Annotated in this window: 57 protein-coding genes and 1 tRNA gene (2 of these 58 cut by a window edge); 27 read left to right on the top strand and 31 right to left on the bottom strand. The window is 69.2% G+C overall.

What is annotated here, in order from left to right:
* On the bottom strand, positions 1–562 hold the start of the coding sequence (locus EII34_RS09920) for a glycoside hydrolase family 5 protein (RefSeq protein ID WP_124844999.1). 566 nt of this gene lie to the left of the window's left edge; 562 of the gene's 1128 nt are visible here — the first part of the coding sequence; its start codon is at positions 560–562; its stop codon lies off the left edge, out of view.
* A gap of 32 nt (positions 563–594) precedes the next feature.
* Between EII34_RS09920 and EII34_RS09915 the strand changes: the two genes are divergently transcribed.
* Positions 595–1200 carry a TetR/AcrR family transcriptional regulator gene (locus EII34_RS09915; protein WP_124844998.1) on the top strand — a complete coding sequence of 202 codons (606 nt, stop codon included), beginning with the start codon at positions 595–597 and terminating at the stop codon, positions 1198–1200.
* Here EII34_RS09915 and EII34_RS09910 read toward each other — a convergent pair.
* From EII34_RS09910 to EII34_RS09900, 3 genes are read right to left on the bottom strand one after another with little or no spacing between them, the layout of a single operon-like run.
* Positions 1190–2077 (bottom strand): carbohydrate ABC transporter permease, encoded by an 888-nt coding sequence (locus EII34_RS09910; protein WP_221620263.1) that lies wholly within the window; start codon positions 2075–2077, stop codon positions 1190–1192. The two genes, EII34_RS09915 and EII34_RS09910, sit on opposite strands and share 11 nt — an antisense overlap.
* Positions 2077–2979 (bottom strand): ABC transporter permease, encoded by a 903-nt coding sequence (locus tag EII34_RS09905; protein ID WP_124844997.1) that lies wholly within the window; start codon positions 2977–2979, stop codon positions 2077–2079. The genes EII34_RS09910 and EII34_RS09905 overlap by 1 nt, the downstream gene beginning before the upstream one ends.
* Before the next feature lie 3 nt (positions 2980–2982).
* Entirely contained in the window at positions 2983–4680 is a 1698-nt protein-coding gene (locus EII34_RS09900; RefSeq protein ID WP_124844996.1) for a type 2 periplasmic-binding domain-containing protein, read from the bottom strand.
* Positions 4681–4837: 157 nt separating this feature from the next.
* Here EII34_RS09900 and EII34_RS09895 point away from each other — a divergent pair, with 157 nt between their 5' ends.
* Positions 4838–5185, top strand: coding sequence for a hypothetical protein (locus EII34_RS09895; protein WP_124844995.1), 348 nt, complete (start codon positions 4838–4840; stop codon positions 5183–5185).
* Between the two features lie 14 nt (positions 5186–5199).
* Here the strand turns inward: EII34_RS09895 and EII34_RS09890 are convergent, their stop codons facing one another.
* Positions 5200–5949 (bottom strand): cytochrome b5-like heme/steroid binding domain-containing protein, encoded by a 750-nt coding sequence (locus EII34_RS09890; protein WP_124844994.1) that lies wholly within the window; start codon positions 5947–5949, stop codon positions 5200–5202.
* Between the two features lie 153 nt (positions 5950–6102).
* Here EII34_RS09890 and EII34_RS09885 point away from each other — a divergent pair, with 153 nt between their 5' ends.
* Positions 6103–6450, top strand: a complete 348-nt coding sequence (locus EII34_RS09885; RefSeq protein ID WP_124844993.1) for a hypothetical protein — start codon at positions 6103–6105, stop codon at positions 6448–6450.
* Positions 6451–6498: 48 nt separating this feature from the next.
* Here the strand turns inward: EII34_RS09885 and upp are convergent, their stop codons facing one another.
* Positions 6499–7140, bottom strand: coding sequence for a uracil phosphoribosyltransferase (gene upp, locus EII34_RS09880; protein WP_124844992.1), 642 nt, complete (start codon positions 7138–7140; stop codon positions 6499–6501).
* A gap of 101 nt (positions 7141–7241) precedes the next feature.
* Between upp and EII34_RS09875 the strand changes: the two genes are divergently transcribed.
* Together EII34_RS09875 and tadA are read left to right on the top strand one after the other, a co-directional pair.
* The gene (locus EII34_RS09875; protein ID WP_185711279.1) at positions 7242–7832 is read left to right on the top strand and encodes a tRNA adenosine deaminase-associated protein; all 591 of its coding nucleotides are present in this window, start codon (positions 7242–7244) and stop codon (positions 7830–7832) included.
* 30 nt (positions 7833–7862) lie between these two features.
* The gene (tadA, locus tag EII34_RS09870) at positions 7863–8294 is read left to right on the top strand and encodes a tRNA adenosine(34) deaminase TadA (RefSeq protein WP_124845010.1); all 432 of its coding nucleotides are present in this window, start codon (positions 7863–7865) and stop codon (positions 8292–8294) included.
* On the opposite strand, the gene EII34_RS09865 is transcribed toward tadA, so the two are convergent.
* Entirely contained in the window at positions 8227–9219 is a 993-nt protein-coding gene (locus EII34_RS09865; RefSeq protein WP_124844990.1) for an Abi family protein, read from the bottom strand. The genes tadA and EII34_RS09865 overlap by 68 nt on opposite strands.
* Before the next feature lie 287 nt (positions 9220–9506).
* Here EII34_RS09865 and EII34_RS09860 point away from each other — a divergent pair, with 287 nt between their 5' ends.
* From EII34_RS09860 to EII34_RS09845, 4 genes are read left to right on the top strand one after another with little or no spacing between them, the layout of a single operon-like run.
* On the top strand, positions 9507–10892 hold the full coding sequence (locus EII34_RS09860; protein ID WP_124844989.1) for an ABC transporter substrate-binding protein: 1386 nt from the start codon (positions 9507–9509) through the stop codon (positions 10890–10892).
* 1 nt (position 10893) lies between these two features.
* Positions 10894–11763, top strand: a complete 870-nt coding sequence (locus tag EII34_RS09855) for a carbohydrate ABC transporter permease (protein WP_124844988.1) — start codon at positions 10894–10896, stop codon at positions 11761–11763.
* A gap of 10 nt (positions 11764–11773) precedes the next feature.
* Positions 11774–12583 carry a carbohydrate ABC transporter permease gene (locus EII34_RS09850; RefSeq protein ID WP_124844987.1) on the top strand — a complete coding sequence of 270 codons (810 nt, stop codon included), beginning with the start codon at positions 11774–11776 and terminating at the stop codon, positions 12581–12583.
* A 10-nt stretch (positions 12584–12593) separates the two neighbouring features.
* Complete coding sequence (locus EII34_RS09845; RefSeq protein ID WP_124844986.1) at positions 12594–13805, top strand: glycoside hydrolase family 32 protein; 1212 nt, start codon at positions 12594–12596, stop codon at positions 13803–13805.
* Here the strand turns inward: EII34_RS09845 and EII34_RS09840 are convergent.
* Entirely contained in the window at positions 13727–14827 is a 1101-nt protein-coding gene (locus EII34_RS09840) for a LacI family DNA-binding transcriptional regulator (protein ID WP_260425116.1), read from the bottom strand. The genes EII34_RS09845 and EII34_RS09840 overlap by 79 nt on opposite strands.
* Positions 14828–14894: 67 nt before the next feature.
* Here EII34_RS09840 and EII34_RS09835 point away from each other — a divergent pair, with 67 nt between their 5' ends.
* A complete protein-coding gene (locus tag EII34_RS09835; RefSeq protein WP_124844985.1) occupies positions 14895–15824 on the top strand; it encodes an ADP-ribosylglycohydrolase family protein in 930 nt (309 codons plus the stop codon).
* A 5-nt stretch (positions 15825–15829) separates the two neighbouring features.
* Positions 15830–15914, top strand: a tRNA-Ser gene (locus EII34_RS09830).
* 49 nt (positions 15915–15963) lie between these two features.
* Here EII34_RS09830 and EII34_RS09825 read toward each other — a convergent pair.
* From EII34_RS09825 to EII34_RS09805, 5 genes are all read right to left on the bottom strand, one after another.
* Positions 15964–16551 (bottom strand): LURP-one-related/scramblase family protein, encoded by a 588-nt coding sequence (locus tag EII34_RS09825; RefSeq protein ID WP_124844984.1) that lies wholly within the window; start codon positions 16549–16551, stop codon positions 15964–15966.
* A 30-nt stretch (positions 16552–16581) separates the two neighbouring features.
* Positions 16582–17865, bottom strand: a complete 1284-nt coding sequence (locus EII34_RS09820) for a Fic family protein (RefSeq protein WP_124844983.1) — start codon at positions 17863–17865, stop codon at positions 16582–16584.
* Between the two features lie 67 nt (positions 17866–17932).
* Positions 17933–18454, bottom strand: coding sequence for a hypothetical protein (locus tag EII34_RS09815; RefSeq protein WP_124844982.1), 522 nt, complete (start codon positions 18452–18454; stop codon positions 17933–17935).
* Between the two features lie 25 nt (positions 18455–18479).
* Positions 18480–19022: a LytR C-terminal domain-containing protein gene (locus tag EII34_RS09810; protein WP_185711278.1), complete on the bottom strand. Its 543-nt coding sequence runs from the start codon at positions 19020–19022 to the stop codon at positions 18480–18482.
* Between the two features lie 22 nt (positions 19023–19044).
* Positions 19045–19338 (bottom strand): type II toxin-antitoxin system VapB family antitoxin, encoded by a 294-nt coding sequence (locus EII34_RS09805; protein WP_124844980.1) that lies wholly within the window; start codon positions 19336–19338, stop codon positions 19045–19047.
* A gap of 131 nt (positions 19339–19469) precedes the next feature.
* Here EII34_RS09805 and EII34_RS09800 point away from each other — a divergent pair, with 131 nt between their 5' ends.
* Complete coding sequence (locus EII34_RS09800) at positions 19470–21056, top strand: helicase HerA-like domain-containing protein (RefSeq protein ID WP_124844979.1); 1587 nt, start codon at positions 19470–19472, stop codon at positions 21054–21056.
* 4 nt (positions 21057–21060) lie between these two features.
* Here EII34_RS09800 and deoC read toward each other — a convergent pair whose 3' ends face one another.
* The 4 genes from deoC to EII34_RS09780 form a co-directional block, all read right to left on the bottom strand.
* A complete protein-coding gene (gene deoC / locus EII34_RS09795; protein WP_185711277.1) occupies positions 21061–21741 on the bottom strand; it encodes a deoxyribose-phosphate aldolase in 681 nt (226 codons plus the stop codon).
* Between the two features lie 52 nt (positions 21742–21793).
* Positions 21794–23257, bottom strand: coding sequence for a HAMP domain-containing sensor histidine kinase (locus tag EII34_RS09790; RefSeq protein WP_124844977.1), 1464 nt, complete (start codon positions 23255–23257; stop codon positions 21794–21796).
* Positions 23257–23988, bottom strand: coding sequence for a response regulator transcription factor (locus EII34_RS09785; protein ID WP_124844976.1), 732 nt, complete (start codon positions 23986–23988; stop codon positions 23257–23259). Before EII34_RS09785 ends, EII34_RS09790 begins: the two co-directional genes overlap by 1 nt.
* A gap of 66 nt (positions 23989–24054) precedes the next feature.
* Positions 24055–24534, bottom strand: a complete 480-nt coding sequence (locus EII34_RS09780) for a DoxX family protein (protein WP_185711276.1) — start codon at positions 24532–24534, stop codon at positions 24055–24057.
* A gap of 140 nt (positions 24535–24674) precedes the next feature.
* On the opposite strand from EII34_RS09780, the gene mptB reads away from it, so the two are divergent.
* The 8 genes from mptB (at position 24675) to EII34_RS09740 (ending at position 34073) form a co-directional block, all read left to right on the top strand.
* Positions 24675–26048 carry a polyprenol phosphomannose-dependent alpha 1,6 mannosyltransferase MptB gene (mptB, locus tag EII34_RS09775; RefSeq protein WP_124844974.1) on the top strand — a complete coding sequence of 458 codons (1374 nt, stop codon included), beginning with the start codon at positions 24675–24677 and terminating at the stop codon, positions 26046–26048.
* Between the two features lie 58 nt (positions 26049–26106).
* Positions 26107–27066: an ABC transporter ATP-binding protein gene (locus EII34_RS09770; protein WP_124844973.1), complete on the top strand. Its 960-nt coding sequence runs from the start codon at positions 26107–26109 to the stop codon at positions 27064–27066.
* On the top strand, positions 27063–28040 hold the full coding sequence (locus EII34_RS09765) for a hypothetical protein (protein WP_124844972.1): 978 nt from the start codon (positions 27063–27065) through the stop codon (positions 28038–28040). The genes EII34_RS09770 and EII34_RS09765 overlap by 4 nt, the downstream gene beginning before the upstream one ends.
* Before the next feature lie 20 nt (positions 28041–28060).
* Entirely contained in the window at positions 28061–29473 is a 1413-nt protein-coding gene (gene thrC, locus EII34_RS09760) for a threonine synthase (RefSeq protein ID WP_124844971.1), read from the top strand.
* Positions 29474–29553: 80 nt separating this feature from the next.
* Complete coding sequence (locus tag EII34_RS09755) at positions 29554–30900, top strand: flavin monoamine oxidase family protein (protein ID WP_124845008.1); 1347 nt, start codon at positions 29554–29556, stop codon at positions 30898–30900.
* A gap of 37 nt (positions 30901–30937) precedes the next feature.
* A complete protein-coding gene (locus EII34_RS09750; RefSeq protein WP_124844970.1) occupies positions 30938–32290 on the top strand; it encodes an NAD(P)/FAD-dependent oxidoreductase in 1353 nt (450 codons plus the stop codon).
* A 70-nt stretch (positions 32291–32360) separates the two neighbouring features.
* Positions 32361–32996, top strand: a complete 636-nt coding sequence (locus tag EII34_RS09745; protein WP_124844969.1) for an SIMPL domain-containing protein — start codon at positions 32361–32363, stop codon at positions 32994–32996.
* 3 nt (positions 32997–32999) lie between these two features.
* A complete protein-coding gene (locus EII34_RS09740) occupies positions 33000–34073 on the top strand; it encodes a winged helix DNA-binding domain-containing protein (protein WP_124844968.1) in 1074 nt (357 codons plus the stop codon).
* 52 nt (positions 34074–34125) lie between these two features.
* Here the strand turns inward: EII34_RS09740 and EII34_RS09735 are convergent, their stop codons facing one another.
* From EII34_RS09735 to EII34_RS09685, 11 genes are all read right to left on the bottom strand, one after another.
* Positions 34126–34614, bottom strand: coding sequence for a SixA phosphatase family protein (locus tag EII34_RS09735; RefSeq protein WP_124844967.1), 489 nt, complete (start codon positions 34612–34614; stop codon positions 34126–34128).
* Positions 34615–34668: 54 nt separating this feature from the next.
* Entirely contained in the window at positions 34669–35595 is a 927-nt protein-coding gene (locus EII34_RS09730) for a cation diffusion facilitator family transporter (protein ID WP_124844966.1), read from the bottom strand.
* Positions 35596–35604: 9 nt separating this feature from the next.
* Positions 35605–35940 carry an ArsR/SmtB family transcription factor gene (locus tag EII34_RS09725; protein WP_221620262.1) on the bottom strand — a complete coding sequence of 112 codons (336 nt, stop codon included), beginning with the start codon at positions 35938–35940 and terminating at the stop codon, positions 35605–35607.
* A gap of 61 nt (positions 35941–36001) precedes the next feature.
* Entirely contained in the window at positions 36002–36994 is a 993-nt protein-coding gene (locus tag EII34_RS09720; RefSeq protein WP_124844965.1) for a TRM11 family SAM-dependent methyltransferase, read from the bottom strand.
* A gap of 40 nt (positions 36995–37034) precedes the next feature.
* A complete protein-coding gene (locus EII34_RS09715) occupies positions 37035–37934 on the bottom strand; it encodes a hypothetical protein (RefSeq protein ID WP_124844964.1) in 900 nt (299 codons plus the stop codon).
* Positions 37935–38013: 79 nt separating this feature from the next.
* Positions 38014–39696, bottom strand: a complete 1683-nt coding sequence (locus EII34_RS09710) for an ABC transporter permease (RefSeq protein WP_124844963.1) — start codon at positions 39694–39696, stop codon at positions 38014–38016.
* On the bottom strand, positions 39689–40615 hold the full coding sequence (locus tag EII34_RS09705; RefSeq protein WP_124844962.1) for an ABC transporter ATP-binding protein: 927 nt from the start codon (positions 40613–40615) through the stop codon (positions 39689–39691). Before EII34_RS09705 ends, EII34_RS09710 begins: the two co-directional genes overlap by 8 nt.
* 44 nt (positions 40616–40659) lie before the next feature.
* Positions 40660–41235 carry a hypothetical protein gene (locus tag EII34_RS09700; protein WP_124844961.1) on the bottom strand — a complete coding sequence of 192 codons (576 nt, stop codon included), beginning with the start codon at positions 41233–41235 and terminating at the stop codon, positions 40660–40662.
* Positions 41236–41307: 72 nt separating this feature from the next.
* Positions 41308–41820, bottom strand: coding sequence for a hypothetical protein (locus tag EII34_RS09695; protein ID WP_124844960.1), 513 nt, complete (start codon positions 41818–41820; stop codon positions 41308–41310).
* A gap of 270 nt (positions 41821–42090) precedes the next feature.
* The gene (locus EII34_RS09690; RefSeq protein ID WP_124844959.1) at positions 42091–42597 is read right to left on the bottom strand and encodes a hypothetical protein; all 507 of its coding nucleotides are present in this window, start codon (positions 42595–42597) and stop codon (positions 42091–42093) included.
* A gap of 4 nt (positions 42598–42601) precedes the next feature.
* A complete protein-coding gene (locus tag EII34_RS09685; protein ID WP_124845006.1) occupies positions 42602–43153 on the bottom strand; it encodes an inorganic diphosphatase in 552 nt (183 codons plus the stop codon).
* Positions 43154–43248: 95 nt separating this feature from the next.
* Between EII34_RS09685 and dacB the strand changes: the two genes are divergently transcribed.
* Genes dacB through EII34_RS09665 form a run of 4 tightly spaced genes read left to right on the top strand, consistent with a single transcriptional unit; the run spans position 43249 to position 46991 of the window.
* Positions 43249–44682: a D-alanyl-D-alanine carboxypeptidase/D-alanyl-D-alanine endopeptidase gene (dacB, locus tag EII34_RS09680; RefSeq protein WP_185711275.1), complete on the top strand. Its 1434-nt coding sequence runs from the start codon at positions 43249–43251 to the stop codon at positions 44680–44682.
* Positions 44679–45608, top strand: coding sequence for a zinc-dependent metalloprotease (locus EII34_RS09675; protein WP_124844957.1), 930 nt, complete (start codon positions 44679–44681; stop codon positions 45606–45608). The genes dacB and EII34_RS09675 overlap by 4 nt, the downstream gene beginning before the upstream one ends.
* The gene (tilS, locus tag EII34_RS16705) at positions 45595–46533 is read left to right on the top strand and encodes a tRNA lysidine(34) synthetase TilS (RefSeq protein ID WP_124844956.1); all 939 of its coding nucleotides are present in this window, start codon (positions 45595–45597) and stop codon (positions 46531–46533) included. The genes EII34_RS09675 and tilS overlap by 14 nt, the downstream gene beginning before the upstream one ends.
* Positions 46530–46991, top strand: coding sequence for an SRPBCC family protein (locus tag EII34_RS09665; protein WP_124844955.1), 462 nt, complete (start codon positions 46530–46532; stop codon positions 46989–46991). Before tilS ends, EII34_RS09665 begins: the two co-directional genes overlap by 4 nt.
* A 92-nt stretch (positions 46992–47083) precedes the next feature.
* On the opposite strand, the gene EII34_RS09660 is transcribed toward EII34_RS09665, so the two are convergent.
* Positions 47084–49360 (bottom strand): DUF7824 domain-containing protein, encoded by a 2277-nt coding sequence (locus tag EII34_RS09660; RefSeq protein ID WP_124844954.1) that lies wholly within the window; start codon positions 49358–49360, stop codon positions 47084–47086.
* Between the two features lie 63 nt (positions 49361–49423).
* Between EII34_RS09660 and dcd the strand changes: the two genes are divergently transcribed.
* Entirely contained in the window at positions 49424–49999 is a 576-nt protein-coding gene (gene dcd, locus EII34_RS09655; RefSeq protein ID WP_124844953.1) for a dCTP deaminase, read from the top strand.
* Positions 50000–50277: 278 nt separating this feature from the next.
* Here dcd and EII34_RS09650 read toward each other — a convergent pair whose 3' ends face one another.
* Complete coding sequence (locus tag EII34_RS09650) at positions 50278–51588, bottom strand: FHA domain-containing protein (protein WP_185711274.1); 1311 nt, start codon at positions 51586–51588, stop codon at positions 50278–50280.
* 85 nt (positions 51589–51673) lie between these two features.
* On the bottom strand, positions 51674–52786 hold the full coding sequence (locus EII34_RS09645; RefSeq protein ID WP_124844951.1) for a MalY/PatB family protein: 1113 nt from the start codon (positions 52784–52786) through the stop codon (positions 51674–51676).
* Positions 52787–52901: 115 nt separating this feature from the next.
* On the opposite strand from EII34_RS09645, the gene EII34_RS09640 reads away from it, so the two are divergent.
* Together EII34_RS09640 and ileS are read left to right on the top strand one after the other, a co-directional pair.
* Complete coding sequence (locus EII34_RS09640; RefSeq protein ID WP_124844950.1) at positions 52902–54953, top strand: hypothetical protein; 2052 nt, start codon at positions 52902–52904, stop codon at positions 54951–54953.
* Positions 54954–55242: 289 nt separating this feature from the next.
* Positions 55243–55745, top strand: the 5' portion of a protein-coding gene (gene ileS / locus EII34_RS09635) for an isoleucine--tRNA ligase (RefSeq protein WP_124844949.1). The gene runs 2617 nt beyond the window's last position; the window shows 503 of its 3120 coding nt (coding positions 1–503); its start codon is at positions 55243–55245; its stop codon lies off the right edge, out of view.

Below are 55745 nucleotides of genomic sequence, written 5' to 3'. Positions count from 1 at the left end.
CGTTCAGCAGGTCGTAGCCGAGCAGTGCCGGATGCCGACGGTACCGACGGGCCAGTCGTCGCCACAGCTCCAGGCACAGCTCACGGGCGGCAGCGTCGGTGAACAGCTCCGGCAGGTCTCGCACCGAGTCGTCGATGTTGCTGCCCGTCTGCCCACCGGGAGCACCGTGCAGGTCCAGCAGCACCAGCAACCCGAACTCCTCAGCCCAGGCCAGGCACTGGTCGACCCGCGCCCAGCCCTCGGCGACCTCCCCGCCGTCGGCATCGATGAACAGCCGTGAATTCAGTGGCAACCGCAGGTGGTCGAAACCCAGTCCGGCGATGGCCGCCACGTCGTCGCGGGTGAAGAACGCATCCCGGAAGTCCTGCCAGAACGCGGCCGCCGCGTCCTGTCCCAGGGCGTCGGCGACGAGCCTCTCGAGCCGACGCGGCGAGGTCGCGCCCTCGTTGATCCGCCACATGTAGCCCTCCGGCAGCAGCCAGTTCCCCACCCCGACGCCACGCAGTTGGACCGGGGCCCCGGCGAGGGTGAACACACCGTCACGACAACGTATCGTTTCCATCAGCGACCCTCCCGGGTACTAGGGTTTCCTCCGTGCGACATGGTGGGCGTCCCACGCGACGCGATGAAGTGGTGGCGGCAGCCACCGAGGCCTTCGCGTCCGGTGGCTACAACGGTGTGTCGATCCGCGACATCGCCGCCAGGCTCGACATGACCCCGGCGGGGGTGCTGCACCACTTCGGCACCAAGGAGGACCTGCTCATCGCGGTGCTGGAGGCCCGCGACCGCGACGAGGTGGACAAGGACCACTACGCCACCTTCCCGAGCGGCGCCGACTACCTGGCCCACATGGTGCGCACCGTCCAGCTCAACGCCCGGCGACGCGGCATCACCCAGCTGTACACGGTGCTGGCTGCGGAGGCCGTCGCCGACGACCACCCGGCCCAGGCGTGGTTCCGCAGCCGTTACGCGGGTCTGCGGGACATCGTCGCCGCGGCGCTGCGGCAGGCCGCCGAGGTGCCGGCCGGGCAGCTGGTGGAGCAGGTGCGGATCGCGGCCGAGACCGTGATCGCGGTGATGGACGGCATGCAGATCCAGTGGCTGCTCGACGAGGACGTGACGATGTCCCCCGCGGTCGCGCAGGTGATCGACCTCGTCGTCGCGGATCTCGGCCAGCAGGTGGCGCGACTCAACCCTTGATGGCACCGGTCAGCATCCCCTTGGTGAAGAACTTCTGGACGAACGGGTAGACGACCAGCACCGGCAGTGTGGCCAGCACGATCACCGCGAACTGCACCACCATCCCCGGTGGTGGTGGCACCCCGGGCGGCTGCACGGTGTTCAGGGTCTGCCCCTGCACCACGTACTGGTTGAGCACCACCTGGATCGGCCACTTCGACGGGGTGGTGATGTAGAGCATCGCGTTGAAGAAGGTGTTCCAGTACCGCACCGCGTAGAACAGCGAGATCACCGCCAGGATCGGTTTCGACAACGGCAGCACGATCCGCCAGAAGATCTGCCAGTCGGAGGCGCCGTCGATGCGGGCCGACTCGGTGAGCTCCCCCGGTAGCTCCATGAAGAAGTTGCGGATCACGATCATGTTGAACGCGTCGATCAGGCCCGGCACGATCAGTGAGGCCCACGAGTCCAGCATGCCGAGCTGCTTGACCAGCAGGTAGTTGGGGATCATCCCGGCGCTGAACAGCATCGTCGCCAGCACGTAGACCAGTGCGCCCTTGCTGAACGGCACCTCGCGGGTACGGCTCAGCCCGTAGGCCAGCGTCGTGGTGAACAGCATCGAGCAGAGCGTGCCGACGACGGTGATGAGCGCGGTGACCAGCAGCGCGTTCCGCACCACCCCGCCCCTGAGCAGGGCCTCGTAGGTCTCCAGACTGAAGCTGCTGGGCCACGGCTTCCCGGAGGTCGCGGCCTCGGCGGAGCCGAACGACCACGCGATGACGTGGACGAACGGGTACAGCATCACGACCACCAGGGCGGTCAGCACCACCGCCTTGGCCGCGCTGACCAGCCGCCCCGGGCGTCCCATCCACAGGGGACGCCGGTCGCGGGCGGCCATCAGAACACCCCCGATCCGCCGACGCGCTTGGCGAACCGGTTGGCCGCGATGATGAGCACCGTCGCGACGATGCCCTTGAGCAGTCCGGCCGCGGTGGACAGGCCCCAGTCACCGCCGAGGATGCCCCGGTGGTAGACGAAGGTGTCCAGCACCTGCGCGGCATCCTTCCCGACGGCGGGTTGCTGCAGCAGGAGCTGTTCGAAGCCGACGTTGAGGATGCCCCCGATCTCCAGGACGAGCAGCAGGCTGACCACCGGCATGATGCCGGGCAGGGTCACGTGCCACATCCGTCGCCACCCGCCCGCGCCGTCGATGGCGGCCGCCTCGTGGAGCTCCTGCGGGATCCCGGCGATGGCCGCGAAGTAGATGATGGTGCCCCAGCCGACGTTCTTCCAGATGGACTGGGCCACCACGAGGAACTTGAAGGTCTCGGGGTTGCTCATCAGGTTGAAGCCGTGGACCCCGACGTCGGCCAGCACGTGGGTGAGTGCACCGGAGCCGCCGAAGATCTTCTGCCACATGGAGATGACGATCACCCACGACAGGAAGTGCGGCAGGTGGACCACCGACTGGATGAACCTCTTGACGCGGGACGAGACCAGTGAGTTGATCAGCAGCGCCAGGATGATCGGGGCGGGGAAGGCGAAGACCAGCAGCAGCAGCGCGATCACGAGGGTGTTGCCCAGGGCCTGCAGCAGCTCCGGGTCGGTGAGGATGCGCGCGAAGTTGTCGAGTCCGACGAACCTCGAGCCGGTGATGCCCTTGAACGGCCGGTAGTCCTGGAAGGCGACGATGTTGCCCAGCAGCGGCAGGTAGGCGAAGACCGTGAAGAACAGCAGCCCGGGAACGATGAAGACGTACATCGTCCTCACCTTCGCGGCGCGTTGCAGCCTCGTGGCCATCGGCTACTTCGTGGGGCTGGGCGACGGTGGTGTCACGGCCTGGCGGGCGTCGTGGCGGGCCTGGTAGTCGTCGAGGGCCTCCTGGCCGCCCGCTTTCAGCCACGCGGCGACGAAGTCCGGGTAGTCGGTGACGGGGCGGCGGCCGTACAGCATGCCGACGAGGTAGTCGTCGCGCACCGAGCCTCGGGTGCCCGAGCTGCGGCTGGCGGTCTCGGAGACCAACCCCAGGACAGGGCTGCTCACCGGGTCCTTCGCCAGGGTCTCGACGCAGGTGAAGAAGTTGTCGGCCTTGTCCGCCAGGTCCGGTGGGATGAGGTAGGTGTTGTTGACCGGTGAGACCCCGAGCCAGCTCAGTGCCGCGTGATCGGCCTGGGCGGTGGTGTCCCGGGTCCGGGTGACGGTGCCGTCGGCGGCCACGGTGTGGTGGACGCCCTCAATGCCGTCGTTGATGAACCGGTACTCCGTCGTGCCGTAGGGGGAGCGGAACCAGTTGAGGATGTCGAGCAGCTGCCTGATCCGGGCCTGGTCGGTGATCCTGGAGCTGATGCCGACGATGCCCCACCAGCCCTCGGTGCTGACGACGGTGAGGTCGGCGTCCTTCGCGGCGGGGGGCACGAAGAAGGTGAGGTCGGCGCCGGGGGTGGACTCACGGAGCTTCCGGAGCTGGGAGTCGAGGAAGAAGGCATTGTAGGAGTCGCGGTTGAAGCCGATCTGTCCGTTGTCCAGTGTCTCGGTCCGGTTGCTGGCCGTGGGATCGGGGTGGACCGTGCCGCCGTCCCAGAAACGTCTGAGGTACTCCACCACCTCCACGTAGCGGGGGTGCTGGTACTTGGAGCGCAGCCGACCCCCGTCGTCGAGCTGCCATTCGGGTCCGATCCCGAACATCCACTCGACGATCTCGGTCATCGCACTCAGGTCCAGCATGGGGTGGAACTGTTTGCCGTGGAGGACACCGAGCCTGCCCATCTCGATGAAACGTTCGCGGAACTCCTCGGCGGTGGTGCCGAGGTCGGTGGCACCGATGGCGGTCAGGGCGTCGGAACGCACGGCGGGGAAACGGGTCAGCACCGGGTCCTCGTTGGGGATGCCGAGGATGCGGCCGTGCTTGCTGGAGCGCTGCCAGGTCTCGGTCCGGATGTGGGCGAGGTGCGGCCAGGCGAGGATGTTGTCGCCGGCCAGCAGGTCGGTGAGGTCGTTCAGTGCACCGTCGGTCACGCCCTGGAGGCCCTGCGGTGTGGTGTCCTGGACGAACATCAGGTCGGGCAGGTCGCCGGAGGCCAGCAGGGTGGCGAACCGGTCGTTGTAGCTGCCGCCCGGGGCGAGGGTGGCCCGGTAGGTGACGTTCAGGCGGGTGTTGAGTTCCTGCAGCCACTGGTTCTGCGCATCGTCCTGGGGCGGGGTGCCCCACAGGATCTGGAAGGTGGTGAGTTCGCCGCCGTCGCCGGGTGGGGTGGCGGCGGCCTGGGTGAGGGTTGTCAGGGGCGTGGTGTGGAGGGTGGGGACGCCGGGCAGGGCGGAGGCGCGGCCGCCCTCGACGACGGGTGGGGGCACGTGGGTGGGCCACTGGGTGGCGTTCATGGCGGAGGCGTCGTCGCCGGGCGTGGGTGAGGAGGGACCGCATCCGGTGAGGGTGGCGAGCCCGAGACCCCCGGTCGCGGTGAGGACGGTCCTGCGGGTGATGGGTGTTGATGGGGGGAACATGTCAGGACCTCCTTGCCGCGACCGAGGGCTCAGGCTTCGCGACACAATCTTAATATCTGTCAAGTTAGCCGTCGAGGGTCGAACTGCTCGGATGTGCCATCCGAATGGCTGGCGCGTACCCTTGGGAGGCAACGCCGTCACTTCCCCAAGGAGAATCATGCCTCGTCCCGCCACCCGCGTGCTCACCTGTCTCGCCGCCCTGGCCCTCACCGTCGGGATCTCGGCCTGCGCGGACGGCAAGCCCACCAAGGAGGAGCTGCGTGAGGCGTTGAGCAGCACGATGCTCAACGACGAGATGAGCCCGGAGGACCGGAGGACCACCGAGGGCACCATCGACTGCTTCGTGGACACCCTCCGCTCGAGCATGAGCGCCGATGGGCTGAAGGCCCTCATCGCGGCCGCGAACAACCCCGACGCGGTGGAGGACCCGGCCGAGGTGATGTCGGAGAAGGACCTCACGGCGCTGGCCGAGTCCGGGGCCAAGTGCACCGCCGAGGAGTCCTGACCCCGGGGTCAGGCTCAGCGCACCGGGCCCAGCAGGTGGCGCTCCAGTGCCTTGGCGGGGCCTTCGGCGCCGCCGTGCTTGCCCTGGAAGGCCTGGGTGGCGTCGGTGCCGCACATCTTGCTGATGGCACCAGCGCCGCCGGGGTGCTGATTCACCCAGTCGGTGAGGTCGTAGACATTGCCGTCGACGATGGACCAGCAGTCCTCGGCGGTGTTGTGCTTGGCCACCTCCTCGGCGGTGTAGGTCGTCGCCTGGGCGGATTCACTCGGGGCCGCGCTGCTCGGGGCCGCGCTGGTGGACGGGGAGGTGGTCGTCTCGGACTTGCCGGAGGTGGCATCGGACCAGGCCAGCTCAGCCCCGGAGTGCCCGGCCAGCACGGTGAACACGGTGGCGATCACGCCGACGAGGGCGGCGGCCAGGCCGAGGGGTTGTCGTCTCGTCTGTGCGTGGTCACCCTTCTTCGCCACCTTCCACAGCCAGGGACCGGCGACAGCCAGGAGACCGAGCGCGGCGATCATCATGAACAGTCCCCAGCGCTCATGGGTGGCCGGTGTGAAACCCTTGAGCTCGGCCAGGGCCTTGCCGGAGAGGTAGGAGGCGACGCTGGAGAGGGCGGCCACCACGACGATCCCCAGCACGGCGAGACTGAGCTGCTGGGACCGCCGCTTCAACAGGACCAAGGCGATCACGCCGAGCGTGGCCAGGGGGATCAGCACCACGGGAAGGTGCACGAACAGCGGGTGCAACGGCAGGGTGAGAAACATGGCGACACCCTAACTCGCAAACTTTCAGGGACACGAGGAAATGGTTGAAATTGATCCAAACTTGACACTGGGGTGACCAACCGATGTGGCCGTCGGAGTGACCCGCTCGGCGCTTAGGGTGGATTCACTGATGCATCGACCAAGGAGATGATCATGAACCGCATCACCGTCCGGGTGGCCGCTGCCGCCATGGCTCTCGCCGTTGCTTTCGGGGCCTCCGCCTGCGCGGGTGGCAAGCCGAGCAAGGATGAGCTCCGCGCAGCCTTCGAGAAGGCTGTCGGTCCCCATGCGACCGAGGGTGAGATGAAGGAGAAGCGTGAGGAGCTGATGACCTGCCTCGTGGACCAGCTCCACGAGAAGCTGAGTGCTGAGGGGCTGAAGAAGCTCATCGAGGACGCGAACAACGGCGACTCCTCCAAGGAGAGCTACGAGGAACTCTCCGAGGAGGACCGGAAGGCCATGGATGAGATCGGGAAGGTGTGCAACCCCCTCGAGGGCTGACCATTCGTCGCTCTCCACGACGACGGGCGAGCCGGTGCCCGGGATGAGTCACTCGGCCAGGCCGTAGAGCCGGTCGCCGGCATCGCCGAGGCCGGGGACGATGAAGCCGCGGTCGTTCAGCTTCTCGTCGACGGCCGCGACCACCAGGGTGCAGGGCACGTCGAGATCGGCCAGCAGCTCCTGGATGCGCTCGATGCCCTCCGGGGCCGCCAGCAGGCAGATGCAGGTGATGTCGTCGGCCCCGCGGTCCACCAGGAACTTCACCGCGCCACCCAGCGATCCACCCGTGGCGAGCATCGGGTCCAGCACGTAGCACTGGCGCCCGGACAGGTCCTGCGGGAGACGTTCGGCGTAGGTCGTGGGCTGCAGCGTCTCCTCGTCGCGGATCATGCCGAGGAACCCGACCTCCGCGGTGGGCATCAGCCGCAACATGCCGTCGAGCATCCCGAGCCCGGCCCTGAGGATCGGGACCACCAGCGGCGCGGGCGAGGCCAGCTTCGTGCCGACGGTGGGCGCGACGGGGGTGATGATCTCGTTCTCGGTGACCCGGACCCCACGCGTGGCCTCGTAGGCCAGCAGGGTCACGAGTTCCTCCACCAGACGGCGGAAGGTGGGCTGCTCCGTCTCGCGGTTGCGCAGCACGGTGAGCTTGTGATCGACCAAGGGATGAGAGATGACACGAAGTTCCACGCCCCCATCTTGCCCCACTTCCACCAGTTCGGGTGCCGGGGCTGTTTTCCCGGCGCTGATCTGGAAGGATGGACCCCAGCAGCACCTGTGAGGAGACCGCCGTGGACGCCTTTGACGAAGACGCCGAACCCTTCGACCTGAAGGATGACCGCGACCTCGATGTCGACGACGACTCCGAGGACGACTTCGACGACGACTACGACCTCGAGGACGCGGGGGAGGACGACGTGGATCTCGTCGTCGCCGCGTACCGGGAGGATGGCAAGGCGATCGCCGTGCCGATGGACTTCGACCTGGCCAACGACCTGGACGAGCTGATCCGCCAGCTGGGTCGCCTGCCCGGTGACAACGGTGCCATCGGTTTCGTCTCCGTGGCCGGCGAGTTCTTCGTGATCTGCCGGGTGCGGGGCCGTGTGGTGGAGGTGCTGCTCAGCGACATCACCGCCGCCCAGGACTGGCCCATCGCCCGCGACGTCGTGGACTACCTCGGGGAGGAGCTGCCCGACGAGGAGGACGAGCCCGCCCCGCTCGGTGACCTGGAGATGTTCGCCGCCAACGGTCTCGGTGCCTTCGAGCTGGAGGCGATCGCCACGAACTACGACGAGGACTCCGACGAGCTGCTGGTGCAGGTGGCGAGGAAGCTCAAGATCGATCCGGAGTTCGAGCGGGCCGTCCAGGCCTTCGACTCCTGAGGCCTCGTGGGGCGCCGCTTCGAGCCCGCGATGCGCGCCGCCCTGGCTGCTGCCCGGGAGGCGGCCGCCCACGGTGACATCCCCGTCGGCGCGGTGGTGCTGGGGCCGGACGGTGAGGTCATCGCCGTCGGCGGAAACGAGCGGGAACTGACCGGTGACCCGACGGCGCACGCCGAGGTCGTGGCACTGCGTCGGGCCGCGGAGGTGCACGGCGAGTGGCGGCTGGTGGACTGCACCCTGGTGGTGACCCTGGAGCCCTGCACGATGTGCGCGGGCGCGGCCGTCGCCTCCCGCATCGGGCACGTCGTCTTCGGGGCCTTCGACGAGAAGGCGGGCGCGGTGGCGTCGCTGTTCGACGTGGTGCGCGACCCGCGCCTCAACCACCGTCCGCGGATCACCTCGGGGGTGCTGGCGAAGGAGTGCGAGAGCCTGCTGCTGGAGTTCTTCGAGGGGCGACGGTAGGGAGGGTCTGCCAGAGTGGCCCACAGTCGTGCTGCCAACGGTGTGGTGCCCCGGTGTGTGTGATGGGGATCGCCGAGATCTTGGGGAAGCAGGCCACGGCGTTTGTGAGCAGGGAGCGGTCGCCAACGGCCAGACAGGTGGACAGGTACTGGATGAGGGTGAGCTGTCCGAAGGTCCGGGACCAGACGTGGGGTCGACCCTCCGCCACGGCTGCAAGATCTTCCGGCAGGAGTTTCGGGAGCTTCGGTTGGAAGCTGTGGACCCGGTTGAACAACCGTCCGTGGTGCGCGCAGATGTTGCGGATGAGGTTGAGGGCTCTGAGCCAACTGGTCAGCTGTGGCGCACTCAACCCGCAGGCCCCGGCGATCTCGTCCTGTGCTGCGGGAGGGGCGAATCTGTACAACTGGGTCAGGCTTCCCCAGTCCAGCAGCTCAACCGCCACCCAGATCGGCAACTGCCCTTCGTACTGCTGTTTGTGGTGTTTGACGAACTCCTCGCGTGAACGATGATCCACGTCGAGCTCGTGGCGCTCGAGCCAGGTCGTGTACTCCTGCTGCTGCGCAGTGGGGCCGAGCAACTGAGGTTTCAGGTGGATACAGGGATCGATTCGTCCCAGTTCATGGCCCAGCAAAGCACGGAGTGCCAACTCGACGGGGGCCAGAGCGGTGAAGGCGGCGGCCCGGAGCCGAGCGTCAAAGTTGTACAGTGCGACCACGTCCTCGAACCGTGTTCCCGGGAGGAATTCATCCAGCCGAGTCCTGCCGGACCGTTTCCGGAACGGGTACCAGTAACCGCTCAGTCGGTAGTAGTTCACTCTGCTGAGAGTGATTGCTGCCCTGCCCCGATCGCCCATGTCCATGCCGCGTTCAGCGAGGAGCTGTACCTGTTCGTGGTAGGTCTTGTGGGCTTTGGGGGCTCGTGTCATGAACGCACCTGGGAAGAATGAGGACCGGCCCTGGGCCCGTGAGGGCGGAACCGGTCGTGGTGATGACAGTCTACACGTTTGCAGGGGCGCGGGGGCCATCTCCGTCTCTGCCCATCCTTGGCAACGACATGGTGAGCACGAACATGCAGGTTGCTTGTTCCCGAAACGTGGCGGGGCGGGTTCAGGTGGTGGGGTGGGTCGGGGAGATCCTCGTGACCCTCTTGACTGATCGAGGTGTGAGGGCGCACACTGGAAGGACCTAAATCGAATTAGGCCGGAGGTCGAAGATGACTCACATCACCCGACGCGGGGTGCTGGCCGGAGCCGTCGGCGCGGGATCGTTCGCGCTCGTCGGCAGCCAGTGGCCCCGCCTGAGCGGCGCGGACATCCCCGGGCGTCACGACGACTCCCTGTCCATCGCCATCCTTGGCACCAACCAGGACGCCCTGGCCCGGCAGTCACTGGTCACCGCGTTCAACGTCCACCACCCCGACATCCCCGTCCGACTCCAGGCCATCCAGGGCACGGACTGGGCCGACTTCTTCGCCAAGATCCTCACCATGGTCGCGGCAGGCACCCCACCCGATGTCTGCGTCGTCGCCACCGAGGGGGCCCAGCTGTTCGCCGAACGCCTGGCCGAGCCCCTCGACGCCTACGTCAACCGCGACGCCGACCAGGTGCAGGACTACTTCGACGACGTCCACCCCAGCCTCATCGAGGCCTTCATGTACAAGGGCTCCCTCTACCAGATGCCCATCGACTTCAACGCCGCGAACATCTACTTCAACACCGCCGCCATGACCCGGGCCGGGATCGAGTACCCCCGCGACGACTGGACCCACGACGACTTCCTCGCCGTCGCCCGGCGGATGAAGCAGGCCAGCCCCGGCAACTTCGTGCCGTTCTACTGGACCAACCGGCTGTGGGGCGGGATCGTCCCCTGGCTCTACGTCAACGACACGAGCTTCCTCACCGAACAGCGATCCCCCGGCGGTGAGTGGCTGTGGAACCGCTTCTACCCCGACCATGCGGGCCAACTCACCGGAGGGTACCTCTGGGAGCGGTCGAACGCCACCGACCCCAGGGTCGAGGAGGCCTTCGAGTTCGTCCGCTCCCTGGTCCAGGAAGGACTCGGCACCAGCCCCGCCCAAGGGGGTGGCGGTGAACTCGTCGGGCAGTTCTCCGGCGGCTCCATCGGCATGACCCCCGCCGGGGGGTTCTGGGTCCAGGGCCTCAGCGAGGCCGGTCTCAGCCCCGACGACTACGACGTCGGCTACTTCCCCGGGTGGCGCAGCCAACGCCACCAGTTCGGCGCCGCCGGCTACGCCATCCTCAAGACCTCGAGACGCAAGGACGAGGCCTGGGAGTGGGTGAAGTTCTGCACCTCACGGGAAGGGATGAAGCTGGCCTTCCCCAGCCCCAACACCACCCCCACCCGACGCTCGATGTGCGACGAGACCCTCTACGGTGAGCTGGGACCGAAGCACTGGAAGGTCTTCTACGACACCCTGGAGGCCCACCCCTGCGCTCCGATCCCGGCCCCGCCGCAGCAGGCAGCCGTCGAGACCGCCCTCATCAAGAACGTCCTCGGGGCGGTCACCGGCACCGCCGCCGCGCTCCCCGCTGCCCTCGCGCGCCTCGACGAGGACCTGACCCGCGCCCTGGAGGTGTGACATGCAGCGCAGACTCCTCATCTGGTTGTTCCTGGCCCCCACCCTCATCGGACTCGGCCTGTTCACCTTCCTGCCGATCCTGGCCTCCATCATCCTGGCCTTCTTCCGGTGGGACATCATCACCGACCCCCAGTTCGTCGGCCTCGGCAACTTCGCCGCCGTCGTGGGCGACCCGACGATCCGCGTGTCCTTCCTCAACACCATCGGCTTCGTCGTCGTCGCCGTCACCCTGCAACTGGCGGTCGCACTGGGACTGGCGGTGCTGGTCAACCAGCGGATGCCGCAGCTGCTGAAGTCGTTCTTCCGCTCGGTGCTGTTCTTCCCGCTGATCCTGTCCGCGGCCTCCGTGTCGATCATCATGAGCTACCTGTTCAACGAGAACTTCGGGCTGGTCAACCACCTGCTCAACATGGTCGGCGTCGGCAACGTGCCGTGGCTGACCTCCCCCGGCGGCGCCATGGTCGTCGTGGTGCTGGTCTACGTGTGGCAGAACTTCGGGTTCTCCTTCCTGCTGTTCCTGGGTGGGCTGGCCTCGATCCCGAAGGAGGTCCACGAGGCCGGGCAGGTCGACGGCGCGAGCAGCTGGCAGCAGTTCTGGCGGATCACCTTCCCGCTGGTCAGCCCGACCACCCTGGTGGCCTCGGTGATGGCGATCATCTCCGCCCTGCAGATCTTCGACCAGCCCTACGTCCTCACCCGGGGCGGGCCCGGCGACTCCACCCGCACCGCCGTGATGGTGATCTACGAGTCCGCCTTCAAACAGCTGGAATTCGGCAAGGCCTCGGCCATCGGGATCATCCTGACCGTGCTCATCATGCTGGTCACGGCCCTGCAGTTCCGCCTGTCCCGTCGTTTCGTGTTCTACGGCTGAGGAGGACCCGATGAAGAAGATCGCAACCCACGTCGTGCTGGCACTGGCCAGCCTGCTGACCCTCGCACCGGTGATCTGGACCGTGCTGTCATCGATGCGTCCCCCCGCGGAGTCCCTGTCCACCGACGGCTCGATCATCCCCTCCAGCCTCGACCTCAGCTCCTACCCTGCGGTGTTCGAGCAGGTGGACATGTGGCTGCTCATCCTCAACTCGGTGCTGGTCACCGGCATCATCGCCGTCGGGCAGATGGTCTCCGCCGCGATGGCCGGATACGTGTTCGCCCGGTTCGAGTTCCGCTCCAAGAACTTGCTGTTCGCGCTGATCCTGGCGACGATGATGGTCCCGATGCAGGTCACCATCGTGCCCGTTTTCATGCTGATCCGGGGCATGAACCTGGCCGACACGCTCCTGGCGCTGATCCTGCCCGCCATCCCGACGGCGTTCGGCACCTTCCTGATGCGGCAGTATTTCCTCGGTCTCCCGGAGGAACTGGGGGAGGCCTCCGAGATCGACGGGGCCGGACCGTGGCGGACCTTCGCGTCGATCTACGCGCCCCTCGCGGCGCCGGGCATGGCCATCGTCGGGATCCTGGCGTTCAACTACCACTGGAACGAGTTCTTCCGCCCCCTGATCCTCACCATCAGCGAACAGAACTTCACCCTGCCGTTGGGTCTGGTGTCGTTGCAGGGCAACATGGGTACCGGGTCGGTGGCCACCGTCCTGGCAGGTGTGGTGATCTCGATGATCCCCGCGTTCTGCGTCTTCGTCTTCGGGCAGCGGACGCTGCGCGAAGGTCTCACCGCGGGATCACACCGCTGAAAGGAGCGCCATGACCGCGCCGACCACGTCCTACCACCTGCGCCCGGAGCGCGGCTGGCTCAACGACCCGAACGGCATGACCTGCATCGACGGGGTGTGGCACGTCTTCTTCCAGCACAACCCCGACGCACCCGTCCACGGGCAGATCGCCTGGGGGCACGCCACCAGCACCGACCTGGCGATGTGGCGGCTCCGCCCCGTCGCGTTCTCCCCGACCCCGTCGGGCCCGGACGCGTTCGGGTGCTGGTCGGGGGTCCACGTGCCCGGGCACGACCGCCCCGCCGTCGCCTACTCCGGGATCGCCACCGACGACGGCCAGTCGACGATCTGCCTGCGGTGGGGCAGCCCCGACCTCATCGACTGGGAGGCTCCCATCGTGGTCGGCCGAACCCCGGATGCGGATGGCGTCGGCATCATGCGGGATCCGTTCGTGTTCGAGTACGAGGGGCGTCAGTTGGCGGTGCTCGGTGCGGGGCTCAGCGACGGCTCCCCCGCGGTGATCCTGTACGACCGCAGTGACGAGCTGGCGTGGCGTTACCTCGGGGTGCTGGTCGCCGATGACCCGGTGCTGCGGGCAGCGGGGTCGGCGGACATCTGGGAGTGCCCGCAGCTGTTCCCGGTGGAGGACCGGTGGGTGCTGGTGGTCTCCCTCCACGACCGGGGGGAGCTGGGGCAGGTCGTCGCGGCCATCGGGGACCTGGAGGCCGACGGTGAAGGCCTGCGGTTCGTCGCCGAGTCGGCCCACGTCCTCGACGACGGCACCGATTTCTACGCCCCCCAGGTGAGCCTGGCCGACGGGGAGCCGCTGCTGATGGGGTGGGTGCGGCAGGAGGGTCAGGACCCGCAGGTGCGCGACCACGCCGGATGCCTGACCCTGCCCCGTCGACTGGCCCTGGTCGACGGGGTGGTCACCAGCCGTCTCGACCGGATGGCGAATGCCGCCCTGACCGGTTCCGTGGTGCCGGTGGAGGCCGGTGAGACGGTGCTGGCGAATCGTCGCTGGCGGGTGATGGTGATGGGGACCGGGGTGCGGATGACGCATCCCAGCCTGGGTGAGGTGGAGCTGGCGCGCGGCGCCCGGCTGTGGGTGGACGGGGCCGTCGTGGAGCTGTACCGGCCCAGCGGAATCGCCGCGACGTGGCGTCACGACGAGCCGTGGACCCTCATGCTGCCCGAGGCGGGTGCTGTCGAGGTGCGACGGGTGGTGCCGATGGTGCCGTGAGGCGGGGCCGTCGACCCCCGGACCACCAGCGGGCACGGCAGGGCCAGGTGCTCCGGGACCTCCGGGACCTCCAGGGCCAGCCGGACGGCCGCCTCACCCATCGCCGCGTGGGGCAGGGCGATGGTGGTCAACGCAGGGACGGTGTGCTCGGCCAGGGCCTCCTGGTCGTCGAAACCGATGACGGAGACGTCGCCCGGCACGTCGAGGCCGAGCCTCGCGGCGGCGAGCAGCGCCCCCGTCGCGACCCGGTCGCACACCGCGAACAGGGCACTCGGGCGATCCTGTGGCGGGACGTCCAGCACGGCCAGGGCGAGGGCGTGACCGTCGTGGATGTCCCACCCCGGCCCCAGGTGTCGTGCCGTCACGCCTCGTGCGGCCGCGGCCTCGCGGAAGGCGTTCCAACGGATCGGGCCGGAGATGTTGCCGCTGCTGGGGGAGTCCGGGTCGGGGTGACTGCCCAGCATGACCACGTCGCGGTGCCCGAGATCGGCCAGGTGCTCCAGGGCGGTGACGGCCCCGCCCGCGTCGTCGGGGTGCACGGAACTCGGGCCGGGCTGCGGGGCGACGCAGTTCGCCAGCACCAGCGGGACGTGTGAGACAGGGGCCTCGGAGAGTTCGGTGAATCCCATGGTGGCGTGGATGACGGCATCCACCTGGCGGTGCTCCAGGGCGGCGATGGCCTCGGCGACCCCCTCGGTGCGGTGACCGAGGTCCATCACGAGCAGCACGTGGTCGACGGCCTCCGCGGCCTCCGTCGCGGCGGCCAGCAGGCGGCCCCCGAAGGGGGAGGAGGCGACGGCGTCGGTGACCAGGCCGATGGAATGGGTGGAGCGCTGTCTCAGGCTGCGCGCCACGTGGTTGGGCCGGTACCCCAGCTCCTTGGCGGCCTTGAGCACGCGCGCGCGGGTGGCGGCGGAGATGTTGCCGGCGTCGTGCCCGTTGAGGACGAAGGAGACGGCCGTGGTGGACACCCCGGCCGCGGCGGCCACGTCGGCGGCGCGCACGCGGGATCGGGGTCTCATGGGTTCATGGCACCAGCCGACCCGGGGGCTGTCAACCCGGCAGACGGCAATGTCGTATCGTGCCCCCATGCACGAGGATCGAATTCTGGGCTGCCTGCTCGGCCTGGCTGCGGGCGATGCGCTCGGTACCACCGTCGAGTTCCAGCCGCGCGGCTCCTTCCCGGAGGTGACGGACATCGTCGGCGGGGGAGTGTTCGACCTCGAGGCCGGGCAGTGGACCGACGACACGTCGATGACGCTGTGCCTGGCGACGAGCCTGGTCGAGATGGGCGGCCACGACCCACGCGACCAGCTGGAGCGGTTCCGCCGCTGGTACCGCGACGGCTACCTCAGCAGCACGGGAAGCTGCTTTGACATCGGGAACCAGACGGTGGCCGCGCTGCTGGACTTCGAGGCGACAGGCGAGCCCTACCGCCCCTATGCCGGGGAGGGCAGCGCCGGGAACGGGTCGCTGATGCGGGTGGCTCCGCTGGTCCTGGCATACTGGCGCGACCCGGCGACGGCGATCCGGCTCTCAGGCGACCACTCCCGCACGACCCATCCCGCCCGGGCCTGCGTCGAGTCCTGCGAGGCCTTCGGCGAGCTGCTGGCCGCTGCGGTGGCGGGGGCGTCGAAACCGGAGCTGTTCGCCCTGGCGATGGCGCGCGCCGAGCAGGTGACCACGCCCCGGCTGGCGGAGATCCTGGCAGGCAGCTTCCGGGGCCGGGACCGTGACGCGATCTCCTCCAGCGGCCACGTGCTGGACAGCCTGGAGGCGGCGCTGTGGGCCTTCGACGCCACCGACGACTTCGCCTCAGCAGTGCGCCTGGCGGTGAACCTCGGCGACGACGCGGACACCGTCGGGGCCATCTGCGGAGCGCTGGCCGGGGCGTTCCACGGCAGCTCCGGGATTCCCGAGCGGTGGCGGAACAGGCTCCACGACGCCCAGCTGATCGAGAAGCTGGGCCTGGCGCTGGCTCGAGGAATTTGGAGCGTCGAAGCCCTCGCGATACCCTAGTCCGCGGTGACGTGTCTGAGCGGCCGAAAGAGCTCGCCTCGAAAGCGAGTGTGGTGCAAGCCACCGTGGGTTCAAATCCCACCGTCACCGCTCATGAACCCCCGGGCGACCGGGGGTCTTCTCGTCTCCTCGGGCAGCCTCAGGTGGAGGAGCTCGACGCCGCGGCGCTGGCCTCCTTCATGCGGATCAGGTCCACGGCCAGCACCGCGCCCAGGATCGCCAGGCGGTGCTGGGGCGGTACCTGTGGGTGGAAGCGCAGCTGGTAGGTGTCGCGTCCCGTCAGCATCTGGAGACAGCCACGGCGCAGCCGGGTGGCATGGGCGATGGAGTGGCCGGAGGGGCTCGAGATCTCGAACTCCCGGTCCCACAGGCTGCCCCTGACCGCCAACGGGGTCCCATCGCTCAACGCGATGCTGATGTGGCGTGAGAACAGGGCGAACTCCTTGCGGAGTCTGGCCAACGGTGCACCGTTGGCGGAGACGACCTCGAAGGTGTCGCGGCCCCAGCTGAACGGGTCGGTGATGTGGGCCAGCACGCGGTTGTGCGCATCCACCAGGGTGAACTCCCGATTCCCGAGCAGGGCACGACGCAGTGCTCCACCGGAACTGACCAGCTGGCCGACGACGCCGCCGTCGTGACCGAGCACGAGGAAGTCACTGCGGAAGAACTGCCGGGTCTGCTGGACCCACAGCACATCCTGGGTGAGGAGGTGGGGAAGGACACTCATGATCCGATGATAGGGACATCAACAGTGCCCTCACGACTCCGACCAGGATGGTGCACGTCGCCATTCGAGGCGGCGACCCCGCTTGTGGCGGACGAGCAGCCCGGCGGTGGTCAGGGAGTCGAGGTCGCTCTGGGCGGTTGGCAGGCTCACACCGTGTGTCGTGGCGTGGGAGGTGACGGTGAACAGGGCGTTCGGGTCGGCCTCCAGCTCGGTGAGGAGCGCCAACTGTCGGTGATTGAAACGATCCTCGAGGTCCTTGAACCGTTGTTCCATGAGGTCCAGTCCGGCAGTGGTCGAGGCCAGCTCCTGTTCCACCAGGGTGAGGGAACGAAGCAGAACATCCAGCTGGAAGAGGAAGAAATACGTCAGGTCCGACTCCAGTTCGGTGTGCAGGTAAGCGCGTCCATAGCGGGCCGGGGTCCGCAACAGCAGTCGGGAGATGGGGGCGAACTCCACGGCATCGAATCCCTGTCGCAGCATCGTCCAGTGGAACAGTGCTCTGGCCAGTCGCCCATTCCCGTCCACGAAGAAGTGGTCGTGACCCACCATGAAATGCACGGCGAAGGCACGCAGCAGAGGCGGCAACCACACCGTTGAGACCCCATTGGTGAATGCGATGAGCTGTTCCATGCGCCCGGGGAGTTCCTCGGCGGGCGGTGGTACGTGGAGATCGTTTCCCTCCAGATCCGCGACGACGACACGGGGCTCTCCCGGTCGCTGCATTCGCCCAGCCGCCGTCGGGTCCTTCAGGGTGCCTGTGGTGAGGGTGCGGTGCAGTTCCAGCAGGAACTCCTCGGTGAGGGGCTGGTCCCGATGCTCCCCGATCATCAGGGCGGCGGCGTAGTTGTTCGCGATCATGCGCTCGCCGTCGGTGCGAGGCCGACGACGTCCACGCAACATGCGCCTGGCGACCTCCCGTGTCGTCGCGGCACCTTCCAACTGGCTGGAGGCGATGGATTCCTCCATCCGCGAATTGATGAGGGCCTGGCGCTGGGTGATGTCGAGGATCGGTGAACTGAGGCGGGCGTTCACCTCGTCGATTCCCTGCAGCAGCGGGTCGGTGGGGCAGTACCGGAAGGGCTGTCCCCGCCGGTCCGAGAGTGGCAGGGGACGGGCGGATGCGTCGCGGGCGAGGCGGGTCACGAACCACCACTCGGTCACGGAGAGCCCGGTCGGAGCGCGGCGACGTCGGAACTCGTCCCACGGCAGGTACCGATCCTCCCGGTGGGCCAACGGGAGGAGGTCCGGCAGCTGTGACTGCAGGCGTTGGAGAGCATCCGGGGAGAACTCCGGGGGCGGAACAGGGATGCGCACCCGGTCAGTTTAACTCCAAATTTGGAGAAAACTTGGAGTTCAGTTGGAGTTGGTTCGCCGACGAGGGTCACGGCGTGTTGCGAATGATGAACTTGACCTGCTCGGAACGGAGCAGGACCAGCGCGACCACCGCACCCAGGATGGCCCGCCGCCGCGTCGTGGGAGTTCGGTCCCAGAAACTCACCCGCCTCGCCAGGGGATCCAGGTGCTTTCGGCCCGGGGCCCGACGCCGGGAGACATGGGCGAGCAGCGTCTCGTCGTCGAAGAACTCGTTCTCGTCGCCGAGGTTCCGCACCCTCACGTCGAGTTCGTCACCGTCGCCCAGGGTGAGGGTGAGGCGGCCGGACTCGTCGGTCAGCGTGGCCAGCAGGTCATCCTCCGGCAGCACCAACTCGTAGGTGTGACCCCAGCCGGCGTTGCGGACGAGCCGGAACCACGGCCGATCCCCCCGCCCCGTGACGGCGAACTCGTTCGGCCACAGATCCTCATCGGGCCAGGCGGTCGCGACGGGGCGCTGCGCGTCGTCGAAGAACTCGAACCTGCCGTCCAGCAGCAGCTCACACCACACGACCTCAGGGATGGGTTCCATGCCCCGAGGCTACGTCCGGAGGGGGTCAGCTCTGCGTGGCCTCAGGCGCCGGTCCGGAGGGCAGGTCCGTCGGGGACGGCGACGGGGCCAGACAGATCGTGCCCGCGCTCACCGGGACCTCGGTCAGTGGTGAGGCGGCCTGGCCGGGGAAGTTGTTGCCCACCAGGATGTCGACGGTGCCGTCGATGCGGGCGTCGTTCTCGATCACGGCGTCGTTGAAATGGCTGCCGACCAGCGTGGCGGCGTCCGCGTTGTTGCTGCCGCTGCGGATGATGACGACCTTGTCGATCCGCTCCTCGGTGTTGCTGATCTTGTCCACCCGGAAACCGGCCTCGATCAGGGCCTCACCGATGCGGTTGGCCAGACCGACCGTCTGCCCCCCGTTGATGACCCGCACCGTCACCTGGTTCGGGGTGAGGAGTTCGGTGGTGTGGGTCACGCACGGCGTCGGCTCCGGCTCCGGCAGGGGTGCTGTGAGGTTGCGCCACCCCCAGAACGCGCCCCACACCAGCAGGGCGAGCAGGCCGAGCAGAAGGAACGGGGTGGCGATCAGGCGGAAGATGCGCAACGTTGTCTCACTCGGTTCAGGCTCAGTCCAGTTCGAGCACTCGGGCATGCATGGTCTGGCGTTGCTGCAACGCAGCGCGCAGCGCACGGTGGAGGCCGTCCTCCAGGTACAGCTCACCCTGCCACGACACGACGTGGGCGAACAGATCGCCGTAGAAGGTGGAGTCCTCCTCCAGCAGTGCGTCCAGGTCCAGGGTGCGTTTCGTGGTCACCAGTTCGTCCAACCGCACCTGGTGGGGTGCGATCGCGGCCCACTGCCGCTGGGCGTACCCATGGTCCGGGTAGGGGCGGGAGTCGCCGACGCGCTTGAAGATCACCCGGCCAGTGTAGCGAGCGTGGCAGGCTCCGGCACCGTCGCCCGCAGCTGAACCGTCCCCTGCCGACGGCGAACCGTCGAGCGTTCGCGATTCGTGCCGGTTCCCGCGAGGAAGATGGCAGTCTTGTACCTGTGAGTGAAGAACTTGTGGCAACCATCCAGAGCGGATACGGATTCGACGCCGAGGCCGTGCAGCTGGGAGTGCTCCTCAGCGACGAGCCGCGCGTGGACGCCCCCATCCGCATCCCGTTGGCGATGTTCAACCGGCACGGACTCGTCGCCGGGGCCACCGGCACCGGCAAGACCAAGACGCTGCAACTCATGGCCGAGGCCCTCAGCAAGGCCGGGGTGCCGGTCTTCGCCGCCGACATCAAGGGCGACCTGTCCGGCATGGCCTCCCCCGGGGTGGAGAGCGAGAAGCTGCGCGCCCGCGTCGAGGCACAGGGCCAGCCGTGGACCCCACAGGCCCGGCCGTGCGAATTCCTGGCCCTCGGCGGCCAGGGCAACGGTGTGCCCGTCCGCGCCACGGTCAGCTCCTTCGGGCCCATCCTGCTGTCGAAGGTGCTGGGTCTGGGCGATGTCCAGGAGTCGTCGCTGGGACTGGTGTTCTACTACGCCGACAAGAAGGGGCTGCCCCTGCTCGACCTGAAGGACCTCGTCGCGGTCCTGAAGTTCCTCACCTCCGACGAGGGCAAGGAGGAACTGAAGGAGATCGGCGGGGTCTCCGCGGCCACCGTCGGGGTGATCCTGCGCAACCTCGTCACCCTGTCGGAGCAGGGCGGGGACGTGTTCTTCGGGGAGCCCGAGTTCGAGCCGACCGAGCTGCTGCGCACCACCGCCGACGGTCAGGGCGTGGTGACGCTGCTGGAACTGCCTGACCTGGCGTCGCGCCCGGCGATGTTCTCCACCTTCCTGATGTGGCTGCTGGCCGACCTGTACTCGTCGCTGCCCGAGGTCGGGGACGCCGACAAGCCGAAGCTGGTGTTCTTCTTCGACGAGGCGCACCTGCTGTTCAACGGGGCGTCGAAGGCCTTCATGGACTCGATCACGCAGACCGTCCGGCTGATCCGTTCCAAGGGCGTGGGGGTGTTCTTCGTCACCCAGACCCCGAAGGACGTGCCCGAGGAGGTGCTGGCGCAGCTCGGGTCCCGCGTGCAGCACCAGCTGCGCGCCCACACCCCCAACGACGCGAAGGCGCTCAAGCAGACCGTCTCCACCTACCCGAAGTCCGGCTACGACCTGGAGGAGGTGCTGCAGGGGCTCGGCATCGGCGAGGCCATCGTCACCGTGATGAACCCGAAGGGTGCCCCCACCCCCGTCGCCTGGACCCGGCTGTGGGCCCCGGAGACGCTCATGGATCCCACCCCCACCGAGCAGCTGCAGGCCGCCGTGGCCGCCTCACCGCTGATGGAACGCTACGGCACACCCGTGGATCGCGACTCGGCCTACGAGATGCTCGCCCGGAAGCTGGAGGAGGGGGCCAGGGCCGCCGAGGAGGAACGACTCGCCGCTGAGGCCGAGGCCGCGACGACGAAGCAGGACAGCCGCGCCTCGTCGGGGCCGTCGACCCGCTCCGGTGGGGTCGGCAACTCCGTGGCGCGGGAGGCCGGGAAGGCCGTCGGGCAGGTGGCCCGGCGCGGACTCATGCAGTTCGTGCGCACCGCGACCCGGGAGATCATCCGGGGCCTGTTCGGCACCGGACGCCGTCGCCGCCGCTGAGGACTCAGTGGTCGCCCTCGGCGGGGGCGCCCTCGAGGATCGCACGGCTGGCGGACAGACCCAGACGGGTCGCCCCGGCCTCGACCATCGCCTGCGCCGTCGCCCAGTCACGGATGCCGCCGGAGGCCTTGACCCCCAGGCGGCCGCCGACGGTCTGCGCCATCAGCCTCACCGCGTGCACCGTCGCGCCACCCTTGGGGTGGAACCCCGTGGAGGTCTTCACGAAGTCCGCCCCCGCCTCCTCGGCAGCCTGACACGCGGCGACGAGCTCGTCGTCGGTGAGTGCCGCCGACTCGACGATGACCTTCAGCACCCCCGTCGTGGCCTCCCGCACCGCGGCGATCTCCTCGCGGACCCGCTCCGGCTGCCCGGCCTTGAGCAGCCCGATGTTGATCACCATGTCGATCTCATCGGCGCCCAGCCGCGACGACTCGGCGGCCTCCGCGGCCTTCGCGGCCGGGGTGTGGTTGCCGGAGGGGAACCCGCACACGGTGGCGACCTTCACCTCACCCAGGTCGTCGGTGATCGGCAGCATCGACGGTGACACGCACACCGAGTACGTCCCCAGCTCGCGGGCCTCGGCGACGAGCGCCGAGACCTCGGCCGGGGTCGCGTCGGTGCGCAGCAGGGTGTGGTCGATGAGATGGGCGAGCTGTTCGCGGGAGATGTCCATGGGGCTGAGCATAGACCCCGATCACGTGGGCACGAACCGCCGTTCAGGGGGGCGGAGGGGCGATTCATGCCTGGGGCGGGGTAGGCAGGGGGGCCGAGGGCGTCGAGAGGACGCCGCTCAGCGGGACCAACGGCAGCCGCACCGTGAACGCGGTGCGCCCCGGCCGGGACTCGACCTCCACCTCCCCGCCGAAACTGCGCACCACCGCCTGCACGATGGACAACCCCAACCCCGTCGACCGGGCCGGTGAGTGGGCCCGGGCGGTGTCGGCCCGGCTGAACCGTTCGAAGATGTGGGGCAGCACCTCGGGGGCGATGCCCGGACCGTCGTCGGCGACCACCAGGTGCACGGCCTCGTCCCGCACCGCCACGCCGGTGGTCACCGTCGTGCCCGCCGGGGTGTGGATCCGGGCGTTCGACAACAGGTTGAGCACCACCTGGTGCAGCCGATCCGCATCGGCCGAGACCTCGACGCCCTCCTCGGGCAGCTCCAGCCGCCAGACGTGGTCGGGGCCGGCGACCCGGGCGTCGCTCACCGCGTCCAGCACCACCGCGACGACATCCACCGGCTGCGGCTCGACGGGGGCGTCGGCGTCGAGCCGCGCCAGCAGCAGCAGATCCTCCACGAGTTTCGTCAGGCGTCTGGACTCCGCGTCGATGCGTCCCAGCGCGAACGACGTGTCCTGCTCCCCGGGGCGTCCCGCCAGCTCCGAGTAGCCCCGGATCGCGGCCAGCGGGTTGCGCAGCTCGTGGGAGGCGTCGGCGACGAACCGGCGCAGTTTGGTCTCCGAGGCCTGCCGGGCCTCCAGGGCGCTGCGGACGTTGCCGAGCATCCGGTTGAACGAGTCCGTCAACCGCGCCACCTCGTGACCGGGCGCCAGGTCGGGGGAGGGGACGGGGGTCGGGACCTGCACCTCGCCACGCCCCAGCTCCAGGCGGGAGACGGCATGGGCGGTGCAGCTCAGGGCCCGGAGCGGCCGGGTCGCGGCATCGGCGACGGCCCGCGTCGCGACCGCCGCGATGACGACGGAGACCACGCCGAGCCCCGCCGCCAGCAGGGTCAGCCGCAGCAGCGTCGCATCGACGACCTCCAGCGGCACCGCCACCACCACGCGCTCCCCGCTGCCCATGCGGGAACTCACCCGGTACTGGCCCATCCCGGGCACCGTGACGGTGTGGTTCCCACCATCCGGTGCGATGGTGACGAGGGAGAGGTAGGCCTCCGCCGTCAACGGCTCGTAGGACCCCTCCGCGATGCGGGTGCCGAGCGCCGTGCCGTCGTCGGCCCGGATCGCGACGACGGTGCCGGGAGGCATGCCCGGGACCGCGATCCCGGGAGCGTGGTTGTCCCTCGGCTCCGCCGGACCGCGACGCTGCAACACCTTCGCGTTGTCGAGCTGGGCGTCGACCTGCCCGTAGAGCAGGCTCCTGGCCGCGACGAGGGTGCCGACGGAGATGAGCAGCGCCAGGACGGCCACCACGACGGTGACGTGACGGCGCAGCTGCGCGGACAGCGACCCGGCCTGCATCACGACCCCGCAGGTCTCAGCACGTACCCGGCGCCACGCATGGTGTGGATCATCGGCTCCCTGCCCGCGTCGATCTTCTTGCGCAGGTAGGAGATGTAGAGCTCGACGACGTTCGCCTGCCCGCCGAAGTCGTAGTTCCACACCCGGTCCAGGATCTGGGCCTTCGACAGCACCCGGCGGGGGTTGCGCATGAGGTAGCGCAGGAGTTCGAACTCGGTGGCGGTGAGGGTGATGCCCTCCCCGGCGCGTGTCACCTCACGGGACTCCTCGTCGAGGATGAGGTCTCCGACGACGAGCTGCGTGTCGGGCTGGACGGTCGTCGCCCCGGAACGACGCAGCAGCCCCCTCAACCGCGCGATGACCTCCTCGAGGGAGAAGGGTTTGGTGACGTAGTCGTCGCCACCCGCGGTCAGTCCGGCGATCCGGTCGCTCACCCCGTCCTTCGCGGTGAGGAAGATCACGGGCACCTCCGGCTGCTCGGTGCGGATGCGCCGCATCACCTCGAGGCCGTCGAAGTCGGGCAGCATCATGTCCAGCACGATGGCGTCGGGGTTGGTCTCGCGCGCCACCTTGACGGCCTCGGTGCCGCTCGCGGCGGTGTGGACGTCCCAGCCCTCGTAGCGCATGGCCATCGCCAGCAGCTCGGTCAGGCTCGGTTCGTCATCGACGGTGAGGATGCGCAGGGGGGTGCCGTCGGGACGGGCCAGCGGGGCGGGAGGAACGGATGCCATGGGACCACTGTGTCACCATCGGGTGGTCCTTGACCATGAATCAGCTGTGAGTTCCCTGTGAGTCGGTCAGGGGGTGGGGTGCTCCGCGATCATCGTCGCGGTCTCCTCCTGCTCCTCCTGCTCGGGCTCGTCGTCGCGGGGCTGGATGAACAGGTTGTCCAGACCGGCCCGGCCGGAGCCGTGGGCCAGGAGCATCAGCCCGACGACGGCCATCACCGCGTTGTACTCCCAGCCGTCGTCGTGGGCGTAGAAGTGCTCACTGCGGACCAGGACGATGATGGTGATGTTGAGCACCATCAGCCCCAACCCGACCAGTGGTGTGGCCAGACCGAAGATGAGCAGGATGCCGCCGATCACCTCGAAACCGATCACCAACCAGATGATGAGTCCGGGGTTGGGCAGGCCGAGTGACTCCAGCAGGGCGGCCTCGGCGCTCACCCCCTCGTTCTGCCAGCGGTGCCAGCCGTGGGCCACCATCACCACACCCATGACGATGCGCGTGAGCATCAGTGCGATGTCCTTGACGACTCGGATGAAGGCCTTCATGCTGCTCCCACTCTCGCTCTCCTGGGCCACCATGGTAGGCCCACTCCGGCCGATCGGACGGTGCGGGTCCAGTGACCTGCCGTGACCCCGGAACCGGTTCCGGCACCCCCGCTCCCCGGGCGGCCGATAGGGTGACCTCGATGGCAGCTGTTCGTGTTCCGGGAGGGCTCCACCTGGCGACCCTGCCGCCGGATCGACTGATCTGGGTCGGGGTCGGGGCCAGTGCTGCGCTCAGCGGCCTCGGCTGGCTCATCACCCCCGAGGCACCCTGGGCCTCCCGGGGGGTGCAGCTGCTCATGACCGGTTGCGTCGCGGTGCTGCTGCTGTGCTGGTGGCGGCTCGGCCCGCAGTTCCGACACCCCCTGCCCGTCGCCGTCGCGTGGGCGGCGCCGCTGCTGCTGGCCCCGCCCCTGTTCAGCCAGGACGTCGCCGCCTACCTGGCCCAGGGCCGGATGGTCACCTCCGGCCTCGACCCCTACACCACCCCGCTGGCCACCACCGAGCTGCCCGGCCTGCCCGTCGGCCACCACTGGGCCACGACCACCTCCGTGTACCCACCCGGCTCACTGTGGCTGTTCGCGGCCGCCCACTGGCTCGGCCTCGGCCACCCCGGGGCCGGTGTGCTGTGGCTGCGCATCATCACGCTGCTGGCGCTGTGGGCCCTGGCCGAGGCACTCCGACGCATCGCTGGCCATCTGGGGATCCCCGCCACCTCGACGGTGTGGCTGGGGGCCGCCTGCCCACTGTTCCTCGTCCAGGGCGTCGGAGGGGTCCACAACGACGCCGTCCTGGCCGCCCTCATCGCCTGGGCCGTGGTCGCGGCACTGCGCGGCAGCTGGTCGGGGCTGCTGCTCGGTGGGGCCGTCGTCGGTGTCGCGATGCTGGTCAAGCAGTCCGGGGCCGCAGCCGGACCAGGTGTGGTCGCCCTCGCCCTGGCCCCGAGCATCCCGCGCAGCTGGCCGATGATCGCGCTGCGCGCCGCGGCCGCCGGGGCCGTCGCCGGGGCCGTCGCCGGGGCCGTGTTCGTCACCGTCTCGCTCGTCAGCGGATTCGGGTTCGGTTGGGCCAACGCCACCGCGGGCAGTCCCCTCGCCGCGATGAACTCGTCCCCGTGGTCCTGGGTGGCACAGGTCTCCTCGTGGCTCGCGCCCGGCGGGACCGCCCTCCCGGTGATCTCCGCCCTGGCCTGGGTCGCGGTCCTGGTCGCCTGGGGGTGGCTGATCCGACGGTGGGGTCCCCGCCCCGGCGACCCCGGCCAGCCGTGGCCGCTGCTGTTCGGCTGTCTGCTGGCCTTCGTCGTGGCGGGTCCCGCCGTCCAGCCCTGGTACCTCCTGTGGGTGGTGCCCTTCCTCATCTGCTGCATCCGGCCGCTGCGGATCCCACAGCAGGGCGCCGTGATCGCCGTCGTGGCCCTCACCCTCCTCGGTCCGCTCCAGGGCGCCCTCGACGTCCTGCCGGGGCTCGCCGTCACCCTCGCCGTCGCGTGGTGGCTCAACCGGAGGACCACGGTCTGAGGCATCGGCGACCCCGGGCCGACCCGCTGATGCCCTCTCGCCGGATAGGGTGCGATCCATGACCCAGTACTGGAAGGACCTCCCCGCCAACTGGGCCATCGAGCTGCGCGGCGTCAGCAAACGCTTCCGCCGCACCCAGGCGCTGTCCGACCTCAACCTCCACGTGCCCATCGGCGGGGTCCACGGGCTGCTCGGCCCCAACGGCTCCGGCAAGACCACCACCATCCGGATGCTGCTCGGACTGCTGCGTGCCGACCAGGGCCGCATGTTCATCCTCGACCACCAGGTGCCCCACCAGCTCCCCGCCGTGATCGACCGGGTCGGGGCCGTCGTCGAGTCCCCCCATCTGGTGGGCAACCTCACCATCCAGCGCAACCTGGAGATCCTGGCCCTGGCCACCGGCAGCCCGCTCAGCCGCGTCACCGAGGTGCTGCTGGAGGTCGGCCTCGGTGGCCGCACCGACACCCTCTTCAAGGCCTGCTCGCTCGGCATGAAGCAGCGCGTCGCCATCGCCGCCACCCTGCTGAAACGCCCGGACATCCTCATCTTCGACGAACCGACCAACGGCCTCGACCCCGCCGGGATCCAGGAGATCCGCACGACGATGCGGGCGCTGGCCGAGCAGGGCCGCACCGTCCTGGTCTCCAGTCACCTGCTCAGCGAGATCGAACAGGTGGCGAACTCGGTGTCCATCATCGGGCGAGGCCGGGTCCTGGCCGAGGGGGACCTCGACGTGCTGCTCGGCTTCGGCCAGCCCCACGTCGTCGTGGAGGTCGAGGAGACGGCCTTCGCCCACGAGGTGCTGCGGCAGGCCGGATACGACTGCGAGCTGGTCTCCGGGCGGCTCCACGTCACCCGCGACGGCGCCATCGCGGCCCAGGACGTGGCCAGGGTGCTGGGACAGGCCGACCTCTGGCCGTCGCACCTCAGCCTCAGCCAGGCCAGCCTGGAGTCGGTGTTCCTCAGCCTCACCGAGGGCGAGCACCTGTCCGCGACGCAGGGGAGGTCGGCCGCGTGATGATCAACATCATCCGTTCCGAGCTGCTGCGTCTGGTGAGCAGCCGGGTCTTCGTCGGGTTCGCGGTCATCACGGCAGCACTGGGGTGCCTGACGGGCATCTCCGCCTCGCACGTGAGCGCCGAGCTGAACCAGAGCGACTGGGAGCTGGCCCACGAGACCCATGAGGTCGAGCTGGAGAACTGGCGGTCCCAGATGCTCAACCACGAGGAGGCCTGTGATGCAGGTGAGCGGTGGGCCTGTGAGATGCTCCAGGAGAATTCTGGACCCGTCGTCGAGGACTACCTGCGGACGGTGGTGCCGTTCTCGGACCAGGTGCAGGCGACGACGCTCGGGCTCGCCATCTTCATGCTCGGCGTGGTGTCGGTGTTCGTCTCCTTGTACATCGGCTCCCAGTTCTCCTCCGGCGGGATCAGCACGCAGCTCACCTTCACCCCGGCACGCCAGCAGGTGCTGTGGTCGAAGGTGCTGGTGGGGACCCTCGCGGCGGGTGCGCTCAGCCTGCTCGGCCTGGGGCTCGGGGTGATGATGGACATGCTGTCGTACATGTGGTTGCAGGGGGTCACGGCGATCGGCATCAACGGCAGCCCGGGCCTGCAGTTCGTGCGATACCTCACCGCGGCGATGCTGGCCGGTGCGTTGTGTGCGCTGCTCGCCGTCATCTTCTCCTCCTCGTGGAAGGGACTTATCGCCTGCGCCCTGGTGCTCTACGGCCCGTTGATCCTCTTCGCCCCGTTCGGTTACTCGCTCCTCCCGGATGCGATCCTGCCCCACCGCTACATCAGTGCGGTGATCTTCGGCAGCTACCCGATCGGTGCTGACCTGTCGGATTCCGCGGAGATCGATGATCCCTTCATGGTGATCCACGATTCAGCGACCACCTACTGGGGCGGCCTGACCTACTGCCTGCTGGTGCTCGGGCTGCTGGCACTGCTCGCCTCGTGGCTCTTCCAGCGTCGCGACATGCTGAAATGACCACGGGTAGAGTCTGCGACGTGCGATACGTCTCCACCCGCTCCACGACCGGTGAATCCCGCAGCTTCAGCGACATCCTGCTGGAGGGACTGGCCCCGGACGGTGGCCTCTACCTGCCCGACGCGTACCCGGTGGTCGACGACGCCACCCTGGGGCGGTGGCGTCGGGTGCTGGCCGAGGACGGCTACGCCGCGCTGGCCTTCGAGGTGTGCTCGCTGTTCGTCGACGACATCCCCGCGGCCGATCTGCGTGGCATCTGTGAGCGGGCCTACGCGCCGGAGAAGTACCTCGACCCCGCCGTCGTGCCCGTGAGCCGACTCTCCGACGGAATCTGGCTGGCGCATCTCAGCAACGGTCCCACCGCCGCGTTCAAGGACATGGCGATGCAGCTGCTGGGGGAGCTGTTCCCCTACGAGCTCGCGCGTCGTGGCGAGACGTTGACCATCCTCGGCGCCACCTCCGGGGACACCGGGTCGTCGGCGGAGCACGCCCTGAAGGGTCGCGACGGGGTGCGCGTGGTGATGCTGTCCCCGGCGGGACGGATGACCCCGTTCCAGCAGGCCCAGATGTACGGGCTCGACGAGGACAACATCGTCAACCTGGCCGTCGAGGGGGTCTTCGACGACTGCCAGGACCTGGTCAAGGCGATCAACGCGGACGCCGAGTTCAAGGCCCGGCACCGCATCGGCGCGGTCAACTCCATCAACTGGGCCAGGCTGATGGCGCAGATCGTGTACTACTTCGCCACCTGGTTGCGGATCGTCGACGGCGAACCGCTCAGCTTCGCGGTGCCGTCGGGCAACTTCGGCAACATCGCTGCCGGGCACATCGCCCGGCGGATGGGGCTGCCGATCCGGCACCTGGTGCTGGCCACCAACGAGAACGACGTGCTGGACGAGTTCTTCCGCACCGGGATCTACCGGGTCCGGTCCGGGGCGGAGACGCTCGCCACGAGCTCACCGTCGATGGACATCTCGAAGGCCTCGAACTTCGAACGCTTCGTCGCCGACCTGCTGGGACGCGACGGCACCGCCGTCGCGGAGCTGTTCGGGACACGGCTGGCCACCGACGGCTGGTTCGACCTGTCCGGGGTGGATCGCACCGCCTCCGGTTTCGTCTCCGGCTCGTCCCGGCACGCCGACCGGGTGGCGGAGATCCGCGCCACGTGGGAGCAGGACCGGGTGCTGATCGACCCCCACACCGCCGACGGCGTGCACGTCGCCCGTCGGCTGGTGGCGGACGGGCAGGTCACCGGGCCCGTCGTGGTGATGGAGACCGCGCTGCCGGTGAAGTTCGCGGAGACCATCACCGAGGCGGTGGGGATCACCCCGCCCAGACCGGAGAGGTTCATCGGCATCGAGGACCTGCCGCGTCACGTCCAGCAGATCCCGGCGCGGGTCGAGGCGGTCAAGGCGGTGATCGAGGGCCGCTGACCCCGGGGGTGCCATCAACGGCCCGGGAGGGGCCTTGTACTCTGATGAGGCACATCTGCATGCCAGATCTAGGAGGGGTGATGCTGGACTGCGCCATCATCGGTGCTGGCCTTGCCGGCCTGGTCGCCGCGCGGGACCTGAGACATCGGGGGCTCGACGTGGTGGTCCTCGAGGCGAGGGACCGCGTCGGGGGACGGGTCGAGAACGCCACGCTGACCGATGACACCTACGTCGAGCTGGGAGGGCAGTGGATCGGGGCCGGTCACGACGCGCTCCTCGACCTGGTTGACCGTTACGGTCTCAAGACCATCGGCCTGCCCACCGAGGGCAACCTGCTGGTTCGGGTCCACGGGCGCGTGATGGCGGTGCCCACGAGGGCCGACGGCAAGGAGCTCACCCCGTTCGAGGTCGCCGACCTCAGCCAGGGTCTGCTCCGGCTGCGTCGTCTGGCGAAGCGGTTGGCGGCGGATCCTGCCTGGGTGGAGGCCAACGAGGCCTGGTTGCAGCAGGACCTGAGGCGCTGGGTGCGGACGAATCTGCGCACCGGAGGGGCCCAGGAACGGTTCGAGGAGGTCTATGCCGCCGCGTACGGACCGATGGCCGAGGCCGAGACGCTGGTGGAGGGGCTCAGACAGGTCAACTCCGGGCCGGACCTGGAGTCGATGCTCGCCACCAACGGTGGGCTCAACCAGCAGCGCGTCGACGGCGGGGTGGCGGCCCTGTGCGAGGCGATCGCGGCGGAACTGGGCGATGTGGTGCGTCTCGGGCAGCCGGTGGTGAAGGTGAGCCACCAGGATGAGGCGGAACTCACCCTCGCCTCGGGGGAGACCGTCACGGCCAGGCGGGTGATCTCGACGCTGCCGCCGAGACTCGCCGTCGCGTTGGAGCATGACCCGGCGCTGCCCTCGTGGCGGGCCGAGGCCGCGGAGAAGGTGGCTGCCGGGAACGTCATCAAGGCCTTCCTCATCTATGACCGGCCGTTCTGGCGCGACAAGGGCCTGTCCGGGCAGTCGAGCTCGGACGAGGGGGCGGTCAGGGTCACCTTCGACACCACTCGGCAGGATTCGGAGCGGGGGCACCTGCTCGGTTTCTTCGAGGGGGTCGAGGCAGGCTCCCTGGCCACCCGGGGGGTGGCGGATCGTCGTCAGGCCTTCATCGACTCGGCGATCAGTGCGTTCGGACCCGAGGGTGCCGAGGCCATCGAGTACGTCGAGCGCGACTGGACCGCCGAGGAGTACACGGGGGGTTGTCACGGTGCGCATTTCGCGCCCGGGATCTGGACCTCCAACGGTCCGGTGCTGGCGGCACCCGAGGGGTGCCTGCACTGGGCGGGTGCCGAGTACGCGGTGAGGTTCAACGGCTACATGGAGGGTGCGGTGCGTTCCGGCGAGGAGGTCGCGGCCGCCGTCGCCAGGGAGCTGATTTGAGTTTGAGCAGGGGTTCCGGCATGGCACGATAGGGGATATGCGCAAACCCCATGTTGTCATAATCGGGTCCGGTTTCGGCGGGTTGTTCGCCGCCAAGGCGTTGCGGAACGTGGACGTGGAGATCACGCTCATCGCCCGCACCACCCACCACCTGTTCCAGCCGTTGCTCTACCAGGTGGCCACCGGCATCCTCAGCGAGGGGGAGATCGCACCGTCCACGCGGGAGATCCTGCGCAGGCAGCGCAACGTGCAGGTGCAGCTGGGACTGGTGGAGCGCATCGACGTGGCCGAGCGGAAGGTGCACTGGCGGTTCCACAACCGCGGCCACGTCACCGGGTACGACCATCTCATCGTCGCGGCAGGGGCCGGGCAGTCGTACTTCGGCAACGACCAGTTCGCCCGGTTCGCGCCCGGGATGAAGTCCATCGACGACGCCCTGGAGCTCCGGGCCCGGATCTTCGGGGCCTTCGAGCTGGCCGAGGGTGAACCGGAGGGCAGTGACGTCTCCAGGCTGCTCACCTTCGCCGTCGTCGGGGCGGGACCGACCGGCGTGGAGATGGCCGGACAGATCCGGGAGCTGGCCTCCCAGACGCTGGTCGGGGAGTTCCGACGCATCGACCCCCGCAAGGCGCGGGTGGTGCTCATCGAGGGCGGGCCGCGGGTGCTGCCCAGCTTCGGTGAGGACCTGGGCGGCGTGGCCAGGAGGTCATTGACGAAGCGTGGTGTGGAGGTGTGGACCGACACCATGGTCACCGAGGTGGACTCGAAGGGGCTCGTCGTGAAGCGGGCCGATGGGACCGTCGAGCGGTTGGAGTCGGTGTGCAAGGTGTGGGCGGCCGGGGTCCAGGCGAATCCGCTGGGTCGGCAGCTGGCGGAGCAGACCGGGGCCGAGGTGGACCGCGCCGGCAGGGTGAAGGTGCTGCCGGATCTCAGCCTTCCGGGGCATCCGGAGGTGTTCGTCGTCGGTGATCTCGCGGCGGTCGACGGGGTGCCGGGTGTGGCGCAGGGAGCCATCCAGGGGGCGCGGTACGTGGCCCGGACCATCCGCGGCGAGATCATCGGGGAGCGGCCGAGCGCCCCGTTCCGGTACAAGGACAAGGGGTCGATGGCCACCATCTCGCGGTTCTCGGCGGTGGTCAGTGCCGGCAAGGTGAAGATCACCGGTTTCCTGGCGTGGGCGGCGTGGCTGCTGCTGCACCTGCTCTACATCGCAGGCTTCAAGCAGCGGCTCTCGACGCTGCTGCACTGGTTCATCAGCTTCCTCACCCGGGGTCGCTCGGAGCGGGTCACCACCAACCAGCAGATGGTGGGCCGGCTCGCGCTGGAGGAGCTGGGCGAGGGATCCAGTGGTCGTCTCATGGTCGGGTCGACAAACCAGCCGAGGACCTGAGGGTCCGTTCCCTCTGCTGGTCGAGTCGTCCTCCTGCCGGGGTGTCAGGGACAGGCCGTAGGATCGTTGCATGGAGATTCGGGTCGAGGGTGAGGCGGAGCGGGAGCTGCCGCCTGAGGTCGCGGTGCTGCACGTCAACCTGGAGGTGGAGGGCACGCACCGGGAACGGGTGGTGCGTTCCCTCGGGGTGCTCAGCCGCGAGTTCGCGGAGGCCCTCACCCCGCTGGAGCCGTCGGCGATCACCGCCTGGAGCCTCGAGCCGGTGCAGGTCCACGCCTGGACGACGGGGCGACGCGGCGGCACCACCCGGTGCTCGGCCAGCGCACGCGGCACCATCACCTTCCACGACCTCCAGGCGTTGGCGGACTTCTGCCTGGCCTGGGCGGAGCGTGAGGGCGTCGAGCTGGAGGGCACCAGCTGGGAGCTCACCCCTGAGACCGAGGAGCGGCTGGAGACCGAGCTGCTGACCGACGCCGTGCACAGGGCCAGGCGCCGGGCCGAGATCATGGCCGCCGCCTCCGGGGCCGAGGTCACCTCCTGCCGGGAGCTGTCCGACCACTGGCGCGACTCGCCGGGGATGAAGGGCGAACCGCTGATGGCGGTGGCGGCCGCGTCGCTCAGGAAACGCTCCGACGTCGCACCCGAGGCACGCCCCGAGGACATCCGACGGGCCGTGACGGTCCACGCCGTCTTCGAGGCCCGGTGAGTCGTGGCTGATCCGGGGCTGGGCCGTACCCGCCTCGTCGCCCAGGGCCTGGTCACCCGGCCCTGGACATCGCCGACCGCGGTGGCCGAGGCCTTCGGGGCACACCAGGGCCAGGACCTGGCCGGGGTGCTGGCCTCGCTGGCGCTTCGGACCACCGGCAGCATTGACGACGTGCTCGCGGCCTTCGCGCGGGGTGAGATCGTGCGCGGCTACCCGATGCGGGGCACCGTGTTCGCGATGGCGGCTCGTGACGCTGCCTGGATCACCGAGTTGTGCGTCGGCCCGGGACTGCGGCAGTCGACACGGCTGTTGGCCTCCCGCGGCCTGACGGAGGAGCACCGGCAGCGCAGTGAGGAGATCGCCCGGGAGCTGCTGGCAGACGGGCCGCGGTCGCGCGCGGAGTTGGGTGAGAGCTGGGCGGCGGCCGGACTGTCCGAGGCGCAGGGTGCGAGCTACCACCTGCTGGTGAACCTGATCTCGGCCGGGGTGCTGTGCCACGGGCCGATCGTCGACGGCGACCAGCACGTCGCGCTGTGTGAGACCTGGCTGCCTCCCGGCTCAGACCTCGAGGGCCGGTTCAACGGGGACCGCGAGGCCGCCGTCGCCGAACTGCTCTGTCGACATCTCACCTCCCGGGGGCCTGCCACGCTGCGGGACTTCCAGTGGTGGTCGAAGCTGCCGATCACCGAGATCAGGCGGGCCTTCACGCTGGTCAGGGACCGGTTCGAGGAGGTCGAGGGCGAGCGGTTCCAGCGGGTGGGGCTCGCCGACGAGGTGCGTGAGTTGGGCCGGGCGGCCTCGAGGGCGCTGCTGCTGCCTGGCTTCGACGAGTTCATCCTGGGGTACCAGGACCGGTTGTTCGCGATGTCCGAGGACGATCACGAACGCCTGGTGCCGGGCAACCGGGGAGTGTTCCGACGCAGCGTCGTGGTCGGGGGTCAGGTGGTGGGGGCCTGGCGCAGCGGTGGTTCCCCGACGCGTCGTCGTCTGGAGCTGGAGGGGTTCACGCCCTTGTCACAGCGCACCCGGGGGGTCGCGGAGAAGCTCTTCGCCGAGTTCCCGTTCCACGGCGGGTGACCACGGGTGGGGTGGCGGTGACGGCGGTCAGTGAGGCCGTGCAGCCTCCGCGTCAGCGCCGTTCGATGCGTTCCAGTCTGACGTGACCCAGCTCGAAGGGGGCGAGGTCGGCCCAGTCGCCGTCGAAGGTGAACTCGGTGAAGGTGGCGGTGGGGTACCAGCACTGCATCGCATCGGCCTCGCGGGGGTTGGACGCGTGGCCCAGCTGCGCGGCGAGCCCGGGGATGGTGGGGGCGTGGCCCACGACGATCAGGCCCGTGACCGCGGGGTCGGTCTCGCTGATGTGGCGGAGCATGGTCTCGGTGCCGTCGTGGTAGAGCGAGTCCAGGAACTCAGCCGGGATGTCCAGTCCGAGGGCGGCGAAGGTCTGGCGGGTCCGGGTGGCGGTGGAGACCAGTGCGTACTGGAGCCCCAGCCCCCGCAGCGTCACCCCGGCGGCCTGCGCGTCCTGCACCCCGCGGGGCAGCAGCTCGCGGGCGTGGTCACCACCGGGGTTGCTGCCCTCGGTCTTCGCATGGCGCATCAGCACGAGTCGTCTCATGGGGCAACTCTACGAGGTCCTGCCTCGGTGGGCCGCCTCACCGTGTCGCGGTCTTCACGCGTGGAGGCGGTCCAGGTGCTGATCAGCGATGCTCCTCGACTCGAGCTGCAGGGTGCAGTGCTCGATGCTGATCTCGTGGTGCCGCTCCAGACACTCCTGGATCTGGGAGAGGATCTGCTGGGAATGGCCGTCACGGAAGCACTCCTCGGCGAGCACGACGTGCGCGGTCAGGACCGGCTGGTCCGAGGACACCATCGAGGCGTGGAGGTCGTGAACCCCTTGGACGTGGGGCAGCGTCATGATGTGGGACCGGACCTCGGTGAGGTCGAGATCGGCAGGGGTCTCCTCCAGCAGGATCGTGGTCGAGCGGCGCAGCAGCAGGACGGCCCTGGGCAGGATCAGTGCCGCGACGAACAGACCTGCGACGGTGTCGGCGCGCATCCATCCGGTGAGGGCGACGACGACGGCGGAGACGATCACCGCCACCGAGCCGAGGGCATCGTTGAGGACCTCCAGGAAGGCGGCCCTCATGTTGAGGTTGGCATCCCGGCCACCCGCCAGGACCAGCAGGGCGAGCAGGTTCCCCAGCAGCCCGAGCGTGCCGATGACGATCAGTCCGCCGGGGCTCACCTCGGGCGGGGCGAGGAGCCGGGCGATGCCCTCGACGACGGCGTAGCACCCGACGACCAGCAGGATGGCTGACTGCAGTGCCGCCGAGAGCACCTCAGCGCGTTGCCACCCCCAGGTGCGACGGTCCGACGGGGGGCGTGCCATCAGGGTCGCTGCGATGAGGGCGACGACCAGCCCCATGGAGTCGGTCAGCATGTGTCCGGCATCCACCAGGAGCGCCAGGCTCCCTGTGACGAGAGCGCCGACGATCTCCACCACCAGGATGCTGCCGGTGATGGCGAGCGCGGCGACCAGCCGCTGACGATTCGTGGCGCCGTGCGAGTGTCCGTGTGAGTGTCCGTGGTGGCTCATCGTCACGCCTCACTGGCCGCAGTCGACGGCGATCTCCCCGGTCGCCGCCAGCAGTGACTGGGTGGCGGCCAGCAGTTCCGTGGTCAGCTCCGGCTCCGCCAATGAGTAGAAGGTTGCCCGTCCCCGCACCCGGGCGCTCAGCAACCCGGAGTCACGCAGTCCGCGCACATGGGCGGACACCGTCGACTGGGCCAGCCCGAGGTGTCCGACGAGATCCGCGACGCGGTGCGGGGCCAGCATCAGATGTTTGACGATGGCCAGCCGGTTGGGGTCCGCCAGGCAGCGGAACAGCGCAGCCGTCAGCTCCACGTCAGGTTCACGTTCACCACCCGTCATCATCGTCATGGAGCGATGATAACGCTGGGCGGCGATGTAAGGCAAGGGGTACCTTGCCCGCGCCCCGGACTCACTCCGGGCGAGGCCTCACCGCGACCATCAGGTCACGCCGGATCGAGGAGTCGACGCGGTGCGCGAACCGCTCCCAGGCACCGCCGGTCCGGACCTCCAGTCCGGCATCGATGAACATCTGGGCCAGGTCCTCGCGAGCCAGCCCCAGCGTGTTCCAGCTCAGCCCGAGCGCCCCACCCGGGTGCAGCTGCCCCGCCCACACCGGGATGGCCTCGGCCAGCAGGTGCGCGGGGGTGCGGGACCGTCTCCCACCGCTCGTGGCCCCATGGACCACCCCGTAGGGGGCATCGGTGACGATCGCGTCGAAACGTTTCTTCCCGTACAGCGCTCCCGAGGTGCGGGCGTCGCCGGTGAACACCGTCGCCAGGAGTTCCCGCTTCCCGACGGTGATGTGTGCGTCGAAGCGACGCCCGATGTGCTTGCCGTCGCGACGCACCGGCGTGACCTCGGCGCTGTGCTTGATGCGGCCCCGTCGAAGGTAGGTCTTGTAGAACGCGGCCATCGCGTCGAAGGTCTTGTCGTCGGCCTCCACCCCGAAGGCGTCGCACCCTGCGATGAGCGCGGTGGAGAGGGTGGTGCCGCGGCCGGCCATCGGGTCCAGCACCCGGTACGGCGCGGGCCGGTCGCAGGCGGCGAGGGTGACACCGAGCAGGAGACGGGTGAACTGCTCGTTGGTCTTGCCCTGGTACTTGGGGATGGTGACCAGGTCGTCGTTCAGCAGGTCGACCCGTGGCAGCGCGACGGGGTGCAGGGCGTCGCCGTCCCGGCGGAACAACGCGAAGGCCGCGGACTGGGAGGCGATCGTCGCGAGCCGGTCGCGCCCGAGCGGGTCCGCGACGAAACCGAGGTAGTCGACCCCGGCCAGCTCCACCTGCTGCACCTCGGAGACGAACGGGGCGGTGATCTCCAGCTCCGCGGCGGTCAGGGCAGCGGCCTCACCCGCGTAGACGCGGTTGGCGGACGGGTTGCGCAACAACAGGTACGACGACATGGCGACCAGTGTGGCATCCAGGCCCGTCCCGGGCCAGTGCTCACTGCCAGGCAGCGAGGAACTCCTGGGTGACGGTGTTCACCTCGCTGGGTGTGGTGGCGGTGGCCAGGGCGGTCTGCACCACCCCGCGATGGGCCTTGGTGTAGCAGGCGTAGAAGGTCAGGTCCTCCTCGGTCTTCTTCCCGCAGATGCTGTCACCGAAGGTCTCGGGGTTCTGGAGTTCCTCCGTCGCGATCTCGAAGACGATCTCTCCCGGGATGTAGCCCGCGACGAACCGACCCCGGCTGTTCTCGTAGACGTGGGTGTCCCAGAGCGAGGCCGGGTCCGTCTCGATGTCGGGCACGGTCGTGAAGTTCCCGAATGAGTCAGGGAATTCCGGGCGCTTGAAGTTGTCGTGGGTGCGGGTCGGTGACGGTGTCGGTGTGGGGGTCTTCGTCGACCGTGACGTGCTGGGGGTCGGCGACGGGGGTGAGCTGGTCCGGCTGGGGGTGGGTGTGGGCTCCGGGGTGCTCTGGGTGGGTTGGGCGACGGGTTCGTCCTTCTTCTTGCCCGTGGTGGCCAGGTACACCCCGCCTGCACCGAGCAGGAGCACCAGCAGCACGATCATCACGATGAGCAAGGGGTTGATCCCCCGCGGTGGGGTGGGTCCGCCGGGGCCGTGGCCGCCCGGTCCATGGGGGTGGGTGGGGCCTGGCTGGGGGTAGCCCTGAGGGGGCTGGCCCGGGTAGGAACCGTACGGCTGTTGACCGTGGGGTTGCTGACCGTACGGCTGTTGACCGTAGGGGTACTGATGGGACTGACCGCCCTGGGGCTGGGAAGGCTGAGGGTATCCTCCCGGCCCCTGCTGCGGATGGCCCCCGGGCTGCTGCGGGTATGACCATCCCGGCTGCCCCATCGGCCCCTGCGGCTGCCCGGCTCCGGGCCACTGGTTGTTGCTCATCTTTGCCTCCTGCGAGCCCATGGTAGGGCCTGTCAGGTCACCTCGTGTGGCGAAGGTGAGTTGTCGTGGGTGAGTGGCGTCATCGCAGGAACAGGGCCTTCAACCTGAGGGAGGCGATCCAGGTGCCGAGCACCGCCAGTACCACGAAGTACAGGGTGTGCCCGGCCGTGACCCAGCCGACCTCGCCGGAGGTGAGGTCCCGCATCATCTCGATGCCGTGCCACAAGGGCAGGAACTTCACCACCGTCGCGATGGGCTCCGGGTAGACCTCGACGGGGTAGAAGGTGCCGGAGAACAGGAACATCGGCATGAGGGCGACGAAGATCCAGTCCAGCTGCTGGAAGGTCCTGGCGAACGAGGTGGCAGCCATGCCGATCCCGGCGAAGCCGAACGCGATGAGCAGACAGGCCGGGATCGCCAGCAAAGCCCACCACGAGGCGACCAGCCCGAGTGCCACCATCACCGCCAGGAACGCCGTCGCGTACAACCCGCCCCGGACCAGCGCGACGATGATCTCACCGAAGGCCACGTCCAGCGGCGACAACGAGGTGGACAGCATCCCCTCGTAGAGCTTGTCGAACTTCAGTTTGAAGAACACGTTGTAGACGGTGTCCATCACCGCGCCCATCATCGCGGAGCTGGCCAACAGCCCCGGCGCGATGAAGGCGGCGTAGGCCGTCGCCCCGTCGGCCTGTCCGATGAGGGTGCCGAGCCCGAAACCCATGGCGGCCAGGTACAGCAGCGGCTCAATGCCACCGCTGACCATGACCAGGGTGCTGGACCCCCAGGCCGCCTTGATCCCCCGTACGGCGACGGTGAGGAAGCCCCAGCGATGTGGAGCATGACGGCGGATCAGTTCCTGGCCGTCCGGCAGCTCCTGGCCAGCTGAGACCTCGACCGCCGGTTTCACGGGTTTCAGGCGTTTCTTCCGGCCGGTGAACAGCTCCCCGAGCAGCCGGGCGTGGTAGGCCCGGCACGCCAGCCACCAGCCGAGCACCGCCAGCGCCACCAGGTAGGCCACGTGCACCACCGGCAGCCACCACGGCGCGGCTTGGCCCAGGGTGACGATCCGCGCCAGGTTCACCCCGTGCCACAGTGGCGAGGCCCAGCCGATGGGGTGGAGCCAGCCCGGCAGCACCTCCAGCGGGAAGTAGGTGCCGGAGAACAGGGTCAGCGGCAGCACCACCATGCGGCTGAACAGCGAGAACTGCCCCTTGTCCTCCGGCTGGTGGGTGGTCCAGGCCGCGACGAGGTTCCCGAAGGCCCAGGCGGTGAGCAGGGCGATGGGGAGCAGGATCAGCGCGTTGAGGAGGGTGATGCCGCCGAATGGCAGCAGCACGAGGACCACCGTCGCCACGCTGATGACGTAACGCAGTGAGGACCCGATCATGTGGCCCGTGAAGAGCTGTCGCGGGGTCGTCGGGGTGGTGGCGGTGGACAGGTAGGTCTCGAACCACTTGAACCCGGCCATCACCCCCATCATGTTCTCGATGTGGGCGCCGTGCACGGCGACACTGAGGATCATCGCCGGTGCGACGAACTGCAGGAACGGCACGCCGAGGGCGCCGGGACTGGCCTGGTCCACCACCACGCCGAGTCCCACGCCGAGGGCGAGCACCGTCAGCAGCGACTCCACGGAGCCGGTGCCGAAGACACTCCCCGCCCAGGCGCGCAGCTGCATCACCACGTTCCTGGCGTGGAGCAGCGCACCCCAGCGTGCGACCTTCGCGGCCTGGGCTTCGTGATCGATACGTTCAGTCAATGAGGGACCGTCCCGTCAGCCGCAGGAACACGTCCTCCAGGGAGCAGCGCCGAACCAGCGCGGAGATCGGTTCCAGTCCGATCCCGTGGACGGCGTGCAGAGCGGCCTCCCCGTCGGCCGCGTAGACCAGCACCCGGTCCGGCAGCACCTCGATGCGGTCCCCCACGCCCCGGAGGGTCCGGGCGGCCTCGGCATTGCGCGACGAGCCGAAACGCAGCTCGGCCACCTCCTTGCCCGCATGCTCCCGTACCAGGGCGGTAGGGGTGCCCTCCGCGACGATCCGGCCGTGGTCCACGACGATGAGGCGGTCGCACAGCTGTTCGGCCTCGTCCATGTGGTGGGTGGTCAGCAGCAGGGTGGTGCCCTTCTCCTTCAGCTGGAACAGCCGGTCCCACAGGATGTGGCGGGCCTGCGGGTCGAGCCCGGTGGTCGGCTCGTCGAGCAGCACCATCCGGGGGTCCGAGACCAGGGCCCGGGCGATGGTGAGGCGACGTTTCATGCCGCCCGACAGGTCGTCGACCCGGGAGTGCTGCTTGTCCACCAGCTGTGCGAACTCCAGCAGCTCCCCGGCCTTGTGCTCCAGCCAGGGGCGGGGCAGACCGAAGTAACGGCCGTGGAAGATGAGGTTCTGCCTGACGCTCAGCTGCGGGTCGAGGTTGTCGGCCTGTGGCACCACGCCCAGGTGGGCACGGATCCTGGAGCCCTCGGCGTCGGGATCCATGCCGAGGATGGTGAGCTGGCCGCCGGAGCGTTGCGTGACCCCGGAGATCATCCGCATGGTGGTGGACTTGCCCGCACCGTTGGGGCCGAGCAGCCCGAAGGAGGTGCCGGGGGCCACCTCGAAGTCGATGCCCCGTACCGCCTCGAAGCTGCCGTACGACTTGCGCAGCCCACGTGCCAGGATGACCGGTTCATTCACGTCAGGAGACGATAGTGGATGGCCCCGACGTTTTCCCGTGGCGCTCAGATCCCCGGTTCATGGTCCCAGAGCTTCCTCGGTGGTTCCAACGGCTGTGGGGGCACCGGGGGATGTGGCTGTGGAGGCATGCCCGGTGGGGGAGCGAAGTCGACGAAGCGTTCGGTGAAGGAGACCTGCAGTTGGCGGCCGATCCGCTCCTGCGCCCGGTGGGGCAGGGTGGCGCACAGCATGTCGAGGACGCGCCCCGGGGTGTTGGAGGCGAACATCGGGTCCACCACCAGACGCAGCTGCCGGGCGTGGTCGTAGACCTCCAGCCTGTGCTGCTGACCGGTCACCCGGGCATGGCCGATCTCGTGGAACCCGATCCGTGCCGTCTCCTGCGGGCCGGTGTGGGCGATGAGCACCCCGTTGCCGACCTGGAGGTCGCAACGTCTGCCCATCAGCCACATGATGGCGAACAGGGGCAGGGTCAGCGGCACCACGATCAGGGCCAGTTCCAGGCGGTTCCGGCCCCGGGGCAGGTCGAGGACGTTCATCGCCAGGATCACCGAGACCACGATGATGAATGTGATGTATCCGATGACGGCACTCCAGTAGAGCGTCTTGTTCCGTGGGTTCACCCGGATCCGGAATGACTGCACGATGTCCCTCTCCCGCTGTGACGAGTCCTTTCAGGGTAGGGGATCCGGGGGTCAGTGCACGGCGCGGAACTCGGCGGAGCGGTCCATCCAGCGCAGCTCCTGGACACGCCCCTCCGTGCGGGTCTCGTGGCCGGGCATCGTGCGGAGCAGGGTGTCCAGCACCTGGTCGCTGGGATTGCTCAGACCGGCGCAGTTCAGTCGGATGCGCAGGTTCCCGGCCCGGTCGCTGATCTCCAGGCAGCGGGCCAGCTTCGTCACGCGCACCCGGCCGATCTCGTGCAACGCGATGCGGTCGATCTCGTGGCGACCGCTGAACAGGACGAGGTCGCCGCGGCCGATCAGCACGGTGCGGTGCGAGTCCAGCAGGCCGAGCAGCAGGAGCAGGGGTGCGGCCGTCAGGGCGATGGCTCCGGCCCCGACGATCCGGTGCTCGTTCAGCACCAGGGGTTGCACGAGGTGCCACTGGGAGACGACGAAGGCCGTGACGATCCCCAGGTAGAGAAAGGTCACCAGGGCAGCGGGCCATTTCTTGCTGGCCTGGACGGTGAAGTCGAAGGTCCGCATGTCTCTCCTTTCCCGAGGGGAAGGTTAGTGACTGCGAAGTCCTCAGAAGTACCCCAGGACGCCTCGCGACCATCCGGCTGACAGGCCAGGATGCAGTGGTCATATCATCTGATGTCTGCTGCCTTGATGAGAGCGCGGAGCACTGTGCACGAAGTGGCGGGTTGCTTGCGTGAGACGACGATGTCAGCGCTGCCAGTCAAGCAGGACGGCGATTCGTGCCCGTGAGGGGTGCGGAGGGTGGATGACCGTGGCCGTCGGAATGGCGTGAGGTCAGTGGGGTCGTTGCGGGAAGATCAGCACCCGCTCCTTGCGGCGCAGCTGCATCCCGGCCGGGTTCTCCAGGTGCGGCAACATCCGCTTGAGGACGTTGGCGATGTCGTCGGCGACCGTCGTCTGACCGTAGGGGTCCAGTGCGACGCGGACCCGCCCCATCCGATCCGTCGCCTCGAGACGGCGGTTGAGCTTGGTGTACACCCGGACCTGGGCCAGGTCCTGCAGGGGGATGCGGTCCAGCTCCCGGTGGTTCCGGCCGTCGCTGAGGACGAGGAACCCGTGCCCGATGGTCACGATCCGCAACGCGGAGTTGGCCCGCATGATGCCGAAGAGCCCACCCGTCGCCAGCGGAACGGCGATGATGCCCGGACTGACCGGGAGCCCGCCCGGCAGGGCGGAGTCGAGGGCGATCACCGCGACGATCACCCCGAAGGCCCACAGCAGGGCCAGCGGGAAGGCCCGCCAGAACCGGGGGCGCATCTGGACGTCGAAGCGTTCCACCATCACATCAGGCCAGGTTCACGTGGTGGTGCTCGAAGGAGGTGCCCTTGGCACGCTCGAAGGAGGCGAGGATCTCGGTCTCCGCCTCGTCGCGACCCGCCCAGGTGGCACCCTCCACGGACTTTCCGGGCTCCAGGTCCTTGTAGACGGAGAAGAAGTGCTCGATCTCCAGCAGGATGTGCTCCGCCACCGAGTCGAGATCCTTCAGGTGACGACGGCGCGTGTCGGCGGTCGGCACACACAGCACCTTGTCGTCACCCCCCATCTCGTCGGTCATCCGGAACATCGCGACGGCGTAGCACTCGATGAGGCAGCCCGGGAACGTCGGTTCCGCGCCGATCACCATCGCATCCAGCGGGTCGCCGTCCTGACCGAGGGTGCCCTCGATGAAGCCGTAGTCGTACGGGTACTGCGTCGAGGTGAACAGGGTCCGGTCCAAGCGGATGCGCCCCGTGTGGTGGTCCATCTCGTACTTGTTCTTGGTGCCCTTCGGGATCTCCACGGTGACGTCGAACAGGACACGGTCCTCAGGGGCGAAGATGTCGATGCTCTCGATCACGTCGTCACTCACTGGCCACTCCTATGATTGGGGAACGGCCGCACCCACGAGGCGGCCCGTTGCCCATGCAACTCTACCGGACCAGGAGTGAGCCGTTGACCTCTGCACGACACCCGTGGCGCTCCATCGTCGTGTGGCTCGCGGTGGGACTGGCGCTGGCGCTGGTCCTCCTGGCCGCCGTCCTCCGTTCCAGCCTCTTGCCAGCGCTGGGTCTGGCCCGTTCCGGGGCGCCTGCGACCATCTCCCCCACCCTGTTCGATCCCCCCAGCCCCGAGGCCGAACCGTCCCCACCCCCGGGCGCGCCGTTCATCGTCCCCGCCCCGACCGGTGAGGCGGGGGCCCTGCCGGAGCGGACCACCCTGGAGGCGCGGCTGAACGGCCTGGACCTCGCGAAGCTGCAGGCCGGGGTCCCCGAGGGCGGGTCGCTGGTCACCGCCTACGAGGTGCTGGACGCGGCCACGGGTGAGGTCCTCGCCTCCGCCGAGGCCGACCGGCCCCTGATCCCGGCCTCGAACACCAAACTGCTCACCGTCGTCGCCGTGATGGCGGCCTTCGACGGCACCGAGACCTTCACCACCCGCGTGGTCTCCCCGGAACCGGGACGGGTCGTGCTGGTCGGTGGTGGGGACCCGCTGCTCAGCTCCGTGCCGAACGACACCTACCCCGGACACGCCTCACTGCAGCAGCTGGCGGAGGCGACGGCGGCGAGGCTCAGGGCGGACGGGGTCACCAGCGTCACCGTCGGCTACGACGCGACCCTGTTCCAGGAGGCCTGGGCCGCCACCTGGCCCGGCAACTACCGCGACCAGGTGACCCCGCTGTCCGCACTGTGGGTGGACGAGGGGCGCGACGCCAACCGGGTGCGCAGCACCGACCCCGCCGTCGACGCCGCCGCCCTGTTCGTCGCGCAGCTGACTGCCGCCGGGATCACCGTCGACGGTGCACCGACCCCGGCCGAGGGCAGCGGCGAGGAGGTCGCGAGTGTCGCCTCCGCCCCCGTCCACGCCATCGCGGAGGTGGCGATGGAGAGTTCCAACAACTCCTTCACCGAGGTGCTGGGCATGCAGCTGGCGCTGCACTCCGGCCAGCCCGCGACCTTCGCCGGGTCCGTCGCGGCGATCCGGGCGCAGCTGACGGAGCTCGGCATCTGGGTCGACGGCGCGGTGCTCCACGACGCCTCGGGGCTGACCCGCGACAACGTGGTACCCACCTCGATGCTGGCCCGGGCGATGCAGCACGTGGTGACCACCCCGAGGCTGTCGGTGATCCTGGACGGGCTGCCGGTGGCCGGGGTCTCCGGGTCGCTGGCCGACCGGTTCACCGACGAGCTGGCGCTGCCCGCGCGAGGCGTCGCGAGGGCGAAGACCGGCACCCTGTCGCTGGTGGGGACCCTGGCGGGCAGCACCGTCACCGCCGACGGCCGGGAGGTCGTGTTCGCCTTCATCACCAACGGGTCCACCGACGGCTGGGCGGCGCGGGTGTGGATCGACCAGGCGGTGGGGCAGATCACCGGGTGTGGTTGTTCATGACCCGTCGCCCCCACGTGGCGTGGCCGGTGGCGCTGCACCTGGCGCGCCTCGCCGCCGATCCCGGGCCTGAGGTCTCGCGGCCGGAGGTGATCCGCACCGTCGCGGCACTGCGGCTGGCGGCGCGACGGGCCGGGGAGCTGGCGGTGGATCACGCGGGGCTCGGAGGTGCGGCGGCCGGGGAGGTCCTGGTGCTGGACCGGGCCGGGTGGGCTCGCAGCGCGGCGACGACGGTGGAGCGGATGCTGGACCGGTTGCCGTTCCCGCAGCGCCCGGAGGGAGCGTGGCGGCGGCTGAGTGGGGTCGGCAACGCCGTGGTGGCGGCGGGGGCGCTGGTGCTGGGTGGTCGAGTGCTGCTCGGGCAGTACGACCCGTTCACGGGTCGGCTGGTGCTGGTGGCCCCCGGCATCGTGGAGTTGCAGCGTCGCCACCGCCTGGAGCTGACGGATCTGGCGCTGTGGGTGGGCCTCCACGAGCAGACCCATGCGGTGCAGTTCAGTGCGGCACCGTGGCTGCTCGGGCACGTCGAGGCGTTGCTGGTGGAACTGGTCCGTGACGATCCCGGGGTGGTGACGCTGCTCAGCGCGCAGGGTCGGGTGGCGTTGGAGCGGCTGGGGGCGGTGATGACCCTGCTGGAAGGGCACGCCGACTTCGTCGCCGGACGCGCCGCCGTCGGGCGGGTCCCGACGTCGGCCGCCCTGCAGCGGGTCTTCGAGCGGCCCGCGGCCGGGCGGGGGTGGCGACGGTGGTTGGGCGGGTTGGACAAGGCCGTGCAGTACCGGGCGGGGCTGGGGTTCTGCCGGGCGGTGGCGCGCAGGGCCGGTGCCGAGGCGTTGCGGGCGGCGTTCGCGGGGCCCGAGCAGTTGCCGAGTGCCCGGGAGATCGCCGATCCGACGTCGTGGCTGAGGAGGGTGCATGGCCAGGCGTGAGCTGGGGCCGAATGCGCTCCGGGTGGCGCAGGCCGTCGCCTCGGTGCTGCCGGGAGGACCGGTGGTGGTGGGGGTCTCGGGTGGGGCGGACTCGATGGCCCTGGCACTTGGTGCGGCATGGGCCGGGTCCCGGTGCGGGGCGAGCGTGCGGGCGGTGGTCGTCGATCACGGGTTGCAGCCCGGATCGGCGGAGGTCGCGGCACGGGTCGTCGCCCGGCTGGAGGAGGCCGGGATTGTCGCTGAGATGCGTACCACGCATGTCAGCGACATCGGCGGGGTGGAGGCGGCGGCCAGGGCGGCGAGGCTCACGGTGCTGTCGGAGGCAGGACACCCGGTGCTGCTGGGCCACACCCTGGACGATCAGGCGGAGACGGTGCTGCTGGGGCTGCTGCGGGGGTCCGGGATCAGGTCGCTGGCGGGGATGGCGAGGCGTCGGGGGCTGTTCCTGCGCCCGCTGCTGGAGGTGCGGCGCTCCGAGACCGAGGCCGCGTGCCGGGAGTGGGGGATCGAGTGGTGGGAGGACCCGATGAACCGGGACCGTCGTTTCGCCAGGGTCCGGGCGCGCTCGGCGGTGGCGCTGCTGAGTGAGGAGCTCGGCCGTGACGTCGCCGTCGCGCTGGCGCGCAGCGCGGAGCTGGCGCGGGTGGATGCGGACCATCTCGACGAGGTGGCGGATCAGGCGCGCACGGTGGTGGCCCGGGGACAGGCGTTGGACGTGGCGGCGACGGCGCTGCTGCCGGAGGCGGTGCGGGGTCGGGTGCTGCGCGACTGGTTGCGCACCGTCGGGGCTGGGGCGGAGCGCGCGCATGTCGCCCAGGTGGAGCGGTTGCTCAGCGCGTGGCGTGGCCAGGGTCCGGTGCAGGTGCCCGGGGGCAGTGTGCGTCGGGAGGCGGGTCGGTTGGTCTTCGGGGAAGGGGAGTCATGATCGCGAAACCGTATGCGGTGGTGCGTTCGGTGCTGATCGGGGCGCCACGTCAGCGGGTGCACGAGATGGTCGCGGACCTGAGCGCCTGGGTGCTGTGGTCACCGTGGGAGGGGCGTGACCACACGCTGCTGCGGCGGCTGTCCCATCCACCGACGGGGGCGGGGGCGTGGTTCGAGTGGGAGGGCAACTTCACGGCCGGTCAGGGCCGGGTGGAGATCCTGCAGGTCAGCGACGACTCGGTCTCCCTCGACGTGCAGTGGCGGCGTCCCGTGGTCTCGGAGCAGCAGATGGAGTTCCGGCTGGATGAGGACGGTGAGGGTACGCGGGTCACGTGGACCACGCACGGCGAGATCAGTGGGGCATTCCGCCTGGTGGCCTATCTGGTGCCGATGAGCCGCATCCACGGTCCGACCTTCACCCGTGGTCTGGCCCGTCTCAAGGCCGTGTGCGAACGCTGAGGCATCGCGGACGAAGAACACTCCTCCCCTGCGGAACCAGCGTCGCGACCCGGTGAGGGTCGTGGCCGTGAGGCGGTCCGGCCGATGGGGTGTCACCTGCGTCCCTCCATGGCCCGGGTGACGGCCTCCGGGAGGTCCTGCTCCTCCGGCACCTCCTGCCGGTGGGCGTCGAGGACGTCGAGGACCGCGCGGAGGCTGGCCGGGGGTCTCCGGCGGGCCAGGAGGTCCTCGGCGACGGCGTTGAGCAGCGGCCACACCAGCGCCAGTCCGCCCGCCTCCGCGACGACATCGAGCACCTCGGCGAGGCGCTGTGGCCGCACCGTGAACCACTGGAGTTGCGGGTTCCGCCAGGCGGCCACCAGGTCGTCGGGGGTGAGGCGGCCCTGGTCCCAGGCGTCCACCAGCAGGCTGGCGTAGTTCTCGTGGCGGGCCTTGGCGAGGTTGCCGCCGATGGCGACGACGGCCAGCGCCAGCAGCGGTTCGAACCGGGAGGCGGCGGCCAGGGCCGGGGCGAGGGCGTCGAGGACCTGCCAGCCGGGTTGATCGGCGAGGAGACGTAGGGCCTTCGTTGCTGAGAAGGGCATTCCTGGGCAGGCTGTGGCCTCGAAGGCAGGACTGAGGTCGCTGTTCCTGCTGCCGTGCGGGAGATCCAGCAGGGCCAGGAGGGGTGTTTCGCCGCCCTCCAGCGTCGCGGACTCGGGGTCCTCGCCGACGAGGCGGCCGGGCGGGGTCGGTTGGTCCCGCCAGGCGGCGATGACGTCGGGGAGGGTGTGGGTCGTGCCCTCGATGGGCAGGTCGAACGGGGAGAGATCGGCGGGTGTCGTGGCGCGGTCCATGCGGGCCAGGGCGGCGGTGACGTCGACGGGTCGGGCCGCGATCCCGGCTGCGCGGTAGCGGCCGACTCGTTCCGCCAGGCCGTCCCAGGACACGTGGAGCGGGCGGTGGGTCGGGGTGGCGAGCAGGCAGGGCAGGGTGCCCAGCCCGTCGATCACCTCCTGGACCCGACGCAGCGCCAGCGCGGTCCTGCTCCCGGCTTTCACCAGACGTCTGCGGTCCGCGTAATCGAGCTTCGCACCGAGGGCGACGTGGAGGAGGTCATCCAGGTCCCCGGTGAACCACGCGATCTCGTCGGGGGTGGAGTCCAAGGCGTCCACGGCGGCCTCCCTGCCGTGGGCATGGCCGGTCGCGATGAGGTCAGCGAGCAGAGCCTCGATGCTCTCCGGGGTCTCGCCGTCGGAGACCGTCAGGTAGCGCGCCCGCAGCTCGTGTTCATCGAGAGGCATGGCCTCCGGGAGCCGCGAGGACCCCGGTCCGTTCGGCTCCCGCCACAGCCCCTGCGGTGAGGTGGCCCCGGGGGTGGTTTCCCAGGCCTTCAGCAGGGCCCGGGCCGGAGCGGCGAGCGTGGAGTCCTTCGCCGTCGAGGTGGCTTGGACGGTGCTGAGCAGGTCGGCGTCGGGCTCGGTCACCCGTTGCAGGGCGGCCAGGACCCGGAGCTTCAGGGCCTTCTCGGGGCGGGGCAGGACGGCGACGGCGATGTCGGTGAGCTCGGCGTCGGTGAGTTCGGGGCGCAGGCAGTGGTCGAGGAACACGCCAGCGGCCTTGGGGGAGGCGGCGGACAGTGCCGCGATCACCCGTGACCGCTGCTCCCACAGCTGATGGTTGAGGCCCAGGTGCTCCAGCCAGGTCAGGGCCCCGGACTGGGAGTTGCGGTTGTCGCCGCGTTCACACACCTGGATGAGCTGGGAGGCCAGTGAGTCGTCGAGTTCCCCGGCGGCGCGGAGCGCCCTGGCGCCGTCGCGGATCTGTTCGTCGGTGGTCCGTTCGTGGTATCTCAGGCCGTTGCGCACCTCGGTGAGGAGGGTGAACTGCTCCACCCAGCGGATGCCCGGGTGTGGTGCCGAGCAGTGGATGAGCCAGTCCTCCAGGTAGGCGGGGTTCGACGGCAGCGGCAGCTCGTGGGCGATGACCAGCGGTGCCAGCATGTCGGCGGCGCCGCCCGCGATGGCGTTCTTCTTCATCACCCCCGCGACGAAGGCGGCGGCCCAGTCGCGGTCCCGGGCGGCGACCCGGTCCTTGAGGCGCTGGTAGCCGACCGGTTCGCCCGGCAGCAGCCCCATCGTGAACTGGGTGAAGGCCGAGATCAGCTGGGCGGGGGTCGCCTCCAGGCAGGCCAGCAGCACGACGAGGTTCACCCGGAACTGGGCGGCGGGGGAGCGGCGACGGAGCTGGGGGAGCTGCTTCTTCACTGCCCGGTCGAGGGTGGTTCGTTCCTCGTCGGTCAGGGCGTCGATGGCAGCGACCACGTCCTTCGTCTTGTGCGGATACTCCAGGAGGGTGACGATGCGTTCGAAGGTCCAGTCCGAGGTCATGGAACCATTGTGGCCGTCGCCACTGACGAGGATCACGGGAGCGGGAGGGGGTAGGCTCAGGTCATGCTGCTGAGCGACCGTGACATCCTGGCCGAGGTGAGCACCGGGGGGATCGCACTGGACCCGTGGGAGCCCACGATGATCCAGCCGTCGAGTGTCGACGTGCGCCTGGACAAGTTCTTCCGGGTGTTCGAGAACCATCGGTACCCGCACATCGACCCGGCCGAGGACCAGTCCGAGCTGACCCGGCTCATCGAGGTCGACGACGGTGAAGCCTTCGTGCTGCACCCCGGCGAGTTCGTGCTCGGTTCCACCTGGGAGCAGGTGAGCCTCGGCCCCGGCGTCGCGGCGCGGCTGGAGGGCAAGTCGTCGCTGGGGCGGCTCGGGCTGCTCACCCACTCCACGGCCGGTTTCATCGACCCCGGGTTCTCGGGGCACGTCACGCTGGAGCTGTCGAACATGGCGACGCTGCCGGTGAAGCTGTGGCCGGGCATGAAGATCGGGCAGCTGTGCTTCTTCCAGCTGTCCTCACCCGCCGAGCACCCCTACGGCTCGAAGGAGTACGGCTCCCGCTACCAGGGTCAGCGAGGCCCCACCCCGTCGCGCTCCCACCTGAACTTCCACCGCACGAACGTCTAGATCGTCGTGCCCGGAGACGGGATGAGGACAGGGTTCGCCTGTCCTGGGTGCGGTTCGCCTGTCTTGTTCGGAAATACCTGTCTTATTAGGCAGGTAATTCGATTTAAGACAGGCAATTCCACGCCAACGTGGGCAAAGCGGCACCAAGACAGGTGAAACGGACGGTTGGGAGCAGGGAGGGTGGCCGTCGTGCCCCGGTGACAGGGTGACGATGTCGTGACTTCCGGAAGCAGAAACCGGTGCCCCGTCGTGGGGCACCGGTTGGAGGTGGGGGCAGGTCAGCGGGCCTGCTCGATGCGCATGCTCACGCCGTCACCCAGGTTCAGCACCGTGCCGATCGGGACCACCACGGACTGTCCGTCCTCCAGCAGGAACGGCTCATCGTCGGCCAGCTGGATGGTGGTGCCGTTGGTGGAGTCGAGATCCGTGATCCGGGCCTGCCGACCTTCCGGCTGCACCAGGACGTGACTACGGGAGATGTCGTTGCCTGGACTGGGGACCCGCATCGTGCCGACCCCTGCCGGGCCGCGCGAGGAGTCCGGGGCACGCCCGATCACCAGGCCGTTCATCAGGTTCTGGAACTCGCCCGTGTTGGTCTGGATGCCCATCGCGATCGACGGCATCACGGGCTCCGGACGCGAGAAGGAGGACTGCGAGAAGTCGTCGTGCTCCATGCCCTCGGTGGCATCGAGGGCCACCGGCGACGGGGCGGGCGGCGGCACGATCGGCGACGGTGCAGGCGCGACCGGGACCGGGGCCGGTGCCACCGGCGACTGGTAGGGCGTCGGCTGCGGAGCCGCGTACGGATCGTGCCCGTACGGCGGTTGGGCCGGTGACTCCTGGTAGCTGCGGGGCTCCTCGTAGGAGGGCTGGGGCTGCGCGATGGGATCCCCGTAGCTGTGCTGCTCCTCGTAGGGACGGTGCTCCTCGTAGAGCTTCGGCTCCTCGTAGCTGCGCGGTTCGTCGTAGGACTGGGAGATCGGGCTCTCGTACAGCCTCGGGGACTCCTCGACCACTGGCGACGGTTCCGGGTCGACCACCGGGGCCAGCGGCTCCGGGGCGCGTGTCGGGGCCGGGGCACTCGGCTCCGGGATCTGGTTCTCGGTGTCCGGGAACATCACCAACTGCGCCGGGTCAGTGGTCAGGTGCAGTGCGGAGGCGCCCACCGCGCCCACCACGAGCGGCAGGTGCAGCACGGTCTCGTGATCCACGGGAGTCATCTCGATGCGCAGGCCACGCACCTGCCCGAAGTGGGCCTCGTGCCACGTCAGCGCACCCTCGCCGTCGAGCGCCGTCTCCCCGGTGCTGGAGTCCACCACATGGATCCGGCCGCGCGCCAGACCGTGCAGCGAGCCACCCTCCCAGACGAAGGCCGCGAAGTCCGGCATCTGGTCCAAGGAGTACCCGCGCAGCACGTTCAGCAGCGAACTGAGCGAGCGAGCGGCCTGGATGTCGCTCCACAGCTGGTTCACCAGCGACGACATCTTGGGCGGCGCGGGCTGCATGACCGCGACGAGTTTCGGTCCGGCCAGCACGATCCACTGACCCGGGGTGTAGGTCAAGCGCCACGGCCCAATCGGAAGCGACATCAGATCTCCCATCGTTCTAGTCGCCCCCAGACTAGCCAAAGGGAGCCGGGGATGACGAAGAACCAACCGCAAAAACTGACCCCGCTCAGATGCTGTCGGCCATGCGGCGGACAGCCTCCGAGATCAGCTCCTTCGACGTCGCGAGGTTCACCCGGACGTGCTGCGTGGCCCGGGGATCGAAGTCCTGGCCGAAGTTGAACCGCACCCGCGCCTGCTCGTGGAAGTGCTGCCCTGGATGTTCCAGACCCAGCGGAGTGCAGTCCAACCACGCCAGGTAGGTTCCCTCCGACGGGGTCCAGGTCAGCTGCGGCAGCCGGGCCGCCAGCTCAGCCACGAAATGGGCCTTGTTCTCCTCGATCTCCTCACGCAGCTGCGCCAGCCAGTCGCGGCCGTGCCGAAGCGCCGTCGCATTCGCCGTCACCCCGAAGTAGGAGGCCGCCTCGTGGACCTGTGGGCCGAGCCCTGCGACCACCTCCACCACCGCCGCACCCGGAACGATCAACCCTGCCTTGAGCGCCGCCAGGTTGAACGCCTTCGACGACGAGACCACCATGAACGCCCGCTCCCCACCCGGCACCATGAGGATCGGGGTGTGGCGCCCACCGCTGAGCGGTGCGTGGATCTCGTCGCTGATCACCGCGACGCCGTGACGGTTCGCCAACTCCATCACCCGGGTCAGTTCCTGTTGGGTGTGGAGGGTGCCGTTCGGGTTGTGCGGGGAACACAGCAGGTACACCTTCACCTGCTCCGTCGCGAAGGCCTGCTCCAGCGCCTCCAGGTCCAGCCGACCGTCCTTGAGGGGGACCTCGACCGGGCGACACCCGGCGGCCCGGACCACCCAGCGGAACGGCGGGTAGATCGGCGGGTTGAACGCCACGCCGTCTCCCGGCTCGGTGAGGGCCGCCGTCAACTCGCGGATGGGGGCCATCGTGTCGCAGCCGACCCGGAAGGAGCCCGGGTCCAGTCGCAGCCCCCACGTCTCGGCCGCGAAATCGGCGTACGCCTCCTGGTACTCCGGCTGCTCCGGGTAGCCGGTGTCCCCGTCGGCCAGCATCTGGTTCAGCCGCTCCTGCACGGCGGGCAGCAGGTGGACGTCCATCTCGGCGACGAACATCGGCAACACGTCCGGTTCGAACCGTGACCACTTGATGCTGCGGCGTCGGCGGAGTTCCTCCAAGGGTACGTCGAAGATGCGCATGACAAGGATTCTACGAGGTGAACGGATGTCAACTTTCGGCTTGTCAAGGAAGGTCTGATGAGACGACTTTTGAACGTATCAAGCTCTGTCTAGGGTCGTTGTCAGGAGGCCCACGATGAAGCACGCAACTGCATTCCTGACCGCACTGCTGGCACTGCTCGCGCTACTGGCCCCGAGGGCGGCGCTCGCCGCCCCCGGCCAGGAGGAGAAACTGCCCGACCCACCGCCCGCACCGGCCAACGTCCCCAACTTCGGCACGACGGTGCGCCCCGACGGCACCCCCGTCGCCGTGGTGGTGGCCAGCGGCATCGGTGGCATGCTCAACGTCATCGACCTCGCCACCGGGAAGACCACCACGTCCAAGCCGCTCAGCAACCAGGACATCGACGTCCAGGCCTGGGGGTTCGCGAGGATGCCCGACGACAGCCTGCTCATCGGGTCCGCCCACCACCTGTTCCGCTACGACCCGACGGGCGACGAGGTCACGCAGCTCAGCGTCGAGGGCGCGCCCGGCTGGAAGGATGTCGACGCGAGGTTCGAGTCCATCTGGGACATCGCCGTCGACGACTCCGGCACCGCCTACCTGGCCACCAACGCCAAGAACGGCGGTGCTCACGTCCTGACCTGGCGGGCCGACCGGGGATGGGGTCTGCTGCCCGGCGGTGCCCCGGTCTCCGAGGCCCAGTACGCGCAGTCCATCGACCACGCCGACGGCCACGTCTACGTCGGCACCGGACCCACCACCCCGCAGGTGATCCGCATCAACGTCTCGACGGGGGCCAGGACGGTGCTGCCGGTGCTCACCGGGCAGCCGCAGTCGGGCACGCACGAGCACCTCGAGGTCCACGGCGGGTGGCTCTACACCAACAAGATCGGCTCGTACGGCGGTGTGGCCTACAACCTCACCACCGGGGCCAGGCAGGACCTCGACACCTACGGCAAGCACGTCGTCACCCGGCCCGGGGACCCGACGAAGGTGTACTTCACCCACATCGGTGAGCACTCCGGCGGTTGGCTGTACTCCTACGACCCCACCACGGGGACCCGTGAGGCCGTGCTGCACGACCCGTCGCTCAGGGGACGCCTGAGCCCACTCAGCTGGGCGACCACGGACATCTTCACCTCCAACGAGATGACCAACGGCGAGTTCAGCATCGCGCACATCCCCGCGGGCAGGGTGACGGTCCGGGACGACCAGGTCGTGAGCAGGGCGCGTGCCGTCCAGTCGATGACCGCAGCCGCGAACGGCAAGCTGTACGCCTCCTGGTACATGACGTCCAAGGGGCTGCTGGAGATCACCCCGGGAGCGACGGCGGACGCGACGAGCTACGGGCACCACGACGGCCCCGTCGCGCAGGCCGAGAGCATGGCCTCCGACGGCGAGTGGTTGGCCACCGGCCTGTACCCCGGTGGGAAGGTGCACATCGAGTCACTCGACGACGCGACGAAGACCAAGGACATCGCGATCGGACACCGCCAGGACCGGCCCTACGCGGCGCTCTCCCTGGGCAACGGTGACTTCGCCTTCGGCTCGGTGCCGGGCTACGGGCAGCTCGGCGGGGCACTCAGCATCTACGACCGGGCCACCGGTGGACTCGAGACCTACCCCTTCGTCGCCTCCAGCACCTACGCCCCGGGTGTCGACGGGAGCCAGATCGCGAAACTGTCCCCCGTCTCCCTGGCCCGCATCGGGAACACGATCTACATGGGAACCAGCACCCGGGGCGGTCACCAGACCTTCGCCGAGACCCGTGAGGCCTACGTCGTCGAGTTCGACCTCGGCAAACGGAAGGTGACCCGCATCACCCGCGTGCTCGACCAGCAGGTCGCGGTGACCGGACTCACCGTCGGTGCCGACGGCGTGCTGTACGGCATCACCGGGCAGCACGTGTTCAAGATGGTGGACGGTCGCATCGAGGCGCAGGCCCTCACCAACCGGGCGGGTGAGTTCAACCGCAGCTGGCTGCTGGAGCAGGGCGGGGTGCTGTACGCCGTCGTCGGCGGCCAACTGTGGCGGATCCCCACCGGGAGGTTCGGGGATGCCGAGGTGGTCGTGGGTGTGGGCCGGGGGGACCACTGGGTCGCCTGCCTGACCCTCGGGCATGACGGATACCTCTACTACTCCAAGGGGGCTGAGCTGTTCCGGCACAGCGTCACGAGAGGTTGAGCCACGGATCCGCTGCAAACGTGCGGAGCGTTCCTGATGAGAGCGTTCCCAGGCGCAACGCGCCGCACGTTTGCAGCGGATTTCCGGTTCGCCACGGTCCCGCGCATAATTGATGCGCATCGCAAGGCGACGATGGGGCCATCACCCCGGAGCTGCCGGAAGAACGGCGCACGCTCACTAGACCCGGCCGCGAGCACGAATCAAGCGGGACGCATCGCGTCCAAGGAGGGTGGTACCGCGGGCCCCGGCTCGTCCCTCCGGTCCTGTCCACCGACCCGAGGTACCGCAGATGAGCTCCTACAACCAGGTCCCAGCCGCCGTCGACTTCCCTGCCCTGGAACACGAGATCATCCAGCTCTGGGCACAGCAGGACACCTTCGCCAAGTCGTTGGAGGCCTCCCGCGACGGCGAACCGTGGACCTTCTACGAGGGCCCGCCCACCGCGAACGGCATGCCCGGCACCCACCACATCGAGGCCCGCGTGTTCAAGGACCTGTTCCCACGCTTCAAGACCATGCAGGGTCGTCGTGTCGACCGCAAGGCCGGCTGGGACTGCCACGGCCTGCCCGTCGAGCTCGCCGTCGAGAAGGAACTCGGCTTCTCCGGCAAACCCGACATCGAGGCCTACGGGGTCGAGGCGTTCAACGCGAGGTGTCGCGAATCCGTGCTGCGGCACGTCGACGCCTTCGCCGAACTGACCCGTCGCATGGGTTACTGGGTCAACCTCGACGACGCCTACGTCACCATGACCCCGGAGTACGTGCAGTCGTGCTGGTGGGCGCTCAAACAGAT

The sequence above is a fragment of the Arachnia propionica genome (assembly GCF_003859805.1).
GTDB classification, from domain to species: domain Bacteria; phylum Actinomycetota; class Actinomycetes; order Propionibacteriales; family Propionibacteriaceae; genus Arachnia; species Arachnia propionica_C.
The sequence above is the reverse complement of the archived record's forward strand: the minus strand, read 5'-3'. Positions and strand labels throughout refer to the sequence as shown.

What these genes read in the sequence shown, in the direction of transcription:
- EII34_RS09910 (WP_221620263.1), bottom strand. Translation starts at nt 2,077, where the DNA reads ATGGCCGCCCGCGACCGGCGTCCCCTGTGGATGGGACGCCCGGGGCGG.
- EII34_RS09905 (WP_124844997.1), bottom strand. Translation starts at nt 2,979, where the DNA reads ATGGCCACGAGGCTGCAACGCGCCGCGAAGGTGAGGACGATGTACGTC.
- EII34_RS09900 (WP_124844996.1), bottom strand. Translation starts at nt 4,680, where the DNA reads ATGTTCCCCCCATCAACACCCATCACCCGCAGGACCGTCCTCACCGCG.
- EII34_RS09895 (WP_124844995.1), top strand. Translation starts at nt 4,838, where the DNA reads ATGCCTCGTCCCGCCACCCGCGTGCTCACCTGTCTCGCCGCCCTGGCC.
- EII34_RS09890 (WP_124844994.1), bottom strand. Translation starts at nt 5,949, where the DNA reads ATGTTTCTCACCCTGCCGTTGCACCCGCTGTTCGTGCACCTTCCCGTG.
- EII34_RS09885 (WP_124844993.1), top strand. Translation starts at nt 6,103, where the DNA reads ATGAACCGCATCACCGTCCGGGTGGCCGCTGCCGCCATGGCTCTCGCC.
- tadA (WP_124845010.1), top strand. Translation starts at nt 7,863, where the DNA reads ATGCGCGCCGCCCTGGCTGCTGCCCGGGAGGCGGCCGCCCACGGTGAC.
- EII34_RS09865 (WP_124844990.1), bottom strand. Translation starts at nt 9,219, where the DNA reads ATGACACGAGCCCCCAAAGCCCACAAGACCTACCACGAACAGGTACAG.
- EII34_RS09860 (WP_124844989.1), top strand. Translation starts at nt 9,507, where the DNA reads ATGACTCACATCACCCGACGCGGGGTGCTGGCCGGAGCCGTCGGCGCG.
- EII34_RS09855 (WP_124844988.1), top strand. Translation starts at nt 10,894, where the DNA reads ATGCAGCGCAGACTCCTCATCTGGTTGTTCCTGGCCCCCACCCTCATC.
- EII34_RS09850 (WP_124844987.1), top strand. Translation starts at nt 11,774, where the DNA reads ATGAAGAAGATCGCAACCCACGTCGTGCTGGCACTGGCCAGCCTGCTG.
- EII34_RS09845 (WP_124844986.1), top strand. Translation starts at nt 12,594, where the DNA reads ATGACCGCGCCGACCACGTCCTACCACCTGCGCCCGGAGCGCGGCTGG.
- EII34_RS09840 (WP_260425116.1), bottom strand. Translation starts at nt 14,827, where the DNA reads ATGAGACCCCGATCCCGCGTGCGCGCCGCCGACGTGGCCGCCGCGGCC.
- EII34_RS09835 (WP_124844985.1), top strand. Translation starts at nt 14,895, where the DNA reads ATGCACGAGGATCGAATTCTGGGCTGCCTGCTCGGCCTGGCTGCGGGC.
- EII34_RS09825 (WP_124844984.1), bottom strand. Translation starts at nt 16,551, where the DNA reads ATGAGTGTCCTTCCCCACCTCCTCACCCAGGATGTGCTGTGGGTCCAG.
- EII34_RS09815 (WP_124844982.1), bottom strand. Translation starts at nt 18,454, where the DNA reads ATGGAACCCATCCCTGAGGTCGTGTGGTGTGAGCTGCTGCTGGACGGC.
- deoC (WP_185711277.1), bottom strand. Translation starts at nt 21,741, where the DNA reads ATGCTCAGCCCCATGGACATCTCCCGCGAACAGCTCGCCCATCTCATC.
- EII34_RS09790 (WP_124844977.1), bottom strand. Translation starts at nt 23,257, where the DNA reads ATGCAGGCCGGGTCGCTGTCCGCGCAGCTGCGCCGTCACGTCACCGTC.
- EII34_RS09785 (WP_124844976.1), bottom strand. Translation starts at nt 23,988, where the DNA reads ATGGCATCCGTTCCTCCCGCCCCGCTGGCCCGTCCCGACGGCACCCCC.
- EII34_RS09780 (WP_185711276.1), bottom strand. Translation starts at nt 24,534, where the DNA reads ATGAAGGCCTTCATCCGAGTCGTCAAGGACATCGCACTGATGCTCACG.
- mptB (WP_124844974.1), top strand. Translation starts at nt 24,675, where the DNA reads ATGGCAGCTGTTCGTGTTCCGGGAGGGCTCCACCTGGCGACCCTGCCG.
- EII34_RS09770 (WP_124844973.1), top strand. Translation starts at nt 26,107, where the DNA reads ATGACCCAGTACTGGAAGGACCTCCCCGCCAACTGGGCCATCGAGCTG.
- EII34_RS09755 (WP_124845008.1), top strand. Translation starts at nt 29,554, where the DNA reads ATGCTGGACTGCGCCATCATCGGTGCTGGCCTTGCCGGCCTGGTCGCC.
- EII34_RS09750 (WP_124844970.1), top strand. Translation starts at nt 30,938, where the DNA reads ATGCGCAAACCCCATGTTGTCATAATCGGGTCCGGTTTCGGCGGGTTG.
- EII34_RS09745 (WP_124844969.1), top strand. Translation starts at nt 32,361, where the DNA reads ATGGAGATTCGGGTCGAGGGTGAGGCGGAGCGGGAGCTGCCGCCTGAG.
- EII34_RS09735 (WP_124844967.1), bottom strand. Translation starts at nt 34,614, where the DNA reads ATGAGACGACTCGTGCTGATGCGCCATGCGAAGACCGAGGGCAGCAAC.
- EII34_RS09730 (WP_124844966.1), bottom strand. Translation starts at nt 35,595, where the DNA reads ATGAGCCACCACGGACACTCACACGGACACTCGCACGGCGCCACGAAT.
- EII34_RS09725 (WP_221620262.1), bottom strand. Translation starts at nt 35,940, where the DNA reads ATGACGATGATGACGGGTGGTGAACGTGAACCTGACGTGGAGCTGACG.
- EII34_RS09720 (WP_124844965.1), bottom strand. Translation starts at nt 36,994, where the DNA reads ATGTCGTCGTACCTGTTGTTGCGCAACCCGTCCGCCAACCGCGTCTAC.
- EII34_RS09715 (WP_124844964.1), bottom strand. Translation starts at nt 37,934, where the DNA reads ATGAGCAACAACCAGTGGCCCGGAGCCGGGCAGCCGCAGGGGCCGATG.
- EII34_RS09695 (WP_124844960.1), bottom strand. Translation starts at nt 41,820, where the DNA reads ATGCGGACCTTCGACTTCACCGTCCAGGCCAGCAAGAAATGGCCCGCT.
- EII34_RS09690 (WP_124844959.1), bottom strand. Translation starts at nt 42,597, where the DNA reads ATGGTGGAACGCTTCGACGTCCAGATGCGCCCCCGGTTCTGGCGGGCC.
- EII34_RS09675 (WP_124844957.1), top strand. Translation starts at nt 44,679, where the DNA reads ATGACCCGTCGCCCCCACGTGGCGTGGCCGGTGGCGCTGCACCTGGCG.
- tilS (WP_124844956.1), top strand. Translation starts at nt 45,595, where the DNA reads ATGGCCAGGCGTGAGCTGGGGCCGAATGCGCTCCGGGTGGCGCAGGCC.
- EII34_RS09665 (WP_124844955.1), top strand. Translation starts at nt 46,530, where the DNA reads ATGATCGCGAAACCGTATGCGGTGGTGCGTTCGGTGCTGATCGGGGCG.
- EII34_RS09660 (WP_124844954.1), bottom strand. Translation starts at nt 49,360, where the DNA reads ATGACCTCGGACTGGACCTTCGAACGCATCGTCACCCTCCTGGAGTAT.
- dcd (WP_124844953.1), top strand. Translation starts at nt 49,424, where the DNA reads ATGCTGCTGAGCGACCGTGACATCCTGGCCGAGGTGAGCACCGGGGGG.
- EII34_RS09650 (WP_185711274.1), bottom strand. Translation starts at nt 51,588, where the DNA reads ATGTCGCTTCCGATTGGGCCGTGGCGCTTGACCTACACCCCGGGTCAG.
- EII34_RS09645 (WP_124844951.1), bottom strand. Translation starts at nt 52,786, where the DNA reads ATGCGCATCTTCGACGTACCCTTGGAGGAACTCCGCCGACGCCGCAGC.
- EII34_RS09640 (WP_124844950.1), top strand. Translation starts at nt 52,902, where the DNA reads ATGAAGCACGCAACTGCATTCCTGACCGCACTGCTGGCACTGCTCGCG.